The following is a 57,671-nucleotide window of genomic DNA, read 5'->3' on the forward strand; positions in this document are numbered from 1 at the left end:
AGGTATCGGGTTCCCACATTCATCCGCACATGTGCGGATGAATGTGGGAGGTGTTCGGATAAAGTTGATAATCAAGGGGTCACAGACCAACCGGGCGAAAGCGAAAGCAATATGAATATAATTTACATGGTATAGTTCATACTCATGGCCGCTTGTCTCCGTTGCCAGGGACGGGCTTTTTAGGGGTGGTGCAATCCCTGTCTTATTTTGTCGAAACGCTCTTTGCTTCATGGCGGTTCCCTCCGTGGGCCGCCGATCCCGCCAGCGTCAGGGCGTCGTCAGTTTGAGGGCATAGAGAACGGTGGCCTTGATTTTGTTAAAGCCGCCGCTGGATAGAAATATAAAATGAGCGCACGAAAGCAACCTGCCCGGCAACGGTTTTTTCTTTCCCCGTCGGGCGGGGCAGGAAATTTTACAGATAACTTCGCTATATTCTATTTTTTCTCAATGCTGATAACTCGTTGTGTCCAATCTCGATAAAAGGCTTCCTCATGCGATACGAGCAGTACCGTTCCTGCAAAAGTTGAAAGGGCTGTTTTCAAAGCCTCTTTTGCCTGTACGTCTAAATGGTTTGTAGGTTCATCCATGATCAGGAAATTACAGGGGGTCAGAGTAAGCAGACACATCTTTACCTTTGCCTGTTCGCCGCCGCTTAATGTTCCTATGGACTGCATAGCGTGTTTACTGGAAATTCCGCATCGTGCCAAATGCTTGCGGACATCTTTTGTCACCATATTGGGATAAGCATTGGCAACAATTTGAATGGGCGTCAATTCAGGTTCTTTCCACTCTAAATCCTGTTCAAAATATCCGATAGTAACCTGATCGGAAAATTTGAAATGGCCCTGCATAGATGGAATTTCCCCAATCAGGGTTTTTAATAGTGTCGATTTTCCAATCCCATTAAATCCAGTAATAACAACTTTTTGTCCTCCCTTAATGCTAAATTCAATGTTTGATAAAACGGGATAATGGTAGCCAACTGCCAGTTGTTTCACCAACAAGTGTTCCGTATTGGTTAAAGACAGTACAGGGAAATGGAAGTAAGGAATAATTTCCTTTTGGTCTAAGGCTTCCATTTTGTCCATTCGGTCAAGCTGCTTTTGCCGTCCCCGCGCCATTTTTGCTTTTCTGCCCGCTATGTTCTTCCGTATAAATTCCTCTGTCTTTTTAATTTCCTTTTGCTGGGCCGCATATTGCCGTACATAATCTTCCCGCAGCAGGGTTTTCTTCCGCAGAAATTCGGAATATGTGCCGTAGTATTTTGTAATCGTGTCATTGTCAATATCACAAATGCGGTTCGCTATCTTATCCAGAAAATTGAAATCATGGGAAACCACTAAAAAAGCATTTTCCAAAGCAGATAAATAGTCCGCCAGCCATGTTACATGGTCTTTATCAAGGAAATTGGTCGGCTCGTCCAGCAACAGAACATCCGGCTTTTCCAGCAGTAATTTTGCTAAAATCACTTTTGCCCGCTGGCCGCCACTCATTTCAGCAATCGGACGGTCAAGGCCAATCGCAAGAAGTCCTAACCTATTGGCGACACGCTCAATAGCGGTATCTATCGAATAAAAGTCATGGGCTTCAAGCTGTTCCTGATAATGGGCGGCCAGTTCAAGGCTTTTCGTATCACCGTCAGCAGCTCTTTCATATAGCTGCAACGCCTGTGCCTCCATTTCAAATAACTTTGTGAAAGCGGATTTGAGAAATTCTTTCATCGTTAAGGTATGGTCGATTTCCGCATATTGGTCTAAATAACCAATAGTAGTATTCGGCTGCCAGACAATGCGCCCGCTGTCCGGTATGATCTGCTCTGTACAGATTTTGATTAAAGTGCTTTTGCCGGTTCCATTCTGTCCGACAATGCCAATATGTTCTCCTTTATTGAGTGTGAAGCCTGCATTTTTGTATAGCACATTCTCACCAAAAGAGTGTGTCAGTCCATCAATTTCTAATAAGCTCATTTTTATTAACCCTTTCCTGCATATTCTCTGATACAAACGAAAAAGGCAGAAAGCAAAGATACACAAATGTATCTGCCTTCTGCCTCTGGAATAGCAGCGCCAAAAACAAAAGGCTATGGACAAAACATTGTCCATAGCCTCATACACATTATAACTGCATGGAAAGCCACTTTCTCAAAATGGGTATAAAACCCCCTTATGGCTTCCCGATGAAATCGAAATGCGTCATTTATACGCTATACTCTGCACAATGTTCCATCGGTATGGATTGTACAGAGCTGATTTTCTTTTTACGCTGATCGGTTAAATGAAAATTCGTGTTCATGCCTTTCTCTCCTTTTGAGAAATATAACCTCCGTTTTTATAGTACTACGGGGAACACGGTTTGTCAATCATTGTGCTTTTTATACAGGGGCAGAATAACACAAATACAATCTCTTTTCTACGCATTTAGGGGAATAGAAGCCGATGAAAATCAAGGCTTTTCCACCACAGTCGGCGGACAGGCGGGACAGATTATCCAATCCCCACCAGAGAGGACTTCTAAATGCGTATAAAACAATCCATAAGAAAGCGCCGGACGCGGCGGGCTGCTGGCCCTGCGTCCGGCGTTTTCTCATGGGCTGTCCTTTAGGATGGCCCGGACCAGCTTGTTTTGCAAGCGGTGTTTCATGTACTCGTCCACCCGCACATGAGGCGTTCCGTCCAGCTCATAAAGCGTCCGGGTACACAGCTTATTCATATAGCCGTCATAGTACCGCAAGATACGCTCCATTGCCAGCGGATCACCGGCGCGTGCGTCAGCAAATACAGACAGGGGCAGAAGCACCCTGCCGTGAATTGAGTGGCCTTGCATTCACGATGGTGGAGACGAGGGGGATCGAACCCCTGACCTCTTGACTGCCAGTCAAGCGCTCTCCCAGCTGAGCTACGCCCCCGTGACGAGGAGATACTATAGGGGAAGACTCTCTATGATGCAAGGACTTTTTGGGTTGAATCTCTTACTTGCGGGTTTTCCTGGGACGGGGCAAAAATAATCACTCTACGAGCGATTATTTTTATCAGCCGTCCCGATAAAACCCTCACGTAACAAATATGCTATCGCGGTGCCGGTGTGGACTTGGATTTTGGCGGTAGATCTTACTACATTGCTGATGCCCGTATCCGCCAAGAGTCCTAACGGGGAATGGTCTAGCTCCCACTCTAGACCGTGTTCGCTTACCACGGTGTTGGGGGCAACGGCGATGATGGAGAAAGTTTTGCCCTCGGCGCCGTCAATGATCCAGGACTCGCCTGCGTGAAGGATGCGAGCGACCACCTTATCCTCGGCAATCCAGACGGGGGCGTCCGCATAGCCTGCCAGTAGCCCCAACACAGACAGGGCCATATCCGGACGGCCGCCGGTGGCGCAGGTTGCAACCACTTCGGCACCCGGCCAGCGACGGCGGACGGAATCGAGCGCCAACACCAGATCGGTATAGTCCTTGAAGGGGTTGTGACGCTCCACCTCAAAGGCTTCGGCGGCATCGACCAGAGCGCGTCCCGCGTCGCTCACCGTGTCGGCATCGCCCACGTAGACGTCGCAGCTCAGGCCAGCGCCCAGTAGCGCGTCGAGCCCGCGGTCCACGGCGACAACGTGGTCGCACTCCCCCGCCAGCTGACGCAGCAGATCCGGGCTTGCCACCACCGGCGAGCCGCAAACCACTAATACTTTGCAAACCACGGCCCTCGCCTAGCCCTCAAACGAAAGCACGCGGGCCAGGTCCAGGTCCTCATAGCTGTCGATAAAGATATCGCAGTTGGCGCGGACCTCATCGCGCTGCATGCGACCATGCGGGTCATAGATGCCCACACGCTTAAAGCGTGCAGTGCCAGAGCTCTTAAGTCCAAAGACGGCGTCCTCAAACACCCATGCGCGCTCAAACTTGTGCCCGTGGCGCTCTTCCAGGCGACGCAACGCCAACTCGTACACGTCGGGGAACTGCTTGGAGCGCCCCGCCTCGTCCGTCGTGGTAACAAACTCCATGTAAGCGTCGAGCCCGGCACCGGCGAGCGCGGGCTGCACCAGCTCGACCGGCGTGGACGTGGCAACGCACATGGCAATGCCCGCCGCCTTCGCCTGCTCCAAAAATGCCAGGAGCCCCTCGCGCGGCGGCACCTTGGAGTACCCATCAATCAAAATCTCGCCCAGCTCGCGATACAGCTCCTCGCCATTCGCGCCAACGCCCCAGGTGTCGTGGTAGGCCTGGCACTCGTCCTCGAGCGACAAATGCTCAAACTGGGCAAAATCGTCGACCGTTACATCAACGCAATGACGACGCAATAACTCGGTCTGCGCATGGCCCCAGACGGGGGAGCTATTAACCAGTGTTCCGTCGCAATCGAAAATAAAAGCAACACTTGGAGCAGCGATGTGGTTCATAAACGAGCCTTTCGATGTCAAATGGTAAACAACCTGCTAAAAACGTTTTACCAAACGTTAGCCTAACAGTTTTGAAACCCTAATTGGTAAAACTGTCAAGAGTTTTACCACGGCAATTCTGCCAGTGGTATAAACATGTCGCTTACCGATTAAACGCCCCCGCAAATCCGCTTTCGTCCATCAAACTAACGCACAGGTGTTATCGTAGTTTCTGCCGAAAGTTCCACCGAGCACGCGAGGTGGAACGAATCATAGAACTATCGCCGTCCCTTCGATTCGTGCAGCCTTGGACCTTTCGCATCTAGTCACCAAGGCAACACGCTGCCGTGTCATGATGGGATCAAACGTGAGCGATACAAAGCTAAAGCCAGCAACCAAAAAGCCCGCTACCCGTAAAGCCGCCCCGCATGCACCGGAGCTCACCAAGGACGATGTCTACCTGTTTGGCATCGGCACGTGGGAGCGCAGCTGGGAAAAGATGGGCGCTCACCCCGACACGCAGAACCGTACGCGTGGCTGGCGCTTTTGCGTTTGGGCGCCCGACGTAAAGAGCGTCCATGTCATTGGCGAATTTAACGACTGGGACGAGGAAGCCAACCCGCTGGTGCCCATGCATACGAGTGCTATTTGGGAAGGCTTTATTCCTGGCGCCGAGCAGGGTCAGCTCTATAAGTACCTTATCGAGACCAACGAGGGCGAAAAGCTCTACAAGGCCGATCCGTATGCCTTTAAGGCCGAGTGCCCCCCGGGTACCGCCAGCGTGCTGTGGACCCTCGATGGCTACAAGTGGAACGACGCCGCGTGGCTCAAGCGCCGCGCCAGCCATAACCACATGTCGCAGCCGCTCAACATCTACGAGGTGCATATTGGCTCATGGAAGCGCCACGGCGACGCGCCGCAGGGCGATCCGGACGAGTACGGCAACTACCCCGGCCCCATGGATCCCTTCCCCGCACAGCGCGGCGAGTTTTACACCTACGACGACCTGTCGGTGGAGCTCGTGGACTACGTGCGCGACATGGGCTATACGCATATCGAGGTCATGCCGCTTATGGAGCATCCCTTCGACGGGTCCTGGGGCTATCAGACGACTGGGTACTATGCCGCCACGTCGCGCTACGGCAACCCGCAGCAGCTCATGCACTTTATCGACGCGTGCCACGAGGCGGGCATCGGCGTGATCATGGACTGGGTGCCCGGCGGTTTTTGCGCCGACTCCCACGGCCTTGCCACCTTTAACGGCCACATGCTGTTTGAGCACGAGATTCACCCCAACTGGGGCACGCACAAGTTTGACTTTGCCCGCGGCGAGGTCCGCTCCTTCCTGGTCTCCAACGTGCTGTACTGGCTCGAGAACTTCCACGTGGACGGCATTCGCATGGACGGCGTGTCCAGCATGCTGTACCTCAACTTTGGCATCGACGATCCCGGCCAAAAGAAGTTCAACAAATACGGCACCGAGGAGGACCTGGACGCCAGCGCGTTTATCCGTCAGGTCAACTGCGCTGTAGAGGCGCACTATCCCGACGTGATGATGATGGCCGAAGAGTCCACCGCGTGGCCGCTCGTGACCTATCCGCCGCAGGACGGCGGCCTGGGTTTCCACTACAAGTGGGATATGGGCTGGATGAACGACACCCTGCACTACATGCAAACCGATTTTCCGTGGCGCCCCGGCAGCCACGGGCTACTCACGTTCTCCATCATGTACGCCTTTACCGAGAACTTTATTTGCCCGCTCAGCCACGACGAAGTCGTGCACGGCAAGTGCTCGCTCATCGGCCGCATGCCGGGCGACTGGTGGCGCCAGTTTGCCGGCCTGCGCACGCTCGCCTTCTACCAGATGACGCATCCCGGTGCCAAGCTCAACTTTATGGGCAATGAGATCGGCCAGTTTATTGAGTGGCGCTACTACGAGTCCATCCAGTGGTTCCTGACCGAGGAGTACGAGACTCACAAGCATCATCAGGCGTTTATCAAGGCGCTCAACCACCTGTACACCGCCGAGCCCGCCCTGTACGAGCGCGGCTACACCGATGACGGCTTTACCTGGATCGACGCGGACAACTCCAAGCAGTCCATCGTAAGCTTTGTGCGCCAGGGCGAGGACATCGACGACGACCTGGTGATCCTGATCAACTTTGACCCGGCGAGCTACGAGAGCTTCCGCGTGGGCGTGCCGCGCGAGGGCGACTGGGAGGTCATCTTTGACTCCGACCGTCCCGAGTTTGGCGGCAGTGGCTATGCCGGCGAGGAGCCCTACACCTGCTCGAGCGAGCCCTATCCCTGGAACGGGCAGATGGACTCCATCGAGATTAAGGTGCCCGGCCTGGCTGGCGTGGTGCTTAAGCGTCGCGGTCCCAGCAGCTACAAGCCGTCCGTGGTTGAGGAGCCCAAGAAGGCGACGCGCAAGCGCTCGTCCTCGGTGAAGCCCAAGACCGCGGCTGCTAAGAAGGCTCCGGCCAAGGCAAAGGCCAAGACCGCCGCAAAGCCCGCTGCCAAGGCTACCGCGACCAAGAAGCCGGCAGCCAAAAAGGCCGCTACCAAGGCCAAGTCTGCTTCTGTTAAGCCGTCTGCCAAGGATGCGTAACAAAGCCGTTACAGCTGTAATTACCCGCCTCGCCGAGGCGTAGGATACAAGACATAACCGTTCCGGGAGAAACATCCCCGGGGGAAAGGAACGTATGAATAAGATCTTCGACAACAAGCAGGAGTTTACCGAGCTCTATCGCGATGCCGTCATGAGCATCAGCGGCAAGAGCGTCGAGGCCGCCAGCGACCTCGACCGCTTTAACGCCCTGGCCAAGCTCGTGGCCGAGAAGGCCCGCACCGTTGCCACCAAGAGCGACGCCCGCGTGGTGTCCGAGGGCAAAAAGCGCGTGTACTATTTCTCGATCGAGTTTTTGATCGGCCGCCTGCTCGACAACTACCTGCTCAACTTTGGTGTGCGCGACATGGTCGCCGAGGCGCTCGACGACATGGGCTTTGACCTTTCCGTCATCGAGAACCAGGAGCCCGATCCGGCTCTGGGCAACGGTGGCCTGGGCCGTCTGGCCGCATGCTTCCTGGATTCCATGGCAGCCGAGGGCATTGCCGGCTACGGCAACGGCATGCGCTACCGCTACGGCCTGTTTAAGCAGGAAATCGTCAACGGCAGCCAGGTCGAGGCTACCGACGAGTGGCTCACCCACGGCTATCCCTGGGAGGTCCGCCGTCAGGACAAGGCCGTGACCATCAAGTTTGGTGGCCACGTCGAGGGCTTTGAGGAGGATGGCCGCACGTTTTACCGCACGGTTGACACGCAGGACATCCTGGCCGTGCCTTATGACATCCCCGTGGTGGGCTATGCCGGCGAGACCGTCAACAAACTGCGCGTCTGGGCTGCCGAGCCGGTCGAGGAGCACTTTGACCTGGAGGCCTTCAACCGTGGCGACTATGCCCTGGCCGACGCCGAGCGCGCCGAGGCCGAGGCCATCAGCGCCATCCTCTACCCCAACGACGCCGGCGAGCACGGCCGTCTGCTGCGCCTGAAGCAGGAGTACCTGTTTGTTTCGGCCGGCATCTACAGCCTGCTCGACACCTTTGAGAAGGAGCACGGCGAGAACTGGGAGCTGCTGCCACAGTTTGTGGCCATCCATACCAACGACACGCACCCCGCCATGTGCGGCCCCGAGCTCATGCGTATCCTGATCGACGAAAAGAAGCTCGAGTGGGACGACGCCTGGAACATCGTGACGCAGGTCGTGAGCTACACCAACCACACCATTCTGCCCGAGGCTCTGGAGAAGTGGCCCATCGGCACGTTCTCCAAGCTCCTCCCCCGCGTGTACCAGATCATCGACGAGATCAGCCGTCGTTGGCACGAGTCGTTCGACACCACGCAGGAGGGCTGGCAGGAGCGTCTGCGCCAGACCGCCATTCTGTGGGACGGCGAGATTCGTATGGCCAACCTGTCCGTGATCTGCAGCCACAGCGTCAACGGCGTGGCCAAGATCCACTCCGATATCATCAAGAACATCGTGCTCAAGGACTTCTATGCCCTGACGCCCGAGAAGTTCAACAACAAGACCAACGGTATCTCGCACCGTCGCTTCTTTGCCGAGTCCAACCCAACCTACGCCAAGCTCGTGACCGAGGCCATTGGCGATGGCTGGCTCAAGGACGCTTTTGAGCTGGAGAAGCTTAAAGGTTTCCAGAACGACACCGAGTTCCTGAAGGCCGTGGGTGCCTCCAAGCGCGCCAACAAGGAGCGCCTGGCCGCCTACGTTAAGGCCGAGACCGGTCTGGTCATTGACCCCAACACCGTTTTCGATGTTCAGGTTAAGCGCTTCCATGCCTACAAGCGCCAGCTCATGAACATCATGAAGGTGATGGACATCTACAACCGTCGCATCGCCGATCCCAACTTCCACGTGACGCCGACGACCTTCATCTTTAGCGGCAAGGCTGCCTCGAGCTACACCTTTGCCAAGGAGACCATCCGCCTCATTAACTCCGTGGCCGAGGTCATCAACAACGATGCCCGCGTCAACGAGGTCATGAAGGTTTGCTTTATCCCCAACTTCCGCGTGAGCAACGCCCAGCTCATCTACCCTGCCGCCGAGATCTCGGAGCAGATCTCCACGGCCGGCAAGGAGGCCTCGGGCACGTCCAACATGAAGCTCATGATGAACGGCGCCATTACGCTGGGTACCCTCGACGGCGCCAACATCGAGATCGCCGACCTGGCCGGCCGCGAGAACGAGGCCATCTTTGGCCTGACCGCCCCCGAGGTCGAGCAGCTCTGGGCATCCAACAGCTACTTTGCGTGGGATACGCTCAACAACGATCGCGAGCGCCTGGGCCGCGTGATGGACGAGCTCAAGGACAACACGTTTGCGGGTCTTTCGGGCAACTTCGAGAGCATCTACAACGAGCTCATGAACAACAACGACCCCGACCTGGTCATGGCCGACTTCCGCAGCTACGTGGATGCGTGGGAAAAGCTCACCGGCAGTTACGGCGACCAGGAGACCTGGAACCGCAAGGCCCTGCTCAACACCGCCTCCTCCGGCTGGTTCTCGAGCGACCGTACCATTCGCGAGTACCGCGACGAGATCTGGCACGCGTAAAGGCGCGCGAGCTCCCCTATGCCAGCACGGCATTACTCGACGGGCGTGACGTTGCGCCGCGCCCGTCGCTAATGGGTTTAGGAACATCGATGACAGAAGGAGAAATCGATGAGTAAGAAAGAATGCATCGCGATGCTCCTCGCAGGAGGACAGGGCAGCCGATTGGGGGCACTCACCCAAAAGATCGCTAAGCCGGCGGTTAGCTTTGGTGGCAAGTTCCGCATTATCGACTTTTCGCTGTCCAACTGCTCCAACTCGGGCATCGACACGGTGGGCGTTCTGACGCAGTATCGCCCCTACCTGCTGCATGCCTACGTGGGCTCCGGCGAGGCGTGGGATCTGGACAGCCGCGACGGCGGCGTGTCGATCCTGCCGCCGTACGAGACGCAGACCGGTGGCGCCTGGTATGCGGGCACGGCCGACGCCATTACGCAGAACCTCGACTACATCAAGGCCAACGACCCCAAGTACGTCCTGATTCTTTCGGGCGATCACCTGTATCGCATGGACTACCGCAAGATGCTCAAGACGCACATTGAGAACAACGCAGACCTCACGGTGAGCGTTATGCCCGTGCCGTGGGAGGAGGCCAGCCGCTTTGGTATCCTGACCACCGACCCCGAGGACGGCCGCATCACCAAGTTCACCGAGAAGCCCGAGAAGCCCGATTCGAACCTCGCGTCCATGGGCATCTACATCTTCTCGGCCGACGTGCTGATCGAGGCGCTCGAGGAAGACGCTCTGGACCAGCGCTCGAGCCACGACTTTGGCAAGGACATCATCCCCAAGCTGCTCGGCGAGGGCAAGCGCCTGTACAGCTACGAGTTCCACGGCTTTTGGAAGGACGTTGGCACCATCGCCAGCTTCCACGAGACCTCGATGGACCTGCTGGGCAACAACCCCGAGTTCGATCTGTTTGACAAGAACTTCCCCATCATGTCCAACATCACCACGCGTCCGCCGCACTACATTGGCCCGGACGGCCGCCTGGACGACTGTCTGGTCTCCAACGGCTGCAAGATCTACGGCACCGCTCGCCACTCGATCCTTTCGACCGATGTCATCATCGAGGAGCGCGCCGTGGTCGAGGACTCCGTGCTGCTGCCGGGTGCGCACGTTAAGAGCGGAGCGCACATCTGCCGCGCTATTTTGGGCGAGAACTCCACGGTCGAAGAGGGCGTGAAGCTCGGCTCTGTCGATACCACCAAGGATACGGCCGTCGTTGGAAATGACGTCGTTATCGGGAAGGGGGAATGATCCGATGATCAATCGCAAGGCCATCGGTTATATCACCGCTAACTACTCTTCGACCTACGGCAGCGTGCTGCTCAAGGACCGCCCCATCGCGTCCGTTCCGTTTTTGGGCCGCTACCGCCTGATCGACTTCCCGCTGTCCAACATGATGAATGCCGGCATTAAGACCGTCGGCGTCGTCATGCCGGGCAACTACCGCTCGCTGATCGACCACGTTGGTTCGGGCAAGGACTGGGGCCTGGACCGCAAGAAGGGCGGCCTGTTCATGGTGCCCGGCAACGCGTATGGCACCACCAAGGGCGGCATGCGCTTCCTGCTGCGCGACATCATCTCCAACAAGACGCTGTTCCAGCGCTCGGACAAGCCCTATGTTGTGATGATGGGCACCAACATCATCTTTAACATGGACCTCAACACCATCATCGACGCGCACGAGAACTCCGGCGCCCAGATGACCGTGGTGTACTGCAAGGCCACGCGCAACGTCGATGACGAGACCAAGCTCGAGATTAACGAGAACGGCCGCCTGACGGGCGTGAGCGCCGGCGTCGTGTACGGCGACAACGCCTCTATGGACTGCTGCATTGTCAACCGCGAGACGCTGCTCGAGATTATCGACCACTACCAGGCCGCCGACTATCTGGACCTGCTCGAGGCACTCCAGGGCGACTTTGGCAACATCGACGTGTGCAGCTACGAGTACAAGGGCGAGGTCGTGGGCGTGTTTAGCGAGAAGTCGCTGTATCGCCGCAGCATGGACCTGCTCGACCAGACCGTGGCCGATCAGCTCTTCGATCCCGAGCGCCCGATCCTGACCAAGGCCCACGACGTGCCGCCTTCGCGCTATGCGACCGGCAGCCACGCGTGCAACTCGATCATCTCGGCCGGCTGCATCATCAAGGGCACCGTGCGCAACTCGATCCTGTCGCGCGGCGTTGTGGTTGAGGAAGGCGCTTCGGTGACAAACTCGATCATCAACCAGAGCTGCATCATCAAGAGTGGCGCCCGCGTTGAGAATGCCATCCTGGACAAGAACAACGTGGTTCCCACCAACACCGAGCTTCGCGGCACGCCCGAGAACATCCTGGTGCTGGGCAAGGCCCCGTTAACTCCCGATACCACCATCGTGCATTAACGTAGGCACCGCAACATCACTCGTAACATGCAGAATAGCCGCCCGGTTAGCGCCAGGCGGCTATTCTCGAATTGCAACATGGGAGACAATATGGCAGATTCCAGCAAAAAGATGCAGATCGTGTTTGCCTCGGCCGAGTGCGCACCGTTTGTAAAGACCGGTGGCCTGGGCGACGTGGCGGGCTCTCTGCCTGCGGCGCTCGTGCGCGCCGGCGCCGAGGTCATCGTGATGGTGCCCAAGTACGCCACCATCAAGGACGAGTACATGGCGCAGATGGAGCACTTCTCCGACTTTTACGTGAGCCTGGGCTGGCGCAACGAGTACTGCGGGCTCGAGAAGCTCGAGCACGACGGCGTCACGTATATGTTCATCGACAACGAGCGCTACTTTGCGCGCGACTATCCGTACGGCTTCTTTGACGACGGCGAGCGCTTTGCGTTCTTCTCCAAGGCCATCACCGAGAGCCTGCAGCACCTGCCGGCCGGCTTTGAGTGCGACATCCTGCACTGCAACGACTGGCAGACGGCACTGGCGCCCGTGTTCTTGCGCGAGTTCTACCAGGGCCTGCCGCTGTACGACCGCGTCAAGACCGTGTTCTCGATCCACAACGTGGCGTTCCAGGGCCAGTTTAGCGACACCGTGATGGAGGACATCCTGGGCGTGGCGCACATTCCGGCGGCCGCCTCGCAGCTGCGTTGCGACGCCTGCAGCATCAACTACATGCTGGGCGCGCTGCGCTATGCCGATGCCATCACCACGGTGAGCCCCACCTATGCCAACGAGATCCAGACGCCCGAGTTTGGCGAGGGCCTGGACGGTGTGCTGCGCGAGCGCTCCTATGCGCTGCAGGGCATTTTGAACGGCATTGACGTGGCGGGCTTTGACCCGGCGACCGACAAGCGCATTGCCGCAAACTACACGGTTGATGACCGCTCCGGCAAGGCCGTGTGCAAGGCCAAGCTGCAAGAAGAGCTGGGGCTCGAGGTTCGCGACGACCGTCCGCTCATGGTGATGGTCACGCGCCTTACGCGCCAGAAGGGCATGGACTTGGTCATGTACGCGCTCGACCGCATTTTGGCCGGCGGCGTGCAGGTGGCGGTGCTGGGCACCGGCGACCGCGACTACGAGGATGGCCTGCGCTACTTCCAGAACAAGTACCCCGGCACCATGGCCGCTCGCATCGAGTTTGACCCGGCGCTGTCGCAGCGTATGTACGCCGCCGCCGACATGTTCCTGATGCCTTCGAAGTTTGAGCCCTGCGGCCTGTCACAGATCATCGCCATGCGCTACGGCACGCTGCCCATCGTGCGCGAGACCGGTGGCCTGAAGGACACGGTGATCCCGTATAACGAGTTTACCGGCGAGGGCACGGGCTTCTCGTTTACCAACTTTAACGGCGACGAGATGGGCGATGCCGTGTTCCGCGCGGCACGCCTGTTCTGGGACAACCGCGATGCCTGGAACCAGCTGGTCACGCAGGCCATGAGCCAGGACTTTAGCTGGACACGCTCGGCCGACAAGTATCTGGACCTGTATTTCTTTATGCATCCGGAGATTGAGCGCCCAGCGACGGTTGCCGACGAGCCCGTGGTTATGGCCGAGAAGGCTGAGGCCGAGCCCGAGGTTGTGGCCAAGCCCGAGCCCAAGGCCGAGGCGGTTGTTGAGGCGCCCGCTGCTGCTGAGGAGCCCAAGGCTGAGGAGAAGCCGGCTGCGAAGCCTGCCGCCAAGAAAACCACGACGCGCAAGACGACGGCCAGGAAGGCTACGACAACCAAGGCCACTGCCACCAAGACTGCCGCAGCAAAGACGACTGCTGCCAAGGCAACGACGACGCGCAAGCGCACGACCGCCGCTGCCAAGAAGGACGCCGAGGTCGAGGCAACCTCCGGGGTAAAGGCCGAGACCGCCGAGTCCCAGCCGGCTGCTAAGGCTTCGGCAAAGACTGCTGCCAAGAAGACGACCGCGACCGCCAAGAAGGCAACGGCAGCCAAGAAGGCTACAGCTACGAAGGCGACGGCTACCAAGGCCACTGCAACGAAGGCTGCCCCCAAGGCGGCCGCCAAGGTCGAGGAGACGCCTGCCAAGTCCAAGGCAGAGGCAACCGTCGAGGCCAAGCCCGCCGCCAAGACCACCACGCGAAAGCGCACGACGGTAACCAAGAAGCCCACGGCAAAGGCCGCAACTCCCCAGGCAGAGACTAAGCCCGCTGCTGCCAAAGAGGAGCCCAAGGCCGAGGTAAAGGCCAAGCCGGCGCCGAAGGCCGCTGAGGTCAAGGCCGCCCCAAAGGCAGAGGCTAAGCCCGAGCCTGCCAAGGAGACCCCGGCCTCCCCCGCCGCTCCGGCAGAGAAAAAGGCCCCGTCCAAGAAGACGTCCGTCCGCAAGGCAACGGCCACACGCAAGCGCCGCTAATCCGGACGATTAAAACTTAATCCTCAACGCAAAAGAGGGCGCCCCAACCAGGCGCCCTCTGCTCAGTAGATTTTTGGGACATGCCTTAAAATCTACCTTTCACGAATCGCATGCCGACGGAGCTAAAAGGTAGATTTTAAGGCATGTCCCAAAAATCTACTGCGGTTGGTAAAACGATTTTCTAGGACAACCGTTCGCCGATGGTAAACGGATGTTGTTTATACACTCAGTGTACAACAGATATACTTACATCTTGTGCGCAAAGCCCATGGCCGCAGGCCATGGTTCTAATGAACTGGACCGTACTATGAGATTGATTCACAACAGCCGCCTGCCGCAGTTTCGCACTCCGTTTGGCGCTGTGACCACCGGAACTTCCGTTGCACTCTCCGTGATTTTGGAGGATGCCGATCCCAACCAGGCAACACTCACCCTGCGTACCTGGGTCGATGACGTCGGCGAGACCCTGATCCCGATGGAGCACGAAGGCGATGGCATTTTTACCGGCGAGCTTAAATGCGCTGAGCCGTGTCTTGTGTGGTACAGCTTTATCTGCAATATCGAGGGTCAACCCGAGGTTCGCCTGGGCGCACCCCAGGGCCGCACCGGCGGCGAGGGCGCAACCTACGACTACGCCGAGGTGCCGTCCTTCCAGATTACCGTCTATAAGTACCGCGAGAACCGCCCCACTTGGTACGAGCGCGGCATGGTCTACCAAATTTTCCCCGACCGCTACGCCCGTGACGAGCATTGGCGCGAGCGCACAATGGCCGAACTCGAAAAACCGCGCAAGGGCATTCAGCGCCGGATGGTCGAGGACTGGAACGAGCCGCCCGTGTACGAGCGCGCCGAAGACGGCTCCATCAAGACCTGGGACTTCTACGGCGGTTCGCTCAAGGGCATCCAGGAAGACCTGCCCCGCATCGCCGAGCTGGGCTTTACAGCCATCTACCTCAACCCCATCTTTGAAGCCGCGAGCAACCACCGCTACGACACGGCCGACTACTCCAAGATCGACCCGATCTTGGGCACCGAGCAGGACTTTACCGAGCTGTGCCAGGCCGCCGAGAAGCTGGGCATCTCCATTATCCTGGACGGTGTCTTCAACCACACGGGCGACGACTCGATCTATTTCAACCGCTACGGCAACTACCCCGGCGTGGGTGCTTGGCAGAGCGAGGATTCGCCGTGGCGCGATGCGTTTACCTTCCACGAGGACGGCTCGTACGACTGCTGGTGGGGCGTGGGCAACATGCCGGCCATCAACGAGAAGTCCGAGCTGGTGCGCGAGAAGCTCCTGGGCAAGGACGGCGTGATTCGCAAATGGCTGCGCGCCGGTGCCCATGGTTGGCGCCTGGACGTCGCCGACGAGCTATCCGACGACTTTTTGGCCGAGATCAAGAAGGCCGTACTTGCCGAAAAGCCTGACGCACTGTTGCTCGGCGAAGTCTGGGAAGACGCCTCCAACAAGATTAGCTACGGCCATCTGCGTCGCTACCTGCAGGGCTCCGAGCTGGACTCCGCTATGGATTACCCCTTCCGCGACATGGTCATCGGCTTTTTGATGGGCTACAAGAATGCCTACGAGGCCGCCGAGGATATCGAGACCCTGCGCGAGAACTACCCGAGCGAGGCATTGTCCTGCGCGCTCAATCTGCTTTCGAGCCACGACCGTCCGCGCATCATCTCGGTGCTCGGTGGCGGCCCCGATGAGTCGCAGCTACCCGAGTGCGAGCGCAGCAAATGGCGCCTGGACGACAACTCGATGGGCCTGGCCAAGAGCCGCTTTTGGCTCGCCACGCTCATGCAGATGACCTTCCCCGGCGTGCCTTCGATATACTACGGCGACGAGTACGGCCTGGAGGGCCTTACCGATCCGGGCAACCGCCGCACCCTGCCGACCAAGGACCAACTGCACGATTTCGACACGCTGGCTATTGTCAAGAACGCCTCCGCCGTACGCCGCGCACTGCCTTTTATGATCGACGGCGAGATCAAGGCCTTCGCACTCAACGACGAGGTGCTGGCATACAACCGCACGGGTAAGGACGGCGAGTCCGCGACGGTTATCATCAACCGCAGCCTGCGCAATTCGCACCGTGTGACGATTCCGGCGCTCGACGAATGCGCGAGTGACGTGATCAGCGGTCACGAGTGCGAGATCCACAACGGTACGGTCACGCTCGATCTGTATCCGCTGGGCTCGTCGATCATCTATCACCATGCCGAGCAGCGCCTGCAGGAGCCGCTCGATCACGGCGCGGGCGTCGTGTGCCATATCACCTCGGTACCGACTGACGATGGCAAGCCGGGTACGATCGGCGCACCCACGCGTCGCTTTATCGACCATCTGGCTGCTATGGGCATGCGCTACTGGCAGGTCCTGCCCGTCAACCCGACGGACTTCTTCCGCTCCCCTTACGCTGGGCCTTCGGCCTTTGCGGGCAATATTGACCTGCTGCCCGAGAACCATGAGGAGCTGGCGGCCGACTTTGAGACTTGGAAGGCCCGTGGCGGCGAGGATGCAGACCCGCTCTACACGGCGTTTAAACATCGCAATGCCGATTGGCTCGAGAAGTACTGCGTCTACATGGCCGTCAAAAAGTACTTTGAAGGCGAGTCGCGTCACGATTGGCCGGCCGATGTCGCGCGCTACAACGAGCATCTGTTTGACGACAAGCGTTTCCACGACGAGGCAGAGCTGCAGGCGTACATGCAGTACCGCTTTGACCTAGCCTGGTGTGAGCTCATGAACTATGCGCACAAGAAGGGCATCGAGGTTATCGGCGACATTCCTATGTATGTTTCGGATGATTCGGCCGATGCGTGGAGCGAGCCCGAGAACTTCTGGCTGTCCGATACCGGCAAAGCGATTGAGATTTCTGGCGCACCGCCTGACAATTTTGCGCCCGAGGGCCAGGTGTGGGGCAACCCCACCTTCCGTTGGGATCATATGAAGGAGAACGGCTACCGCTGGTGGATGGACCGTCTGCGTCGCGCGTTCTCGCTCTACGACCGCGTGCGCCTGGACCACTTCCTGGGATTCCATAGCTACTTTAGCATTCCCGCAGGTAAGGCCTGCGCCGACGGCCGCTGGCTGGCGGGTCCGGGCAAGGATCTGTTCCAAACTGCCTATGACGAGCTGGGGCCGCTCAACTTTATCGCTGAGGACCTGGGCTACCTGACGCCCGGCGTTCGCGCGATGGCTTCGACCTGCGGTTTCCCCGGCATGGACGTGCTGGAGTTTAGCGACTACGACGTCCGCAACGGCGTGTATCCCACGCCGGGCAAGATTCTGTACACCTCGACGCACGACACGTCGACGCTCGCCGGTTGGTGCACGCGCTCCTTTGCGGGCGGCGACGAGCCGAGCGGCAAGGAGCTTGCCGGCAAGCTGATGGGCGACGCGCTCGCAAGCAATGCTCCGCTTGTGATGATGCCGCTACAGGATGTACTGGGGCTAGGCGACGATGCGCGCATGAATGTGCCGGGTGTCGCCACGGGCAACTGGACATGGCAGGCGCAGGAAGCCGACATCGCTGCGGCCGAAGAGAAAACTGCGAAGCTCCTGCGCAGCACGCATAGATTCTGGGGCGAAGCGTGATAAAACCCCCGATATAGGGTACAGTTACAGCTGTTTGAATTTTTGCGGGCAGAGCGATCTGCCCGCTTTGTGCTGAAAAGGAAGTACTATGGCGCGCTACGATTACAAGTGTACGAGCTGCGGCAACGTGTTTGAGGTTGAGCACCCCATGTCCGAGACGCCCGAGGTCGTGTGCCCGAGCTGCGGCGCTCCGGCGACAAAAACGTTCTCGGCCAGCGGCATTAAGTTCGACGGCAGCGGTTTCTACAACACCGACCAGCGCAGCGGCGGCTCCAGCACCAACGCCACAAATGGCTGCTGCGCCAACTGCCCGCACAGTCACTAGCGACAAGCGCCCCCGCTACCACGATTTCCCTATGAGTTGCGGTGGAATAGTTCCTGAATTAGCCCATCCAACGGCCAAACAGGAACTATTCCACCGCAACTTAGTAGTTACTTGTAGACCAGGCGGGCGCAGAAGTGGCCGTCGTAGGAGTCCGCATTAACAGGCATACTTTGGAAGAGGCCTCGAGCGTTTTGGCGCAGGGTGACGAGGTTCTTGGCGTAATCGTACTCGGGGAGCTGCAGAATCTGGGCTTCGGAGAGCGGCGCCACGGTAAAGCCGGCGCCCTCGGGAGAGGCCAGGAAGGCATCCACGACCTGCGTGTTCTCTTCATCAAAAACCGAGCAGGTGGCATAGATAAGCTCACCGCCGGCAGCCACGCGCGCAGCTGCTTCCTTGAGCATCGTCAGCTGCAGCTTGGGCAATTTAGTCGTAACGTCGTCCTCGGTCAGACGCCACGGTATCTCGGGATGACGGCGCATGGTGCCGGTGCCAGAGCATGGCGCATCGATAAACACCGTGTCGAACAGGGCAGACTCGCCAAGCATGGCGTCAAACGACGTGAGCACCTCATTGAGCTCGCAGGCATCGCCCGAGACCGTACGGACGCCCGGGATACCCGCCTGATGAAGGCGCGCGAGATTCTGATCGCACTTACGATCGTGCAGATCGAGCGCGGTGTGTTGACGATCATACCCGGCGCGCTTGGCCTGGCACATCATCACATAGGTCTTGGTGCCGCGACCGGAGCCGATCTCCAGGCAACGACCGGGACGTGTCGCGGCAGTAGCGATAAGCTGAGCGTTGAGGTCCGAGGCAACCGCGGCAGCACACTCAAACGCGCCCGATGCAACCGTGACCTGCGCATCGACCGGAGCATGGCAGCCCGGGAAGACAGGCGCAACGAGTTGTGAGATATACGGGTCGGCCTTGGTCGCAAACGCATTCTCGTGCAACGCAAGCGGAGCAGGCGCCAGATTGCCGGCAAAGTTGAGCACGCCCTCGGGCGTATCGAACGAGGCCATAATACGAGCGCACAGCCAGCGAGGAAGACCCATCAAACGCGAAAGGCGAACCAAACGGCGCTCGGACTCATCCACGTCGGATGCCGTGGCAAAGTCCTCAACGCTGTCCGCAACCTTGTGCAGTACCGCGTTAGCCAGGCCCGCGGCAGACTTAGCACCGCTACGCACCAGCTCAACACCCTGACTCACGGCAACGCGGCCTGGCGTATGCAGATAGAGCATCTCGAAGGCCGAAATACGAAGCGCCATGCGAACACGCGGCGCGACCTTTTTGGGCTTATCCAAAAACTGATCGAGTAACTCATCCAAAATGCCCTGCGTGGCGGCAACACCGAGCGCCAAACGTGCGGCAAAAGCAGAATCGCGCTGGTCAATGGCCTTGGCAGAAGCACGGGAAGACAACACGTCGCGTGCGTACATACCGCGGCGATCGGCCTCCATCAACACATCGAGCGCAAGCTTGCGCGCGGGAGACAACTTGCTCATGACAGTACATCCCACCTAAGTTCGGCGCGCTGCAGGCCGGCAGCCCAGGCAGAAGCAGCCATGGCACGCTTGCCATCGGGCTTAACCTCGAGCAGTTCAACCGCACCATCGGAAAGGCCCAGATAAACACGCTTACTCTTGACGGCAACAGCGCCCTCGGCAAGCGACATATCAGCCGGCGCAGCATCGAGTACGCGAACCGACTTGCCGGCAATCACACAACGGGCAGGCGCGGTATCGGACGAAGCGAGCACATGACGCACACAATCAAGCGCCGCCATCTGCGGATCCAGACGCATTTCCTGCTTGGAAATCTTGGCAGCATGGGTCACAAGCGACTCATCCTGCTCAGTCCAAACAGCCGAGCCATCGGCAAGCGAGGGAAGTGTATCGGCAAGCAACTTACCGCCCAGTTCACCAAGCTCCATCGTGAGCGCCTCGGCATGCTTACCGGCAACCGGAGTGGAAGCCTGCGCACAATAAGCGCCCGTATCCACGCCATGTCCGATGCGCATGATAGAAACGCCAGCAAGCTCATCACCAGCAAGAATCGCACGCTGAATGGGGGCAGCGCCACGCCAACGAGGCAGCAGCGAAGCATGAACATTCACAATACCAAGCGGCGCCATATGCAGCACCTCATCGGGCAAAATGCAGCCATAGGCAGCCACGCAGAAAATATCAGCCCGCGCAGCCCGGAGCTCCTCAACTACCTCCGGCGTCATACGATTGGCCTCAACGACCGGCAACCCCAGCTCAAGCGCCTTAGCCTTAACAGGAGACGGCTCCAACTTTTTACCACGTCCGCGAACGGCATCGGGACGAGTAATAACGAGCGTAATCTCATTCCCAGCCTCGACAAGCGAAGTCAGCGAAGGCACAGCAAAATCAGGCGTACCCATAAACACAATACGCATAAAGAACGTCTCCCCTCAACCAAAGCCGAGACGGCTACAAATAACAGCGCCAGGACAAGTCGCAATCTCGACGCTAAAACAATTCAACACGTTCAAATATACCCAAAAACAAAGAAAGAGCCGCATAAAAGCAGCCCTCTCAATAAAGCCCCTATCAGCGAAGACGCCCCTCCCTGGCCCACGGCAACCAGGGCGAAACGAAGAGCGACAACGTAGTCCCTGGGATGGGGCCCACATATATCGTCCCGCGCGCAGTTTCGCAGCGCAGCGAGAATGTTTGAGCACGGGATGATATGTGTGGGCCCCATCCCAGGGACGGACAATTAACCTACTCCGTCTCGCCCGGTCGAGCGCCGCGGGCCAGGGCGTCCTGGTACTCCTTGACTGCCTTGATCCTCTGCATCGGCTTAAGGCGCTCGAACATGGTGTTACCGTGCAGGTGATCGATCTCATGCTGCAGGCACACGCAGAACAGATCGCCCGTGGCCTCATAGCGAATAAGGTTGGCATCCAAGTCATACGCCTCGACGACGACATGGTCGGGACGCTCAATCTCGCAGCTAATGCCAGGGATGGAAAGGCAGCCCTCGCTAAAGGGCACCAGATGGTCGCTCTGCTCAACAATAACGGGATTGATGAGCACGTACGGGTCGTAGTCGTTCTTGTCGCTGTAGTCGCAGTCGATGGTGACGAGCTGAATAAGCTCGCCGATCTGCGGAGAAGCCAGGCCGCAGCCACCGTTCTCGAACATTATCTTCTTCATCTTCTCGGCAAGCGCCTCGATCGCCGGGGTAATCTCCTCGATGACGGCGCACTCCTGGCGCAGACGAGGGTCGGGCGACAGAACGATTCCGTTGGCTTCCATGGCCATCCTTTCGGGTTGTTACATCAAATCATAGGCGTCGACGTCAACGCTCACGCTCACGCCGCGCACAGAGCCCGCCTCTTTGAGGCAGGCGTCGATATCATCAGAGACATGGTACCCCACGGGCGACTTCACAAGCAGATGGAAGCGGTAACGGTCCTTGGCTCTCTCGATTACACACGAAGCTGGGCCCAGCACCTGCGGCACCGCGCTGCCCGCCCGCAAAAAGTCGGGCGCGGCGGCATGCCAACGGCGCTTAAGAAGCTTTGCAATGCGCTCGATGTAGTCCTGCGCGTCGTCTCGGTTCGCCGACCACACCAAAATGTTGACCAGGCGAACAAACGGCGGGTACAGCGCGTCGCGGCGCTGATCCAGGTCGTAGTCGGTAAAGATCGAACGGTCGTGCTCAGCGACGGCGCGAATTACCGGGTCATCGGGCAGGTAGGTCTGGATGATCACCTCGCCGGGACGATCGCCGCGACCGGCACGGCCCGCCACCTGTTCCAGCAGGTCGTAGGCGCGCTCCCCTGCGCGGAAGTCCGGCAGCTTGAGGGCGAAGTCGGCATTGACCACGCCCACGAGCGTGACCTCGGGAAAGTCGAGACCCTTTGCGATCATTTGGGTGCCCAGCAAAACGGCGCAATCGGCCGCATCGAATTGCTCGAGCAGCTTTTTGTGCGCATCCTTGCCGCGCGTGGAATCGGCATCCATGCGAATAATGGCGACATCCTCAGGAAGCATCTGGTGCAGCGCGTCCTCGATCTGTTGAGTGCCCAGACCCATTTTTGCCAGGTAGCGACTGCCACATTTGGGGCAACGGCTCGTGGGCGCGGGATACGGCTGCACGCGCCAAGACGAACCGCAGGTGTGGCACTGCAGCGTGTGTGTGCGCTCGTGATACGTAAGCGCGGTGGAGCAGTGGTTGCAGGTGGGCACGCAGCCGCATTCGCGGCACATCAGAAACGGCGCAAAGCCACGGCGGTTATGCAGCAGCACGGCCTTCTCGCGGCGCTCGACCACGCGCTCCAGGCCCTCCATCAGCGGTTTTGAGAACATGGAACGACTGCCGTGCGAGAACTCACGGCGCAGGTCGGCGATCCGAACCGTCGGCAGGACTGCGTGTCCCGGGCGCTCGGGCATCTCGACGCGCGTCCAGGTGGCACCGTTATACGTGCCACGGCGGCAGCGATCGAGGGCCTCGGCCGAGGGCGTGGCGGAGCCCAACACGAGCGGGCAGCGGTAGCGCCGCGCCATCTCGGCCGCCACCTCGCGCGCGTGGTAACGCGGGCTGGACCCTTGCTTATAGCTGGTCTCGTGCTCCTCGTCGATGATGATGAGGCCCAGGTCGTCAAGCGGGCAAAAGAGCGCCGAGCGGGCGCCCACGACCACGCGCGCGGCACCGCTGGCGACCATATCCCACTGGTCCAGGCGCTCGCCGGCCGAAAGGCGCGAATGGAACACGGCGACCGTCTCACCAAAGCGCGAGCGAAAGCGGCCGACGGTTTGGGCCGTCAGCGAGATCTCGGGCACGAGCACGCACGCCGAGCGACCGGCTGCGAGCACGCGCTCGATGGCGGAGAGGTACACCTCGGTTTTGCCGGAGCCGGTGACGCCGTCGACAAGGACCACGTCTCCGTGGGCGTCAAGACGGGCGCGCTCAATCTGCGCGAGCGCCTGCTGCTGGCCGTTGGTAAGTGCGACCGGCGCCTTGCCGCTTGCCGAGGACAGCGTGGTCTGCTCGCTGCATCCACGCCAGGCGCGGCGCTCCTCCACAACCACGACGCCGCGTTTTTCGAGCGCCTTGATGGTCGCCGACATGCTGTTATAGAGAAGGTTGAGGTCGCGCGTCGTGACCGGGCCGCACTGGAGCGCCTCAATGAGCTGACGCTGGCGAACTGCAGTCTTGGGCGGCGTATAGTCGAAACCCTCGGGCGTAAGCATGACCCAACGGTTTTGGATAGGCTTGACGGCTGGGCGCTCAACCGACCATGCGCCGTCGTCACCCTTGACCACGCGCGGGCTGCCGCCCGGAGGCAAGAACAGGCGCAGGCACTCGGAAAGCGTTGCGACGTACTCGCGGCTCATCCAGTGTGCGATACGGGCGGCTTCGGCGGTAAAGAGCGGTTTGCTGAGGATGGCCTCGATGGGCTTGATGCGCGCAGGGTCGAGGGCGTTGTTGCCCTGCAGATCGCCCAGCTCAGGAGCAATGTCGACGACATAGCCCGCGGCCGCACGGTTGCCAAAATGAACTAGGACGGTGGAGCCGATCTGGACATCGTTGGCGAGTGGCTGCGGAATGCCGTAGGCAAACGGCTCGAACAGCGCACGCGCCGGGATGTCGAGAACCACGCTCGCATAGGCGGCGATGGGCTCAGGTGTAGGTTTAAGCTGCGTCGGGGCGGCGGCAGGAGCCGCGGACTTCGGAGTCTCCTCCGGATCCGGCGAACCAAACAGCGAAAGTTGCTCGGCCATGGCCCCAGCACCTCCCATCCCATTCGTCTACAGAAACAAGAACCCCGCTCAGGGTGAACGGGGCTCGGATACAAACGTTTGCGCAGCGATTAAAGCGCCATCGTGCGGGCGCGATCGATGCGCGCCAGGCAGTCGTCGCGGCCGACGAGCGCCATGGTCTCGCCCAGCGGAGGGCTCACCATGTTGCCGCAGACGGCGACGCGCACGGCCTGGAACACCACGCGCTTCTTGAGGTCCATCTGCTCGGGCAGCGGCTCAAGCGCGGCGTCGATGTTGGCAGCCGTCCACTCGTTCACACCCTCAAGCGCGGCCTTGGCGGCATCAAGAATGGCACCCATGCCCTCCTTGGCCAGGCCCTTGTTGACGGATTTCTCGTCATACTCGAGCGTCTCGGCCGTAGCGAAAATGGGAGCGGCGACGGTCACGGCGTCGGCCGGCATCTTGGTGCGCGGCTTGACGATGGCGGCAAGCGCGTCGATCCAATCCTCGCCGTACTCGACGTTACCCTCGATGAGACCCGCCTCGTGCAGCTCGGGGACCATGATCTCGTCGGCAAACTGAGCATCGGACATGCCGTTGATGTACTCGGCATTGACCCAGTCGAGCTTCTTGGGGTCGAAGGTCGCCGGGTTCTTGGAGATGCGGTCGAGCGAGAACTTGCTGGCCAGGACATCGCGCGGGATGATCGTGGTCTCGCCGTCGAGCGACCAGCCGAGCAGCGCCAAGTAGTTGACGAAGGCGTCGGACAGGTAGCCGGCGTCGCGGTACTCCTCCACCGAGGTGGCGCCGTGGCGCTTGGAGAGCTTCTTGCCGTCGGCACCCAAGATCATGGAGATGTGGGCGAACGTAGGCACGGGCGCGCCGAGGGCCTCGTAGACCATGACTTGACGCGGGGTGTTGGACAGGTGGTCGTCGCCGCGGATGACGTGAGTGATCTTCATCATGGCGTCATCGACGACGGTCGCGAAGTTGTACGTGGGCGTGCCGTCGGAACGGAAGATGACAAAGTCGTCAAGCTCCTTGGCGTCGAAGGTTACCCCGCCGTGGACGGCGTCGTGGATGACGACGTCGCCGCGGTCCTCGGGCACCTTGATGCGAAGGACGTAGGACTCGCCGGCCTCGATGCGACGGCGGGCCTCCTCGGGATCAAGATCGCGGCAACGGCGCTGATAGCCCTGGAAGGGGTCCTTGCGCTCCTGCGCGGCCTTGCGGTCGGCTTCGAGCTGCTCCTTGGTGCAGAAGCAGGGATAGGCCTTGCCCTCGTCCCAAAGCTTCTGGGCGGCCTGTTTGTACAGGTCCAGGCGCTCGGTCTGGGCGTAGGGGCCAAAATCGCCGCCCACCTCGGGACCCTCGTCCCAGTCCAGGCCCAGCCAACGCATGGCGCGCAGGATGATCTGCGTGTTCTCGTCGGTGGAGCGGGTGGGGTCGGTGTCGTCGATGCGCAGGATGAACGTGCCGCCGTTAGCACGGGCGAAAGCCCAGTTATAGATAGCGGTGCGGGCGCCGCCGATGTGCAGCTTGCCCGTCGGTGAGGGTGCAAAGCGGACGCGAACGTCTGATGCCATGGATATCTCCTCGATTGCAGGATGGATGTCTAACCGCACCAGTATAAAGCATCAAAGCAACCTCCGCACAAAGGGCACCGACCTACTCATTGGGGACAGACTTAAATGACCAGTCGGAGCTGACTGACAAGGAGTGTCCCCAGGTGCCACAAGAGAGTCTAAGGCTGTTCATTTAAGTCTCTCCCCAATGAATACCCAATGAATACCCGGTTGGTCATTTAAGTCTGTCCCCAATGAGTAGGTGCGGAAAGGGTGTGAATGTTTGATTTACGCGCTATGATGTGCCCTTGCATAGAGAGCCCGGCGGAATGGTAACGGTCGCCGGGACACGTTTTTGAAAGGACAATCATGTCAGAAGAACTTCGTTCCATCCCGCCCCAACACGGGTCCTTTGTTTTTACGTCGGAGTCGGTGACCGAAGGTCATCCCGATAAGATCGCTGACCAGATCAGCGACGCCGTCCTCGACGCAATCCTCGCCAAAGAAATAGAGCTCCAGGAGCAGGGCTACATCGCCCCCAACGGCGTGCCCGCCAACGTGGAGAACGTCCGCTGCGCCTGCGAGACCCTCGTGACCACCGGCACCGTCATCGTTGCCGGCGAGATCCGCACCCAGGCCTACGTCGACGTGCAGGAAATCGCCCGCGGCGTTATCCGCCGCATTGGCTACAACCGCGCCAAATTCGGTTTTGACTGCGATACCTGCGGCGTTATGAGCCTCATCCACGAGCAGTCGCCCGATATCGCCCAGGGCGTCGACGAGTCCTTCGAGACCCAGACCGGCGCTACCACCGACCCGATCGACCTGATCGGTGCCGGCGACCAGGGCATGATGTTTGGTTATGCCTCCAACGAGACCAAGACCCTCATGCCCATGCCGCACTACCTGGCAAGCCGCCTGGCCGAGCGCCTGGCTGCCGTGCGCCACGACGGCACCCTCGCCTATCTGCGTCCCGACGGCAAAACCCAGGTCACCGTGCGCTACGAGGAAGGCAAGCCCGTCGAGGTCACGACCATCGTTATCTCCACGCAGCACGCCGCCGAGATCGAGGACATGGGCAAGATCAAGGCCGGCCTCATCGAGCACGTCATCACCCCGGTCATGGCCGCCGAGAACATGCCGTGGGATAATGCCGATATCTACGTGAACCCCACCGGTCGCTTTGTCGTGGGCGGCCCCATGGGCGACACGGGACTCACCGGCCGCAAGATCATCGTCGACACCTACGGCGGCTACGGTCGTCACGGCGGTGGCGCCTTTAGCGGCAAGGACTGCACCAAGGTCGACCGCTCCGCCGCGTATGCCGCGCGCTGGGTCGCCAAGAACGTGGTCGCCGCCGGTCTGGCCGACCGCTGCGAGGTCGAGCTTGCCTACGCCATCGGCGTTTCCAAGCCCCTCTCAATCATGGTCGACACCTTCGGTACCGCGCATGTTGCCGAGGACAAGATCGTTGAAGCCGTAGAGAAGACCTTCGACCTGCGCCCGGGCGCAATCATCCGCGACCTAGACCTGCGTCGCCCCATCTACGAGAAAACAGCAGCCTACGGTCACTTCGGCCGCGAAGACGCCGACTTCACCTGGGAGAAAACCGATCGAGTCGAAGAACTCAAAGCAGCCTGCGGCCTGTAATTAAGAACCGCTAAGGTCACAACAACATATGCACTTTCAAAAGAAGTACCGGTTGGAACCGGTACTTCTTTTTTTATTTAACCGGTAGCGAAGATGAGCCGACCTGGGACATGGAATAGGTCACAGGCCGATAAATTTTGCAGTATAGCAACTCCAACCATGTATCCTTAGTCCCGAGGGGCGGGGCATAAGGTCGATCGCGAGTTCCGCACGAGCCGGAGAGCACTTAATGTGCTCTCCGTGCGAGCAGGACTGTCCGAGCAGGCGACCTTATGCCCCGCCCCTCGGGACGACGGGACAGATTAAAGGAGCACCCATGGCAGGCAAGCCGCAAACACTAGCTACGACCTCAGCATTCGAGATCTTGGGCCCCGTCATGGTCGGCCCCAGCTCATCGCACACCGCCGGCGCCCTGCGCTGCGCCCAAGTTGCCGCCAGCCTGCTAGAAGGCCGCATTACCAAGGTCACCTTTGGCCAGTGGAACTCCTTCGCCCACACCTACCGCGGCCACGGCACCGACCGTGCGCTCGTCGCGGGCATCCTGGGCCTCGACACCGATGACGAGAATATCAAGCAGGCCTTCAACCTCGCACGCGAGCAGGGCCTCGAATATCACTTTGACATCAAGGGCGACGACGCCTCCATCCACCCCAATACCGTCGATATCGACATGGTCGACGACACGGGCGCCACGGCACAGGTCCGCGGCGAGAGCCTGGGCGGCGGCAAGATGCGCATTAGCCGCATTAACGGCGTCGGCGTCGACATCTCGGGTATGTACTCCACGCTCTTCGTGGCACACCAGGACGTCCCCGGTGTACTCGCCGCGCTCACCAACCTGCTCGCCTACGCCCACGTGAACATCGCCTTCTGCCGCACCTACCGAACCGAAGTGGGCGGCCAGGCCTACTCCGTCTTTGAGACCGACGGCGCGCCCGACGACACCGTCGTCCCCATGCTGCGCAAGCTCGACAATGTCGATTACGCAACGTTTATCGAGCTCCCCGGTTCTGCCTCGTCGCTCTCCCCCGGCGTCTCGGCCAAGGAAATCTTCGACGACGGCGAGCAGCTGCTCGATGCGTGCGAGGAACTGGGGCTCAGCATCGGCGCCGTCATGGCCGTTCGCGAGGCGCGTCTGACCGGCGAGGCTCACGCCGTCGCCGCCATGCGCCGCGTGCTCGACGTCATGCGCGAGGAGACCACAGCCCCCATCGCTAATCCGCAGCGATCGCTCGGCGGGCTTATCGGCGGCGAGGCCAAGCTCGTCGAAGCAACCCGCTGCAACGATTTGAGTGCAAGCCTGATGGGCGCCGTCCAGACCGACGCCGTTGCCCGCGCCATGGCCGTTCTCGAGCGCTCCGCTACCATGGGCGTGATCGTCGCCGCCCCCACGGCCGGCTCCGCGGGTGTTGTGCCCGGCTGCGTGCTGGCGCTCGCCGATCGCCTGCAGCTCGACGACGAGCAGGTCATGGACGCGCTCTACTGCGCAGCCGCCATCGGCCTCAACCTCACCACAAGCGCCTGCGTTGCCGGCGCCGAGGGCGGCTGCCAAGCCGAGGTGGGAAGCGCCGCTGCCATGGCAGCCGCCGCGCTGGTGCAGATGCTCGGCGGCACGCCCGAGCAGGCGCTCGACGCCAGTTCCATCGCGCTGAGTAACCTGCTGGGCCTCGTTTGTGACCCCGTCGGTGGCCTCGTGGAGGTGCCCTGCCAAAACCGCAACGCCATTGGCGTGGCAGCGGCCTTTAGCTCGGCACAACTCGCCCTCGCAGGCATTAAGAGCTTGGTGCCGTTTGACCAGATGGCACATGTCATGCTTTCGGTGGGCCACGCGTTGCCGGCCACGCTGCGCGAGACGGCAAAGGGCGGCATCGCGCAGGCTCCGGCCGCACTTTCGGCCTGTGCAAAATGCGGTGTGTGCGGATAGCGGCAAAGAACGACTCAAAGGTGGGACAAATGTCCCACCTCTTTTGAATGCCACCGTTTCCGTACCACAAACAGTAGGGCAATCGCTATAATGCAAGCCCAGTAAAAACACGATGAACCGCAAGGCGAAAATCGAAGGATATGCATACGATGTCGCAAAACGATCGAACTCAACTGATTCCCGATCCGCAGCAGCCGAGCAGGCACACCGGCGGCGTTCAGTCGCCGCGTCCTATCGCGCCGAGCCACGGTCAGCAGCGTGGTGCGGCAAACGCTTCCCAACGCCCGAACCAACAGCGACAGCAGCGTCAACAACGTCAGCAGCACCAGGCAAACGGTAATGCGCCCAAGCACCCCCCCACGCACGCTCGAGGCGATCGCGGCCCCGCGCGCAAGTCCGCCGGCAACAATAAGTCGGGCAAAAAGACGACGCTCTTTGTCGTCCTGGGTCTAATCGTCATTGTCTATATCGTAGGCGTCGTAGCATTTTCGCAGGTAGCCTACCCCAACACCACCATCGCCGGCGTCGACGTCTCGTTCTCCAACGCTTCGTCTGCCGCCACCAAGGTCAACTCGGCATGGAAGCACTATAAGCTCACCGTGACAGGCGATGACTTTAGCTGGACCTATCAGCCCGAGTCCGATGAGCCCATTGTCGACGGCGAAGCTGCCGCAAAAGAGATTATCAGCCACAACAAAGCCTTTGTATGGCCGGTCCGCCTTGTGGAATCCTTAAGCGGCAAGACCAAAACAACCGCTACCTCCAACGAAGTCGATCTTGATCAAGACGTCGACCTGTCCATGCTCTCCGACACCTTTGACCAAAAGCAGTTTGAGAAGGATCTGGGCGCCGCCATCGACGAGTTTAACGAGGGCCGTTCGGGCACGTTCGAGGCAAATAGCTCCTATGACGAGCAGGCCGGCAAGTTTACCGTCGAGAAGGCGCGCTCCAACGAAAAACTCAACCGCGAGCATGTCATTAAATATGCCGAGCTCGAGCTTGCCTCGCTGGCCGAGACCGTTGATCTTTCCAAGCTCGGCAACGATGCCTATGAGCCGCTCAATGGAACGCTGACCGATGATCAGATTCAGGCCGCATGCGATGCCGCCAACAACTTCCTAGGCGTCAACGTGACCCTCAAGCTCAACGGCGAGGATGCCGGCAAGGTTGATGGCAGCTCCGTCTTACAGTGGATCAGCTTTGCCGATCCGGCCAGCCCCACGCTCGATACGTCACAGATCAGCAGCTGGGCAGCCGAGCTCGCCAACGGCTTTAATACCGTGGGCTCCACTCGCTGGTGGACGCGCGCCGATGGCAAGCAGTGCGCCGTCGAAGGCGGTGACTTTGGTTGGTCCATCGACAGCAGCTCGCTCGCCAAGCAGGTCGAGGACGCCATTAACAACAAGCAGACCGGAGAAATCGAGATCAAGTACTCCCAGAAGGCCGACACCTTTACCGCAAAGGGAGAGCCCGACTGGAAGGCGTATATCGACGTCGACTTGTCCGAACAGCACGCGCGCTACTATGACGAGAGCGGAAATATCGTTTGGGAGGCCAACTTTATCTCGGGCAAGCCGGGCGAGGACGCCACCCCCGAAGGCGTGTGGCAGATCAACAGCAACGACGGCGGCAGTACCCTGATCGGAGCCAAGGACCCCGAGACCGGTAAACCCAAATACGAAAGCCCGGTGAGCTACTGGATGCCGTTCGAGGGCAATATGATCGGCTTCCACGATGCCACCTGGCAAAACGACAAGAGCTTCGATAATGCCGAGTCGTACAAGTGGTGCGGCAGCCACGGTTGCATCAACCTGCGCCTGGCAGACGCCAAGGCACTTCACGACTGCATCAAAGTCGGCCTGTGCGTGGTTGTCCACTCGTAGTGCAACGCGCGCATTCCTACAACTTGGAACCGCTGCGACCAATCTAACAGTTCCGAAAGAAACCGTCCTATGCGCCCGCCCCAACCGGTGGGCGCATATAATTATCGAGGTTCTTTCTATAAAGGAGACGCTATGCCGAATGTCCCCACCATCACCCCGGGCGCGGATGATACCGAGCGCACGCCCGAAGGTGCCACCGAAACGATTCCTCTGATTACAGACGTACATGCCAATAAGCAGAACGGACGCACGAACGATACGGCCGAGATTTCCGATGAAGAGGCATATGCCAAGCTCAAAGCAAAACGTGCCGAACGCCGACGCAAAAAGCTGATTCGACGCGGTATTGCTGCCGGTGTCGTAGGTGCCATCGCGCTCATTGCCATTGTCGCAACCCTGGTTATCAATGCGCAGCCTCAGAGCGCTAGCGGGCCTGTGACCGACATGGTGACCGAGGGCACGTTTACCACAACGGTCGAGGCGAAAGGCCAGCTCAAACCCATTTCGTCCTCAGTGGTCTCCCCTTCTGTCGACGGCACGGTCGATTCGATCAACGTGCAGGCAGGCCAATCCGTCAACGAGGGCGACATGCTTATGACCATTAAAAACGACGAGCTCGATCGCAACGTTGCCGAGGCGCAGCGTGCAGTTGCAGCCGCTCAGGAAGACCTCGCCAACGCGCAGAAAGCCGCAGCTGCCGCGCAGGCCACCCCAACGACGGACGTCGAGGGAGCTTCCGCAGCGGCTGGCGTCTCTGACGCATCAGCGGACACGAACGCCGTATCGGCCGCGCAGCGCAGCCTCGCTTCGGCCCAGGCAAACCTAGACCAGGCGAACGCCAAGGCCGCCAGTCGCACGGTCACGGCCCCGAGCTCGGGCAGCATCGTGGAGCTTAACGCCAAGGTGGGCGCAACGGTAACAGGCGGCATGATCATGGGCGAAAGCGATACGAGCGGCGGCAAGCAGTGCATGCAGATCGCCGACCTATCCAAGATGAAGGTGACCGTGCAGGTGGGCGAAAAGGACATCGCCAAGATCGCCGTTGGGCAGAGCGCCAACGTCACGTATCCCGCGTTTCCCGATATCGTGAGCCAGGGAACCGTCACGGCTATCGCGTCGGTGGCAAACTCCGACGCCGCCAACGGCGGCGGCAGCGTGACCTTTAACGTCGACATCCTCATCGAGGCGCCCGACGCGCGCCTGAAGCCGGGCATGACGGCCGAGGTCTCGGTGGTGACCGAGCAGCTCGACGACGTGGTGATGGTGCCGACGATGGCGCTCATGACCGAAGACGGCGAACACTATTACGTCAACGTGACAACCGATGACGAGGGCAAGCAAACCCGCCGCGTCAAGGTGACCGTCGTGACGCAAAACGACAACGAAACCGTAGTCGGCAAGACACAGGTCAAGCGCGACGACCAGGGCAACGAGATCAACCCCAACGTGCCGGTTACCAAGCTGCGCGATGGTGACACCCTCGTCATGGACACCGGAGCGGACGCAACGGCTGACGGCGGCAACAGCGCGGATTCGGGCAGTATGTCTGCCGATGAGGACATGTAATGCGTCCCGTTATCGACATCCGCAACGTGCACCGCATCTTTGAGAGCGAGGCAGGTTGCGCCCACATCCTGCACAACGTGAGCCTGGCGGTAAATCCCGGCGAATTCGTCGCTATCACTGGCCCCTCGGGTTCGGGCAAATCAACGCTCATGAACATCCTAGGCTGCCTGGATAAGCCAACGGCAGGCGACTACTACCTGCAAGGGGTCAACGTGGCCGAGCTCGATGATGACGAGCTCACCGAAGTTCGCGCCCTGAGCATCGGCTTTGTCTTTCAGAGCTTCAACCTGCTGCCGCGCCTGTCGGTTATCGAAAACGTCATGCTGCCGCTGGCCTACACCAATGTGCCCCGTAGCCAGCGCGAAATGCGCGCCGTGCACGCGCTGCAGGCCGTCACGCTGCCCGTCGACCACTGGGACCACCGCATATCCGAGCTCTCGGGCGGCCAGATGCAGCGTGTCGCCATCGCACGCGCCCTCGTCAATGACCCGCCCATCATTCTGGCCGACGAGCCGACGGGAAACCTGGACTCCGCCACTGGAGCGCTTGTGATGGAGACCTTCCATAAGCTCCAGGAGCGCGGCAAAACCATCGTGCTTATCACGCACGACCCCGGCATTGCCGCCGAAGCCGACCGCGCCGTGACCATCCGCGACGGCCGCATCCACGACGGCGCGTATATTCCACATGCACCGAAGACCCTGCGCAGCGCCGTAGATAGCCTGCCCACGATTTCCGCCTCCGTCAACCCGCCGAAAGGAGTGGTGGCATGAGCGCCCGCGATCTCATCCAGGAAGCCCTTCACTCGCTCGAAGCCAACAAGGGGCGCAGCCTGCTCACCATCCTGGGCATTGTCATCGGCATCGCCTCGGTTATCGCCATGACCTCGCTCATCGGCGGTATCCAAAACAGCCTGGTCAACAGTCTGGGCCTCAATGCGGCACGCATGGTGCAAATCTATTCGTCGCAAGAACTCACCGAGTCGGACATCGAGAAGCTTCAAAAACTGGTGCCGCAGATAGAGCAGATCGGCATTGTCGACAGCGCGTATACCGAGTATAAGACCGGCGATAAAAGCTATACCGTCATGGCACAAGGTGTCGATAGCGACATGCTCGACGCGGTGGGGGCCAGCAAGCTCGTTGCGGGGCGCACCTATTCCCAGGCCGAGTCCCAGTCAGGCTCGCGCGTGGCGCTCATCAGCCGCAACGGCGCCGATCAGCTTTACGGCAACGAACAGGATGCGCTGGGGAAAACCATCAAGGTGTCCAACGGCGAGGTACAGATTGTCGGCGTGATTGATGGCGGCAGCGACTCCATGGGCTCGCTCACGCTGTATATGCCACGCGAAACCATCTCCGGCCTGTTTGGTGACGAGAATCCTTCATTCCCCAGCGTGACGGCACTTGCCGCCGAGGGCACGGACATGGATGAGCTTTGTAAGACCATCGAGTCAAAGGTGCGCGCGATGAAGGGCATCGAGGAGGAGGATGGGTACGACAGTGTATCGGCGACATCCATGAAAAGCGCCATCGATGCGCTCAACTCCTTTATGGGCGCGTTCTCGCTCATCATGGGTGCTGTCGCCAGCATCTCGCTGCTTGTCGGCGGTATCGGCATTATGAATATGATGCTTACCAACGTAACGGAGCGCATCCGCGAGATCGGCATTCGCCGTGCCCTGGGCGCAAGTCGTCGCGATATCACCGCGCAGTTTTTGGCCGAGTCCTCGGCGCTGTGCGTCACCGGCGGACTGTTGGGTGTCCTGATTGGCTATCTGCTGGCATGGGGACTCACGTTCTTTGCCGCAAGCTCGGGCATCATGAGCGAGTTTGGAGCTACCGGGACGATCACGCCAAGCTTCTCCATTACAACAGTGTTGATCGCGTTTGCCGTATCGGTCGGCATCGGCGTAATCTTTGGCTTCTACCCCGCTCGCCGCGCGGCGAAGCTCGACCCGGTGGAGTGCCTACGCTACCAGTAAGCCACCACCAACAAGTTGCGGTGAATTAGGGACTGGATATGCTATCTAGCTTCAAAAACAGACACTATTTCACCGCAACTTATTGAAGGGCTGCTTGCGCCAGTTCCGGGCATCGTCCTCGAGCTATTGGCGGATGACGGGCTTGTACGGGTCGAGCTTGCTCGGGGCGCTCCTCCTCGCGGGCGGGAGGGCGCGCAGGCGCGGCGAGCGCCTAGCGCGCGAACTCCCGTAAGAGCGCGTCTTCCACTTCCCGAAGCGAAAGGGCCCCGCCTCCCTCGGCGGGACGGGCGACCACAATACAGCGCGCTCCCACGTCGCGCGCGGAGGCGATCTTCTCGGCCGTGCCGCCTACGGTTCCCGAGTCCTTGGTCACAAGCCACTGGGCGCCCACCTGCCGAAGCATCGCCTCGTTGAGCTCGCGGGTGAAGGGCCCCTGCATGCCGATGACGTGCGACGGCGAAAACCCCGCGTCGATGCACTTCGTTATAGCACCGGGCAGCGGGAGAACACGCACGAAGAAGCGCTCCGCGAAATCGGCGACGCGCGTGTAGGGAGCAAGCTCCTTGCTCCCCGTCGTGAGAAGCGCGCGACCCGGGTTCTCGGAGAGAAAGCGCGCCGCACAGGCGATCGACGCGACCGACACGACGCCTTTGGGCAGCGCCTCGACCGGGCGCGTAAGGCGCAGGCATCGTGCACCCACGGCGAGCGAAGCGGCCCGGATGTTGCCGCTTGCGAGCGTAGCGAAGGGATGCGTGGCGTCGACGACGATGCGCGCGCCGGAAAGCTCGCGCTCCATGTCGGCCTCGTCGAGCCTGCCCGCATGCACCTCGATGCCCGGAAGCTCGCCCAAAAGCTCGCCTCCGTACTCGGTTGCCGCGTAGGCACGGGCGGGGATGCCCGCCCCGCTCGCCCATTCGCACAGAAGGCGGCCCTCGGTGGTGCCGGCGAAGATGCGCAGCGCCGGCGCGGATGCGGGCGCCGTCACTTCGGGCCGCCTGGGCGCGTGATCTCGTAGAGCAGCGCGTTCATAATGGCGGCCGCCACGGTCGAGCCGCCCTTGCGACCCCTCGCGACGATGGCTGGCACGCGTCGTGCGAGTAGCTCCTCTTTCGCCTCGACAACGTTCACAAACCCAACCGGCACCCCAACGACGAGCGCGGGCGAGATCTTCCCCGCGTCCATGAGCTCGGCGAGGCGCAGAAGTGCTGTGGGAGCGTTGCCGACGGCCACGATGAGCGGACCCTCGATGCCGCAAGCTTTGTCCATGCTCGCAACGGCGCGAGTCGTGCCCGCGGCGCGCGCCGTTGCGGCGACATCCGGGTCGGCCATGTAGCACACGGCCTGGCAGCCGATCTTCGCGAGCGCGGGCTTGCTTATGCCTGCGAGCGCCATGTTCGTGTCGGTGAGCACCGTGGCCCCTGCGCGCAGTGCGTCGAGCGCACAGTGCGCGGCGTCATGGGTGAACACGAGGGAATCGGCGTACGAGAAGTCAGCAGTGGTGTGGATGACGCGCTTCACGACGGGCTCTTCGAGCGGCGGGAACGTGCGGCCGCCGAGCTCTTCGGTGATGATCTCAAAGCTGCGCCGCTCGATGTCGCCGGGCGCCATCTCCTTGGAATCCATCTAGTACTCCACTCCTTCCCTTGCACATATCCCCTGCTCGTAGGGGTGTTTCTCGCACCGCATCTCGGTTATGTAGTCGGCCTTCTCCACGATCTTGCGGGAAGGCGCGCGCCCGGTGAGCGCTACTTCGACGCCGCGCGCGGACATATCGAGCGCGCGGTCCACGAGCGCCTCGTCGACAAGCCCCTTCGAAAGCGCGTCGAGCGCCTCGTCGAGCACGAGCAGCCCCTCCTGCGCGCCCTCGAGCTCGGCGAGCGCGGAAGCGAGGTTCCCATCGTGCAGCTCGCACGTCGCGGCAAGTTCTTCCGACGTCATCGACCAGGTAAACTTGTCCGACACCTTCCCCGCGAACACGGGCACGCCGAAATGCTCGACGAGCAGGCGCGCCTCCCCGCTTTCGCCGTCTTTCAGGAACTGCACGACGACGACGCGGCGGCCCGCGGCGAGCATGCGAAGGGCGAGGCCCATCGCCGCCGTGGTCTTGCCTTTGCCGTCGCCATGATACACGTGGATCATACGCCCTCCTCGATAATGCGGTAGAGATACTCCATGTCGAACGCCCCACGCACGGCGTCGGCCAGGCGGTCGAACTCGCGCGCACGGTGATCGGCCGCGGACGCCGCGCCCGCAGCACCCACGACGCCCTCGGGCAGGCCGCGCATGCGCGCGAGCGAGCGCGCGAGGGTGAGCGCCACCCCCGGTTCGTCGAACAGGCCGTGGAGATAGGTTCCGAACACGTTTCCACAGGCCGCGCCTTCTGGTTTGCCGCCAATCGTGCCCGCATGGGCGCAGGAGACGGTCGTTTCGCCGTCGTGAATCTCGTACCCGCGCGCCGTCATGCCGTTCCACACCGAGAACGCGCCTTGGGCGCCCGTGATGCGCAGCTCCGACTGGGCGAGGCGCTTTTCCTCCTTGAACACAGTACTTGCAGGGATGAGCCCGAGCCCGCGCGCGGTGCCAGTGCCTTCCCTGCCGTGCGGGTCGGAAAGCTCGTCTCCCAAAAGCTGGTAGCCTCCGCATATGCCGAGCACCGGCGTGCCCGCGCCCGAAAGCGCGCGTACACAGGCTCCGATGCCGCTAGCCGCAAGCCAGCGCGCGTCGTCGAGCGTGGACTTCGATCCGGGAAGCACCACCAGGTCGGGTCGGCCCAGATCGGTCGTCGAGGAAACGTAGCGCACGCCCATGCCGGGCACGCGCGAAAGCGGGTCGAAGTCGGTGAAGTTCGACAGATGCGGAAGGCGCACGACGGCGACGTCGATGACGCCGCGCGCCTCGCGGGCAGATAGGCGCGGCGCGAGCGAGTCTTCGTCGTCCAGGTCGAGCGTAAGAAACGGCACGACCCCCACGACGGGAACCCCGCACATCTTCTCGAGCGGGGCCAAACCCGGGCGGAGGATTTCCACATCGCCGCGGAACTTGTTCACAACAAGCCCCCGCAAAAGCGCGCGATCCTCGGGCGCAAAGAGCGCGACCGTGCCGTAGAGCTGGGCAAATACCCCGCCTGGGTCGATGTCGCCCGCGAGCAGCACGGGGGAGGACACGGCGCGCGCGAGCCCCATGTTGACGATGTCGTTTTCGGCAAGGTTGATTTCGGCGGGGCTGCCGGCGCCCTCGATGACGATGACGTCGTTTTCCTCCGCGAGCGAATCGAACGACTCCAAAATCTGCGGCATGAGCGCCTTCTTTCGCGCGAAGTAGTCCCTCGCAGCGAAGGCTCCCTGCGCCTTGCCGGCAACGATGAGCTGGCTTCGGCGGTCGCTTTCGGGCTTGAGCAGGATGGGGTTCATACGCACGTCGGGCACGATGCCACACGCCTCGGCCTGCACGATCTGGGCGCGCCCCATCTCGAGCCCGTCGGCCGTGACACCGCTGTTGAGCGCCATGTTCTGGCTCTTGAAGGGAGCCACGCGCAGGCCGTCCTGCGAAAGCACACGGCACAGCCCCGCCGCAAGCAGGCTCTTCCCCGCGTTCGACATGGTGCCCTGGATCATGATGGGCTTCGCCCTACCCACGGGTATCGACCTCCTTCGTCGAGCCTCGGCCATACGCGCCCGCCATAGCGCCGCTGCAAGAAGCGCAGCCCCGTTTGTCGGGTTCGCCTTCGCCCGATGCGCCTTCCGCCCGAAGCGCGCGGCCGAACGCCATCGCAAGCCGGGCATTCTCCTTGCGCGTGCGCACCGCGACGCGGCACCAGAAACGGGACAGTACCGAAAACGAGTCGCACGTGCGGACCAAAACCCCCTGTTTATACAGGCGCTCGGGGATGTCTTTCGCCGGTGTCCGGACTAAAAGGAAGTTCGCATCCGACGGCACGACGGAAAGCCCGAGCGAGGAGAGCTCGTGGGAAAGCCACGCTCGCTCGCCCGCCAATACATCGCGCGTGCGCGAGACGTATTCGACGTCTTCCAGGGCGGCGATACCCGCGGCCTCGGCGACCGAGGAGACGGGCCACGCCTGCCCCGCCCGTCGAATCCCCTCGAGGAGTTGGGCGTTTCCGCTGATCAGATATCCTAACCGCAACCCCGCCATTCCGTAGAGCTTGGTGAATGCGGAGAGCACGGCCACATGGCGCGAACACGCGGCGCGTGCGGCCACGCTCCTTTCGCGGGCGTCGGGCGCAAATCCGAGGAAGCACTCGTCCACGACGAGCAGCGCGCCCACCTGCTCGCAGCGGCAAGCCGCGGCATCGATCACGCGGGGGTCGACGAGGCGCCCCGTCGGGTTGTTCGGATTGCAGAGGTACGCCACGTCTCCCGGCCCCTCGATCGCGCGGGCGAAGGAGGCAGGCACGTCGAAGTCGTCCGCTTCGGAGAGCGGGAACTCCTGCACGCATGCGCCGTAGTAAGATGCCGCCTCCGCATATTCAGAGAACGTCGGCGCGCACACGACGATGCGTTTCGGGCGCACCGCCGCAGCGAGCCGCCAGATGATGTCGGACGCGCCCGCGCCGCAGACGATAGTATCTTCGGGAATGCCCTGGGCGCGCGCTAGGGCGCGAACGAGGGCGAGGCTTTCCCTATCGGGGTAGGCGTCGATTCGAGAAAGCGACTTGCAAGCTGCGGCGACGGCGCGCGGCGAGGGGCCTGCCGGATTCACGTTCACCGAGAAGTCGATGAGATCGGAGGCGCCCCCTTCGCAACCGATGCCGAGCGATTGCGCGCTGCCCCCATGCGTACGGGCGCGCAGGATTCCCCCGGCAGCCCGGAGCGCGGCGTGGTCTTCCCTCATGCCATCGCCCCCAAGGCGAGCACGACCGCCGCGCGCGCGGCGCCGAAGACGACGAGCGCGCATACGGACGCGGCGAGCATGAGCCTTGTCGCCCGGGCGATGTCGCCCCACTCGATTTCGCGGGACGCGTCGCCTATCGTCGGTTTCTCAACGAGCTTGCCGAAATACACCGCGGGTCCTGCCAGGCGCAGCCCGAGCGCGCCCGCACACGCTGACTCGGTCTGCGCCGAGTTGGGGCTCGCATGGCGACGCCTGTCGCGGCGCCAGATGCGCGCCGCCCCGCGCGCGTCGAGCCCGACGATCGGGCACACGGCGATCATGAACAGGGCCGATAAGCGCGAGGGAATCCAGTTCACCGCATCGTCGAGGCGCGCCGAGGCGCGACCAAAGTCGATGTAGCGCTCGTTTTTGTAGCCCACCATGCTGTCGAGTGTGTTCACCGCCTTGTACGCCATGCCCAAGGGCGCACCCCCGATCATAAGGTAGAAAAGTGGCGCGATGACGCCGTCGCTCGCGTTCTCCGCCACCGTTTCCACGGCGGCGCGCGCGACGCCCTGCTCGTCGAGAACAGACGTGTCGCGTCCCACGATGAGCCCGACGGCTTCGCGCGCCGCGACAAGGCCGCCCTTCGAGAACGCGTGGGCCACGGCCAGGCTCTGGCGGCGCAGCTCGCATGTCGCGAGAACCTGATAGCTCGCCCATGCCTCGGCCACGAAGCGCAAGCCGGAGTGAACCATGCCGCAAAGATGTAGGATACCCCAGGTCAAAAGCCCACACGCAAGCGGAAGCGCCACGGCGAGCACAAGCCCTGCGGCACGCGTGCCCGCGGACGTTTGCGGGAATGCGCCTCGAAGGCGGCCTTCGGCCCACGTGATCGCGCGCCCCATGGCGACGACGGGATGGGGAAGCCAGCGCGGGTCGCCGAAGGCAAGGTCGGCCGCGAACCCGGCGGCGACGGCAAGAATCGTCATCACCGGGCATCGCCCCCCGAAGCGGGGCGAACGTCGCGAAGGCAGCGCCCATCCCAGGTGGCGGCCCATGCGCCGCCCGGCTCGGTATGCACGTCGAAATATCCCATTTTCGGGACAGCTAGCTCGGAGAGTAGCGCTTTCACGGTACCCGCGTGAACGACGAAGACGGCGCGCCCACTCCCCTGGGCGCGCTCCGATTCGCACGCCTCCCGATACGCCGCGACGACGCGGCGGGTGAAATCGCTCTTGCCCTCGCCATGCGGGCAGCGCGTCTCGCACCAGGAGTCTACCCAGGCGCGGTAACGCACATCCTCTTTAAGCTCGGCGGCGCTTCGCCCCTCGAAGTCACCGAAATCCATCTCGCGCAGACCGGGGCACGCCATAAGCTCCGCGTTCGGGAAGAGGATGCGAGCCGTCTGGTCGGTGCGGGCCATGCCGCTCGTGATAACACGGAACACGTCACGATCGCACGCGAGGTCGCGCAAAGCGCGCTCGCCCGCACTCGACAGGGGCTCGTCGGTGCCCGCCCCGCTGTAGCGATGGTCTTCCGTGCCCGCCGTGGCACCATGGCGCACGAAGACGACTTCCAAAGGCGCGCCCGCGCCCTGCGTCCCTCGAGGCGCATCGGCAAGGTTTCCTTTGATGACCTGGGGAATCCCGCACGTCATGCGCACGACGACGTCGGCGCGCGCAGCGAGCGCGCATCCCAGGCGCCCCGCGCGCTCGCGCCATTGGGCGTCTTCCGCACGCATGGGGACGACCCCCGAGCCGACCAAGGGCAGAATCACTGCGTCGAAGCCGATCAGCCGCTCGAGCGCCCGGTCAGCGTCGAGCGCGCGTACGAGTTCCTCAGCACGGTACGCGACACGGCCGGCAAAAGCCGCGGGCACGCCGCCCTCCGCAAGCTGCGCCGCGTCGACGAAATCGTCCGCCGCGAACCCGAGCCTTTCGCGCACGAAGGTCCTCTTCCCCGAATGCGCGCCACCTACCACGAGAATCATAGGAGCATGCCCCCCGCCACCAGCATGGCAAGCATCGCGAGCTCGGCCCATTGCAGAAACCATCCGGCCAAATCACCCGTCACCCCGCCGAAGCGGGACAGGGCAACATGGCGGTACCACGCGAGCGCCAAAAGCCCCGCCACCGCCATAAGGGCGCCGACGGCCTGAGCGCACGCGACCATCCCTGCAGCCGAAGCCGCAGCGAAAGCGCAAAGCGGCACGACGATCGCCGCGCGCTTCTTCGCAGGCGAGAGCCCCACGGCCATGCCGTCCGCCCGCGCGGCAGGCCAGCATTCTACGGCGAGCCCCGAAAGCGCGCGGGAGAACACGAGCGAGCACAGAAGCGCGAGGAACGCCCCCGCCGTAAGCGGCAGCGCGGTGAACAGGGAAAACTGCAGAATAAGGTACACGACAACACCGATGACCCCGAAGGCGCCCGCCCGCGGGTCGTGCATGATCTCGAGCTTTCGCTCGCGCGGGGCCCAACTTGCAAGCGCATCGGAGGTGTCGCAGAGCCCGTCTAGATGGATGCCTCCCGTCACCGCCACAGGCAACGCCACGAGCACGGCCGCGACGATGGTCGCGGGCACGCCGAGCAGGTTCGCCACGTGCCCCCACGCCGTCATGAGGAAGCCTTCCGCAAGGCCCACCAGGGGAAACGCGGCAAGCGCATGGGTTGACCCGAAATCGGTCCAGGCCGATTTCGGGACGGGGATGCGCGAGAACGTTCCGAACGCCGCGCCGATTGCCTCTGCTATCTTCACCTTGTAGGTCCTTCGCCTTTCATCCACACGGGAATCCCGCATACCACTTCGACTGCGCGGTCGGCCAGCGCCGCCACGCCCGCGTTCACGCGCGCGAGCGCGCGCCTCCATGCCTCGGTCCCCTCATCGTAGCGCATCCCATCGGCGAACACGTCGACGGTGACCACCACCGTATACGCAGCGGCCTGAGCGAGCCGTTCGATGCCTCCGAGCACCTCGCGCGCCGCAGCGTCGGGGTCACGTGGGGACAAGCCGCCTTCCGCGAAGAACTCGTTCGCAACCAGGTTGCCCACGTCCTCCAAAAGAAGCGTGCAGCCGCACGGAAGCCCGGACGCTGCGGCGCCCACGTCACGCGTGCGCTCGAGGGTGGAAAACCCCTTGCCCTCGCGCAGCGCCCGATGGCGCGCGATGCGGCGGGCGCCCTCTTCCCCGAAGGGCTCCATCGTTGCCAGGTACACGCGGGGGCCGTCGTGCCCGAGGCACAGGGACTCGGCATAGGCGCTCTTGCCGCTCGCGGCGGCGCCGATGACGAGTGTCACCGTCATTTCCCAGCCTCGAAATGCTCGTAAGCAGCCATGCCAGTCGCCGTGAACGTCTTCCCATCCCGGTACACGCGCAGCGCCGAATCCAGAAGGGGCAGATACGCCATGGCGCCCGCGCCCTCGCCCAAGTGCATGCCTGCGACGAGGGGTGCCTTTATGCCGAGCTCGCGAAGGAGCTCCTGGCTTGCGGGTTCGCTCGATGCGTGGGTGCCCACGAGGTAGCCCAAGGCGTTGGGGCAAAGGCGCACCGCGCACAGGGCCGCCGTGCAGGATATGACCCCGTCGAGGAGCGCCGGCGCCTTCGAGGCCGCGGCCCCCAGGTAGAAGCCGCACATCGCCGCGATGTCGAATCCGCCCACCTTCGAGAGCACGTCGATCGGGTCGGCGGGATCGGGCGAGTTCGCGTCGATAGCGCGCTCGACCACGTCGCGCTTACGCGCGAGCGAGGCGTCCGAGAGCCCCGCGCCGCGGCCGACGAGGCTCCGCGCGTCCGCCCGGATGAGCACTGCGGCCACCGCCGCCGAGGTGGTCGTGTTGCCGATGCCCATCTCGCCCGCGGCGAGAAGGCGCACGCCGGCGCGAGCAAGCCCGCACGCGACGGCGATTCCGACCTCGATCGCGCGCGCAGCCCCATCGCGAGACATAGCGGGGCCGTGCGCGATGTTGCCGCTCCCCCGCCGCACGTTCGCGCGTACCATGCGCGCGTCTTCTATGCCCCGGGCCATACCCACGTCGACGGGCACGACCTCGGCACCCGCGAACGCCGCCATGCGGCAGGCGCTCGTGGCTCCCTCGCACATGTTGCGCGCGACGGCTCGCGTCACGTCTTGTCCGCTTTGCGACACGCCTTCGGCAACGACCCCGTTGTCGGAGAAGAATACCGCGAGCGCACGGGGAAACTCGGCCACCTCGGCGCTCCCCTGAGCTGCGGCGATACACGCGACGGCGTCTTCAAAGTCGCCCAATCCCCCCAAGGGGTGCGCGATGGAGTCCCACGCGGCGTACGCGGCGGCGCGGGCGCACTCGTCTGCGGGCGCGATGCGGGAGAGCGCGGCTTCGAGCACGGCGCCCGGCGCCGACGAGAACGCGCGCTCGACTTCCTCGCGGATGCTGGCAAGCGCGGTTTCGGTTGCTTCAGCCATGCCGTCTCCTCTCTGCGAACGACGCTGCGGCAGACGCGAACGCGCGCGCAACGTCGGGGTTCGCAGGATAGTACACATGCGGGAAGCCCGCAACCAGGGACGGGGTGGTCGTCATGCACGGCCAGCCCTTGTCGCGCCGGGGCTTCTGCGCCCAGAAGTCGCCGCCCGGGCAGGTGGACTGCCAGTAGTGGAACTCGTGCGCGCTGATGCGTGTGCCGCACGGCCCGTAGAGCCCGTCGCGTTGGGAAGTGAGCTCCACGTACCCGAAATGGGACAGCCTTCCCCCGTTCTCGCTTGCGCCCTCAAGGGCGCCCACAACAGGCCAGCGCCGCCCCTCGCTATCGGAGATTTCGCGCTGCAGGTACAGAAACCCACCGCATTCGGCAACCGTCGGCATGCCGGATTCCACCGCACGCCGCACCGCCTCGCGCATCGGCGCGTTCTCGGAGAGCTGCCGCACATGGAGCTCCGGGTAGCCGCCTCCCAGATAGAGGGCGCTTGTCCCCCGCGGCAACTCGCTATCACACAGGGGGCTGAAAAAGGCCAGCTCGCAACCCAGGTCCTCGAGCGCGCGCAGGTTCTCCTCGTAGTAGAACGAGAACGCCTCGTCACGCGCAACGGCGACGATGGGCCGCGCTCCCGCGATCGGCTCCAACCGGTAAGGTTCCTCGCAGATATCGGGTGCCGTCGCCGCTATTTCGAGCAAGCGGTCGACGTCGACGCTCTTTTCCACCAGCTCGGCCATCTTGTCGATGCGCGCGGAGAGCTGCTCGACCTCGTCGGCGGTCACAAGCCCCAGATGCCGGCTTTCGAGCGAGAACGCCTCGTCGGCGGGAATATTACCCAAAACCGCGACGCCCGTGTGCTTCTCGATCGCAGGCGCCGCGTAGGCGCAGGCAGCGGCGCTCGTCTTGTTCAGCACGACGCCGCGCACGTTCGCACAAGGCAGGAACTCGGCGATGCCGCGAATTACGGCGGCGAGCGATAAAGACGCCCCGCGCCCGTTCACCACTAAAACGACCGGCGTTTCCGTGTCGCGCGCAACCTGGTAGCTGCTCGCGTCGGCCACGCCGGGCGCCATGCCGTCGTAGAAGCCCATGACCCCCTCGAGCACCGCGACATCCGCGCCCGCGGCGCCGCGTGCGAGCAGGGCGCGCAGCGTCGGGGCGTCGGTGAAGAAGCCGTCTAAGTTGCCCGAGCGCGCGCCCACGACGCGACGATGAAAGAGCGGATCAATGTAGTCGGGGCCGCATTTGAAGGCCGCGCATGCAAGGCCGCGGCGCGCGAGCGCGCGCAGGAGCGCGCACGTAACGACCGTCTTGCCGCTCCCGCTTGAGGGCGCAGCGACCATGAAGCGCGGGATGGTCGTGCTCACCGGGCGCCGCCTTCCCCACCTGCACCACGCGCGCTGACGAGGAACACGGGGTTTTGCGCCTTCATAAGATGGTGCGAGCCTACAGCCTCGGCGCGGGCGGCCGACACCTGGCAAGCCTCGAACCCCTTAAAGCGCGAACTCGAGAGGAGCGCGCACGCCTCGGTGAGCGTCTCAACGGTGACGCATGGCACGCACAGGCGAACCTGCGAGTTCTTCTCGAGCGCCACCTCCACGATGGAGGGAAGCTCGCCCGCGCTCCCGCCGACGAACACGGCGTCGGGGACGGGCAGTATCGCGAGCGCTTCGGGGGCGACACCGAGGACCGCATGCACGTTGCCGCACCCGAATGCATCCGCGTTCTCTCGGATGAGCCGCACGCCGGCCGCGTTGCGCTCGACCGCCCATACCGACCCCGCTCGCGCGACGAGCGCCGCCTCGATCGACACGCTCCCCGTGCCGGCGCCGACGTCCCACACGGTGTCGGTCGCGGTAAGGCGCAGCTTCGCGAGCGCGACGGCGCGCACCTCCTGCTTGGTCATGGGAACGTCGCCGCGGATGAAGAGCTCGTCGGGAATGCCCGAGGAAGCGTACGGCCAGCGGGAACTCGCGGCGCGGGATGCGCCCGCAGAGTCCGCCGCGGAAGAAGCCGCCGCGGACGCAGACACGCCGGCCGGCACCTCGGAGGCTGCGCTAGAGCCCGCAGGCGACCCGGCGCCGCCTGCGAAATCGATAAGCATCACGTTCAAGTCGTCGAACGTCTGACCTGTGATTTCACTTGCGGTCGCGCAGGTGATGCGCTCGTCGGGGTACGACAGGCGCTCGGCCACCGTCACGCACGCGTCCCCGAAGCCCGCCTGCACAAGCTCGCCCGAAAGCCGCGAGGGATCTTCCCCGCCCGACGTGACGAGGAAGAGCTCACCTGCGCGCTCGGCCTCGGCCACGATGTCGCACGCCACGCCGTGAGCGCTCGCGAAGCGCCAATCCTGCCATGGACGCGCGAGGCGCGCGGCGAGATACGACGCTGAGCTTATGCCGGGAATGACGCGCACGTCCACCTGCGCGTCGCCGGAGAGCGCCTCCACCAGGCGGCGCGCGCCGCTGAACAGCCCCACATCGCCCGTCATCACGACCACGACGCGCTGCCACGACGCCGCATCGGTGAGCGCGGCGACGATGTCCGCCGTCTTCACGAGCTCGCATCTCACCACGTCGGGCGGCACGTCGATGCCGGCAAGCGCGCGATGAGCGCCGATGACCACGTCGGCGATGTCGATCGCGTCGAGCGCCGCGCGCGAGAGCAAGTCGGGGTTTCCGGGCCCCGCCCCGATGATCGTTACCTTTCGCATGGAATCTCCCGATACCCGCGCGGCGTGACCATACGGCCGCCTACGAGCTTCGTGTCCGCGTTGCCGACGAACACGGTGGTGAACATGTCGGCGTCGATCTCCCCCAGCTCGGAGAGCCTGCACATGCCCGACTGCTGCCCCTCGCGCCCGATGTTGCGTACCCAGCCGCAGAGCGTGTCGGGGGCCTTCCATTCGAGCATAATCTTCGCCGCGCGTGAGAGCCTGTCGGCGCGCTTTCTGCTGCGCGGGTTGTACAAACAGATGCAGAAGTCGGCGCTCGCCACGGCGGCGAGCCTGCGCTCGATGACCTCCCATGGCGTGAGCAGGTCGGAGAGCGACACGACCGCGAAGTCGTGGGCAAGCGGGGCGCCGAGCACCGCCGACCCGCTCTGAGCCGCGGTGGCCCCGGCGATAACTTCCACGTCTACATCGGGGTAGTCCTCCGCAAGCTCCAGCACGGGGCTCGCCATGCCGTACACGCCCGCGTCGCCGCTGCACACGAGCGCCACGGCTTCTCCACTCTGCGCGCGCGAAAGCGCAAGGCGGCACCGTTCGACCTCGTGCATCATCGGCGTCGCGAGATGCGCCGCGTCGGGCACGGCGGCGAGCGCGAGCTCCACGTATTTCGTGTAACCCACAACGACGTCGGACGCCTCGAGCGCACGTCGAGCCGCAATCGTCATGCCGTCGGGGCCGCCCGGGCCGATTCCCACCACGAAGAGCTTTCCCATCACCGCTCCTTAAACGAAAGTTTAATAGTTGCCTTGGAAAACGCGACGGTCACGCCGCCGTGAGCGAGCTTCGGGAAGATAAGTTTGCCCCCCTCCGCGAGCGCTGCCCGCTCGCACACGTTGTCGACCCCCACCGTCGCGCGCACGAAATCAGATGGCGAAACGCTGCCTTCGACCTGCGACAACTCCTCTGCGGAATACGTCGCAAGCGGGATATTGCGCGCGCAGCAGAAGGCGAGCAGACCCTCCTCGTGCGCCTTCACGTCGATCGTCGCCGCCTCGCGCACGGCCGAAGGCGAGATACCCACCTGCCCGCACGCGAGAAGAAACGCCTCCTCGATCGCTTCGGCGCACGCACCGCGACGGCATCCTATGCCCGCAACGATGCAGGGCACGACAAGGCGAAGCGGCTCGGGCGCAGGCGCCTGCGCCCGCACGCCCGCCGGCTTCCCCGTCTCACCGGCGGGCACGACCTCGCCCGTTGTCTCCGCCGCACGAACGGACGCACTTGCATTCGCGCCAGCGAACGGCGACACGACGATATCGGCCCGAGCGCGGTCGGACGCAATGTCAACCCCCTCAGGCGGCTGTCCCGAAATCGGCATGTCGGAATAGAGCGCCACGCGCCCGCCCGAAAGCAGCCGCGCCGACACTCGCTTGATGGCCTCGGGATTCGAAACGGCGAGCCCCGCACAGCGCGCCCACGTATCCACCGCCCACACGCCGCGGACGTCGGTCGCCGTGGTGATGACGGGGATGGCCCCTGCCGCGCGTGCCACAGTTTGCGCAAGCTCGTTCGCACCGCCCAAATGCCCCGACAAAAGCGGGACGGCAAAGCGCCCCGCCTCGTCGATCGCCACAACCGCGGGATCGTTTGCCTTCGAGGCGACATGCGGCGCGATCGCCCGCACGGCGATGCCCGCCGCGCCCACGAACAGAAGCGCGTCCGACGCTTCCCACGCGAGCGCCGTCCATGCGCGCAGGTCGGCCTTCCCCTCGCCGAACCCGCGCGAAACGGAAACGTCCCAGCCAGGGTCGTCTTCACCTGTCTGCGCGCAATCGGAAAGCGCGTGTGCGGTGCGCACCGCCAACGCATACCCCCTCTCAGTGAACGCTATGCAGGAAACCCTCATCTAGCGCACCACCATCGTCGAGAAGTAGCTGCCCCGATCGGGCACATCGTCGAGCGAGCGGTACACGCGCTCGCCCGGAAGCCCACAGTCCTCTACAAGCTCGGCACCGTCGAAGGCACCCTCCTCGCAAAGGAAGCGCTTCGTGTCCGCAAGCGAGCGGCGCGCCTTCATGACCACCTTCGTCCCCGGCCAGCCGATTGCACGGCGCACCCCGTACAGAACGCCTTTACTCATACGTCGCCCCCAATTTCCCGATAACTGCATCGGCGCCCGACGTGCGGAAAAGCTCGCGGCGCTCGGCGTCGAACACGACCGCGGCGATGTCGCATGCGCCCGCCGCGCGGCGGCGCAACCTGTCCTCAATTGCCGCAGCGAGCGAGGCGCGCGCAGCGTCCCCAACGCCGGCGGCCTCGATTACCTCGAGCGCCGCCGTGGTCGTGACGGACGACATGATCTCGCGCACGGTCTTCGCGCCCGCGCCGGCCATGGCCGCGTGGGCGGCCAGAATCTCCGCGCGGCAGTCGGCGGTACGCGAATGGGTGTCCATGATGCCGCCCGCGACCTTCACCAACTTGCCGATGTGTCCCACAAGAAGGACATTGGTAAATCCCTCGCGAACGCAGCAGTCAATCGCATCGCCCACAAAGTTGGAGATGAAGACCACCGGCGCACCGTTTAGGTGGAAATGCCCCGAGATGAACTGCCCGCCGTAGTTGCCGGGCGTGAGCACGACTCCGCGCCGCCCCATAGCCGCATGCTGCCGGATCTCGAGCTCGATGCTGTCGCGCAAGGCAGCGAGGCTGCGCGGCTCGACGATGCCCGTCGTGCCCAGGATGGAGATGCCGCCCTCTATCCCCAGATGCGGGTTGAAGGTCTTTTTGGCAAGGGCAACACCCTCGGGTACCGAAATCGTCACAGCAATATTTCCAGAAAAGCCGTGCGCGGCGCACACCTCGCGCACCGCCGAAGTGATCATCGCGCGCGGCGTCGCGTTGATGGCGGCCGCCCCCACCGGCTGCTCGAGCCCGGGCAATGTCACGCGCCCCACGCCCACGCCGCCATCGACGGAAACTTCCGATTCGCGCGCGGGCACGTCCTTGCTGCCCGCAGCACCCGTGCCCGACCCCGCATGTTCCACGTGCGCGTACACGAGTACGCCGTCAGTCACATCGGCATCGTCGCCTGCGTCCTTTCGCACGGCGCACTGGGCGCACCCCTCGCCGATGCATGCGTCGACCACGTTCGCCTCGACGGGCAGCCCGCCGGGGGTGACGATCGACACGCGGCCGACGGGCTTTCGTGACAAAAGCATCTCGCAGGCCGCCTTCGCCGCGAGCGCGGCGCAGCTCCCCGTGGTGTAGCCGCAGCGCAGGCGGGTCGTCCCGGTATATATGTAGTGCTCGAAGGCCACGCTAGCTGCTCGCCTTCCGATACCCCGTGGCAAACGAAGGGTCGTAAAGCTTGCTGCGCTCGTACGACTCTGCTTGCGCGCCGTTGTGCGAAAACCCGCCGCGAGCTCCGAGCACGCGGCCCACCACCACGAGCGCCGTGCGGTCGATGCCCTCTCGCGCGCCCGCATCGGCGAGCGTGCCCACTGTGCATCGCACCACGCGCTCCTCAGGCCAGGTCGCCTTGTACACGAGCGCGGCCGGCTCGTCGGAGCTGCGGCCCGCGGCCAAAAGCTCGGCGGAAAGCTCGGCGAGCATACCCGAGCTCAGGAAGATGACCATAGTCGAGCCACTTTCCGCCATGGTGCGCATGCCCTCGCCCGCGGGCATGGGGGTACGTCCGGAAAGCCGCGTGATCACGACCGACTGGCTGATTCCCGGCAGCGTATATTCCTGGCGAAGCGCCGCCGCGGCACCGCAAAAGCTCGACACGCCGGGCACCACCTCGTAGTCCACGCCGCGCGCGTCGAGCGCGTCCATCTGCTCCTGGATGGCGCCGTACAGGCACGGGTCGCCCGTGTGCAGGCGCACCACTTCCTCGCCCCGCGCATCTGCCGCGCACATCACGTCGAGCACTTCCTCCAAGGTCATGTGCGCGCTGTCGTAGACGATGCAGGATTCCTTGCACTCGGCGAGCAGCTCGGGGTTCACAAGGCTCCCCGCCCAAACGACCACGTCGGCCGCGCGCAAAAGGCGCGCCCCGCGCAGCGTGATAAGGTCGGCGGCGCCCGAGCCAGCGCCAACGATATGAATCATCCGAGCCTTCCCTTCCCGTTTCTCATCGCAACCGTTTACGCTGCCATTCGCGCAGCGGCCAAAACACGGCGCCCGCAGCGGCAATCGGCGCAAATACGCAGGCAGGAGGCGCAATGCCGCCCGCCCTGGCTTTGACACGTTCAAAAGTGCCCACTATCATAGTAAAAGATTCGGCAACGAGCATATGACAATCGGATAAAAGGAAATGACCGGCGCGGCGCCCGCACAGCCCGCGCTGGCTTGCGGAGGGAACCAGGTGGGAATCCTGGGCAAGGGACATTACTGTATAGGACGCACGGGCGAACCGCCTCGCGCCCCAAGCCAGACTGCTTCGCCTTTTCCTCACGGCATCGCCGTGGCGTTAGCTCCTTGTGAACCCCGAGGGGTGCGCTTTTCTTTCGCTTGTGCCGACAAGCAACTGTCGCCGGGGGACCGGCAAACCGAGGAAAGGAAAAACCATGTCCGACCAGATGTCACGCCGCGGCTTCATGGGCGCCGCAGCAACCGGAGCCTTCGCGCTCGCCGGAGTCGCGCTCGCGGGCTGCTCCAGCACCTCCGCGAGTTCCGAGAAATCGAGCGAAAAGGAGAAGGCCGTGAAGCCGGTCATCCTCGTCACGAGCTTCGGCACGAGCTACAACGACTCGCGCCACATCACCATCGGCGCCATCGAAGACGCTATCCGCGAGAAGTACTGGCAGGACTACGACATCCGCCGCGCCTTCACCGCGCAGATCATCATCGACAAGCTGAAGAAGCGCGACGGCATCACGATCGACAACATGACCGAGGCGCTCGACCGCTGCGTGGAAGACGGCGTGAAGGAAATCGTCGTGCAGCCGACGCATCTCATGGCTGGCCTGGAATACGCCGACGTGAAAGACGAGCTCGACAAGTACGCCGACAAGTTCGACAAGATCTCGCTCGGCGACCCGCTGCTCACCTCCGACGACGACTACAAGAAGGTGGCCGCCGCCATTAAGGAGAACATGGCGTCCTTCGACGACGGCAAGACGGCGCTGTGCCTCATGGGCCACGGCACCGAAGCCGATTCCAACGCCGACTATGCCAAGATGCAGGAAGTGTTCAAGAACGAGGGCTTGACGCAGTTCTTCGTCGGCACCGTCGAGGCTGAACCGACCTGCGAGGATGTTATCGCCGCCGCGAGCGCCGCAGGGTACAAGAAGGCCGTGCTCGCGCCGTTCATGGTGGTCGCGGGCGACCACGCGAACAACGACATGGCAGACGAGACCGACCCCGACAGCTGGGCTGCGAAGTTCGTGGCCGCCGGCTTCGAAGTGACGTGCCTGCTCCAGGGTCTGGGACAGAACGCCGCGGTCGACGACATCTACGTCTCACACGTGGACGACGCCATCGCCAAGCTGTAAACTCGCCGCGCACGGGGGCGCCGGTCGCGTCCCTGTGCAACGGGCATGCGCCTTCCCCGACCGACGGCGCATGCCCGTTGCATTCGCGTCCCGCCCGCCCACCGCACGAGCGGGCGGTCGAAGCGATTGAAAGGAACCTCCCTCCATGTTGAAGAAAACCCTCGCCTTCGCCCTGTCAGCGGCGCTTTTCGCGTTCTCGCTCGCCGGCTGCGGCGGAAATTCAATCGACAGCGCAAAGGCAAGCGATGCCGATTCCCAGGAAAAGACCGAACAGGCGGCCGATGCGCCCGAGGGCGCAAGCGCTGCCCCCATCACCGCCGACAAGGTGGCCGACGGCACCTATCCGATCACCGTAGATTCCAGCTCGAACATGTTCAGGATTGTGGACGCCCAGCTCATCGTGGAAAACGGCTCCATGCACTGCGTGATGACACTTTCCGGCACGGGCTACGGCAAGCTCTTCATGGGCACGGGTGACGAGGCTGCCGCCGCGAGCGAGGCCGACTTCATCCCCTATGTGGAAAACGCGGAAGGCAAGTACACCTACGACGTGCCCGTTGAAGCGCTCGACGAGGACACCGCCTGCGCCGCGTGGAGTATTAGAAAAGAGCAGTGGTACGACCGCACGCTCGTGTTCGAATCCGCCGGCGTCGATCTGCGCGCCGACGCACTGAAGTAACGCCATGCGGTCGATTCTTCCCAAGGGGGAAAACAGGAAGCGCCACAGCATCGCGGCGCGCGCGATCGCCTGCGTTCTCGTCGCCCTGCTCGCGCTTCCCTTCGCGGGGTGCAGTGCGAGCCCGAACGCGACCGGTGCCACGACGGGCTCTCAGGAATACACTGTGAGCGTCTCGCTTTCCGGCGGGTCAGGGCGCGCAAGCATCGCCTCACCCACCACAATTGTGAAGGATGGCGACACCTACACCGCGACGGTCACCTGGTCGAGTTCGAACTACGACAAGATGACCATCGACGGCGTGGACTACGCGCCCATAAACGACGGCGGCAACTCCACGTTCGAGATACCCGTCACGCTCGACGAGGACATCGCCGTGTCGGCCGAGACCGTCGCCATGTCGACGCCGCACACCATCGACTACACGCTCCACTTCGACTCATCCACCATGAAGGAGAAATCGGGCGACGATGCAAGCGGCGACTCCCCCGCGGGAACGGCTTCAAGCGCCGCGGCCGACTTCCACAACCCAGATTTGGGCTGCGGCTGGGAGCCGACGGGGACGCTTCAGCTTGAATACGCCAAGCACTTCACTGTCGACGAGTTCGAAGGCGGCCTGCGGCTTATCTGCGTTTCGAACGGGGAGCGCTTCCTCGTGGTACCGCAAGATGCGAAGGTACCTGATGGGTTGAGCTCTGACATCGCGGTCATAAGGCGCCCCGCCGACAAGGTGTACCTCGTGTCGTCGGCGACGATGTGCCTGGTCGACGCGCTCGATGCGAACGACAATATCTTCATGTCGGGCACGAAGGCCGACGATTGCTCGGTCGCGGGCTTCAAAAGCGCGCTCGAAAGTGGGGCGATCGCCTACGGCGGCAAGTACAGCGCGCCCGACTACGAGCGAATATCGGCCTCGGGCTGCACGCTCGCCATCGAGAACACCATGATCAACCACACACCCGATGTGAAGGAAAAGCTGCAGAAGCTCGGACTCGTCGTGCTCACCGAACAGTCGTCGAGCGAGCCCGAAGCACTCGGGCGCGTCGAGTGGATTAAGCTTTTCGGCGTCCTGTTCGACAAGGAAGACGAGGCCGCGCACCTGTTCAACGAGCAGAAGGCCCGCGTCGAGCAAACGTCGAGGCTTGCGTCGTCAGGTAAAACCGTGGCGTATTTCTACATTAACTCGAACGGGGCCGCCGTCACGCGGCGGGCGGGCGACTACGTGGCGCAGATGATCGAGCTTGCAGGCGGCAACTACGCGCTCGATGACGCGCAGACGGCGTCGACGTCAGGTTCGTCAGTAACGCTCGAAATGGAGCGCTTCTACGCGACGGCGAAGGATGCCGACATCATCGTCTACAACGGCACCATCGACGAATCGGTTGCCACCTTGAACGACTTTGTAGGCAAAAACGCGCTATTGTCGCAGTTCAAAGCCGTGAAGAACGGCAACGTCTGGGTCACAAGCGCCGACATGTACCAGCAGATGACTTCTACCGCCGACATTATCGACGAGCTGCACGGGGCGTTCACCGGCGATGACGCGAGCGACTTCCATTATCTGAGGAAGCTCGGCTAGCACCATGAGAAGCCGACTTTCCATGACATACGACGAATCGGGGCGCGCCGCGCGGTGTCGCGTCGTGACGGCGCTGCTCGCCGTTGCCCTCATCGTGCTCGTCGGGGCCAACCTGTGCATCGGGAGCGTGCTCGTGCCCGCAGACCACATCCCCGGCATCCTTTCGGGCGGCGCGGCCAATTCCATGGAAAGCCAAGTCATCTGGGAGATTCGCCTGCCGCGCGTGCTTTCAGCCGTGCTTCTCGGCGGGGCACTTTCGCTCTCCGGGTTCCTGCTGCAGACGTTTTTCAACAATCCCATCGCCGACCCGTTCATCATGGGCGTCTCCTCGGGCGCAAAGTTCGTCGTCGCGCTTACGATGATCGTACTTCTGGGCGCGAACCAGGCCATGTCCTCGCCGGCCATGGTGGCCGCAGCGTTTCTGGGCTCGCTTATCACCATCGGCTTCGTGCTCCTCATCGCACGGCGCATAAGTTCCATGGCCATGCTCATCGTGGCGGGCGTCATGGTGGGATACATCTGCTCGGCGGCGACGAACTTCCTCATCGCCTTCGCCGACGACCAGTCCATCGTGAACCTGCACAACTGGTCTTTGGGTAGCTTTTCGGGTTCGAGCTGGGACGACATCGCGGTCATCGCGGTCGTGGTGATCACCGTGAGCGCATGCGTATTCGCGATATCGAAGCCCCTTTCCGCCTTCCAGCTGGGAGAAGCCTACGCGAAAAGCGTCGGCGTGAACGTCGCACCCTTCCGCGTGGTGCTCGTCCTTCTAGCGAGCATGCTCTCCGCCTGCGTGACCGCGTTCGCTGGTCCGGTGTCGTTCGTAGGCATCGCGGTTCCGCATCTCGTGAAGTCGGCGCTGAAGTCGTCGAAGCCCATCCGCGTGATTCCTGCGTGCTTCTTGGGAGGCGCCATCTTCTGCGCGGGCTGCGATTTGATCGCACGCACGCTGTTCTCCCCCGTCGAGCTTTCCATCAGCGCCGTCACCGCCATCTTCGGCGCGCCGGTGGTTATCGCACTCATGTTGAAGAAGCGGGTGAGGTAGATGGGGAAATTCGTGCCGCAGCCCAAAACGCTCGGAGGGGAGTCGAACCTCGAAACCCCGGTCGAAACGCAGGCTGACGGAGCGCCGCTTTTCCGCATAAGCGACCTGTCGGCGGGTTACGACAAGAAGGTCGTAGTCGAAGGCGTCGATCTGGAGGTTCGCGCGGGCGACGTCGTGGCGCTCATCGGGCCGAACGGCTCGGGCAAGTCGACCATCTTGAAAACAATCACACGCCATCTGGCACCGCATGCCGGCACGGTCGAGCTCGACGGGCGAGAGATTTCCCGATGGAAGACGGCGGAGTTCGCAAGGAACCTTGCCGTTATGCTGACAGATCGCCCCCGGACCGAGCTCCTCACCTGCCGCGATATCGTAGAGGCGGGAAGGCATCCCTACACCGGGCGAATGGGCACACTCACGCCCGATGACCATAATCGGGTCGACGAGGCCATGAAAACCGCACATGTGGAAGGGCTCGCCGAGCGCGACTTCATGCAGATAAGCGACGGGCAACGCCAGCGCGTCATGCTCGCACGCGCCATCGCGCAGGATCCGCGTGTGCTCGTGCTCGATGAGCCCACGTCGTATCTCGATATCCGCTACCAGATCGACCTGCTGCGAATACTTCGCCACCTTGCGAAATCGCGGAATGTTGCTGTCATCATGTCCATCCACGAACTCGAGCTCGCGCAGAAAAGCGCCGACAAGGTGATTTGCGTGAAGGACGGCCGGGTCTTCCGCGCCGGCGCACCCGAGGACATATTCACGCGCGAGACGATTGGCGAGCTCTACGGCCTTCAACATGGCACCTTCAACGAGCGCTTCGGCAGCGTGGAAATTGGGCGCCCACACGGCGATGCGCACACGTTCGTCATCGCCGGCGCAGGTACGGGGTCAGCTGTGTTTCGCCAGCTCATCCGGCAGGGCAAGGCGTTCTACGCGGGCATTCTGCACGAAGGGGACATCGACTGCGAGCTCGCGCGCGACCTGGCGACGGAATGCGTGGCCGAGCGCGCCTTCGAGCCGATCGGGGATAAAACCATAGCCCGCGCCAAAGAGCTCCTCGTCCACTGCGCGCGCCTTATCGTGTGCCCCGCCGCCTTCGGCACCATAAACGCCCGCAACGCAGAGCTCGTCGAGTTCGCACGATCGCATGGTATCGAGGTCATGCAAGCGTGCGAAGGCGCATCGGAGGATTCCAATGTGGAGTGGGAAGGATAAACTGGACTTTCTTTTAAGGATCCTCAAGCGTATTGCCGCTCGTATTCCACTGGAGACATGTAGCCCAGGGTGGAATGCATGCGCACCCTATTGTAATAGAGCTCTATGTACTTGAAGATGTCCTGCTTGGCCTCGTCCCTCGTCCCATAGCTCCTCTCTTTCACCAATTCCCTTTTCAGCGTCTTGAAGAACGACTCGGCCACCGCGTTGTCCAGCGGCGTGCCGGGCCTTGATACCGACTGGACTATGCCATGCGAGTCCAGACACCGCTGGAAGGAACGGGAGGTGTACTGCGCGCCCTGATCGTCATGGAAGACGAGGCTGCCGTCATCTGGCGGACCCTCCCTGCCGACCGCCTGCTCCATCGCGTCGATCGCGACCTTCTCGGTGATGCGCTCGGACATCGACCAGCCCACGACCTTGCGGGAGAAGGCGTCTATCACGGCTGCGAGATAGAGCCACCCTTCTCTTGTGGGTATGTAGGTGATGTCGCCCACCCAAAGCCTGTTGCGCTCGCCCACGGTGAAAGCGCGCTCTACCAGGTTCAACCGAGGGTCTCCCGGCTCGACCTTCTTCTGGATGCGGTGTTTTCGGGTCGCGCCCTTTCCGGCAAGTCCGAGCTTCTGCATGATGCGGAGCACGCGCTTCTCGCTCACGACGATGCCGCTTTTTCGCAGTTCGCGGTTGATGCGCCGGTAGCCGTAACGGCCCTTGTGCCGCTCGAAGGCCTCGGCGACGAAACCTTCGATCGCCTCCCGCTCTATCTGGGCGTCGGACTTCTTCCGGCCGAGATACTCGTAGAAACCGGATTTCGAGACTTTCATCAGCCCGCATGCCTTCTTGATGGGGCCGATCTCGCCCCTATGCTCTTTGAGGAACTCGAACCTCACGCATGGTCTTGACTCAAGAAGGCCCGGAAATTTTTTAGTATCTCGTTCTCGCGCTCGAGCTCCTCGACCTTCTTCTTGAGCTTCACGATCTCGTAGTCCTTGTTGATCTTCGGGGAGCCGTTTCCGGGGAACGCGCCGTCTCCCATCTCCTCGTATTCGCGGGCCCATCTTCTCAGCGTCGAATCCTTTATGCCGAGTTCCTCCGATAGGCCTTTGACCGTCATTTCCCCGGACAGGACCACCTTTGCCGCCGAGACCTTGAACTGCCTGTCGTA

Annotated in this window: 45 protein-coding genes, 1 tRNA gene and 1 pseudogene (1 of these 47 running past the window's edge); 18 read left to right on the top strand and 29 right to left on the bottom strand. The window is 62.4% G+C overall.

The genetic code is table 11. From position 1 onward, the window contains the following. Positions 1-434: 434 nt before the first annotated feature. The 5 genes from GT495_RS02605 to GT495_RS02625 all read right to left on the bottom strand — a co-directional run bounded on the left by GT495_RS02605 (position 435) and on the right by GT495_RS02625 (position 4,389). Complete coding sequence (locus tag GT495_RS02605; protein WP_161161382.1) at positions 435-1,967, bottom strand: ABC-F family ATP-binding cassette domain-containing protein; 1,533 nt, start codon at positions 1,965-1,967, stop codon at positions 435-437. 616 nt (positions 1,968-2,583) lie between these two features. Next, entirely contained in the window at positions 2,584-2,823 is a 240-nt protein-coding gene (locus tag GT495_RS02610; RefSeq protein WP_161161383.1) for a helix-turn-helix domain-containing protein, read from the bottom strand. A 6-nt stretch (positions 2,824-2,829) separates the two neighbouring features. After that, positions 2,830-2,905 (bottom strand) — tRNA-Ala (locus tag GT495_RS02615). Positions 2,906-3,009: 104 nt separating this feature from the next. Next, the gene (locus GT495_RS02620; protein ID WP_161161384.1) at positions 3,010-3,690 is read right to left on the bottom strand and encodes a thiamine diphosphokinase; all 681 of its coding nucleotides are present in this window, start codon (positions 3,688-3,690) and stop codon (positions 3,010-3,012) included. 9 nt (positions 3,691-3,699) lie between these two features. Then, entirely contained in the window at positions 3,700-4,389 is a 690-nt protein-coding gene (locus GT495_RS02625) for an HAD family phosphatase (protein WP_161161385.1), read from the bottom strand. Between the two features lie 331 nt (positions 4,390-4,720). On the opposite strand from GT495_RS02625, the gene glgB reads away from it, so the two are divergent. The 7 genes from glgB to GT495_RS02660 all read left to right on the top strand — a co-directional run bounded on the left by glgB (position 4,721) and on the right by GT495_RS02660 (position 18,227). After that, complete coding sequence (gene glgB, locus GT495_RS02630) at positions 4,721-6,979, top strand: 1,4-alpha-glucan branching protein GlgB (protein ID WP_161161386.1); 2,259 nt, start codon at positions 4,721-4,723, stop codon at positions 6,977-6,979. A gap of 94 nt (positions 6,980-7,073) precedes the next feature. After that, positions 7,074-9,500 (top strand): glycogen/starch/alpha-glucan phosphorylase, encoded by a 2,427-nt coding sequence (locus GT495_RS02635; protein ID WP_161161387.1) that lies wholly within the window; start codon positions 7,074-7,076, stop codon positions 9,498-9,500. A 108-nt stretch (positions 9,501-9,608) separates the two neighbouring features. Further along, positions 9,609-10,757: a glucose-1-phosphate adenylyltransferase gene (locus GT495_RS02640; protein WP_161161388.1), complete on the top strand. Its 1,149-nt coding sequence runs from the start codon at positions 9,609-9,611 to the stop codon at positions 10,755-10,757. A gap of 4 nt (positions 10,758-10,761) precedes the next feature. Next, positions 10,762-11,889, top strand: coding sequence for a glucose-1-phosphate adenylyltransferase subunit GlgD (gene glgD / locus GT495_RS02645; RefSeq protein ID WP_161161389.1), 1,128 nt, complete (start codon positions 10,762-10,764; stop codon positions 11,887-11,889). A 90-nt stretch (positions 11,890-11,979) separates the two neighbouring features. Beyond that, positions 11,980-14,298 (top strand): glycogen synthase GlgA, encoded by a 2,319-nt coding sequence (gene glgA, locus GT495_RS02650; RefSeq protein ID WP_161161390.1) that lies wholly within the window; start codon positions 11,980-11,982, stop codon positions 14,296-14,298. Between the two features lie 307 nt (positions 14,299-14,605). After that, positions 14,606-17,902, top strand: coding sequence for a 4-alpha-glucanotransferase (locus tag GT495_RS02655; protein WP_161161391.1), 3,297 nt, complete (start codon positions 14,606-14,608; stop codon positions 17,900-17,902). Positions 17,903-17,990: 88 nt separating this feature from the next. After that, complete coding sequence (locus GT495_RS02660) at positions 17,991-18,227, top strand: FmdB family zinc ribbon protein (RefSeq protein WP_161161392.1); 237 nt, start codon at positions 17,991-17,993, stop codon at positions 18,225-18,227. 107 nt (positions 18,228-18,334) lie between these two features. On the opposite strand, the gene GT495_RS02665 is transcribed toward GT495_RS02660, so the two are convergent. From GT495_RS02665 to gltX, 5 genes are all read right to left on the bottom strand, one after another. Continuing rightward, a complete protein-coding gene (locus GT495_RS02665) occupies positions 18,335-19,735 on the bottom strand; it encodes an RsmB/NOP family class I SAM-dependent RNA methyltransferase (RefSeq protein ID WP_161161393.1) in 1,401 nt (466 codons plus the stop codon). Further along, positions 19,732-20,652 (bottom strand): methionyl-tRNA formyltransferase, encoded by a 921-nt coding sequence (gene fmt / locus GT495_RS02670; RefSeq protein WP_161161394.1) that lies wholly within the window; start codon positions 20,650-20,652, stop codon positions 19,732-19,734. Before fmt ends, GT495_RS02665 begins: the two co-directional genes overlap by 4 nt. A gap of 328 nt (positions 20,653-20,980) precedes the next feature. Then, positions 20,981-21,517 (bottom strand): peptide deformylase, encoded by a 537-nt coding sequence (def, locus tag GT495_RS02675; RefSeq protein ID WP_161161395.1) that lies wholly within the window; start codon positions 21,515-21,517, stop codon positions 20,981-20,983. An 18-nt stretch (positions 21,518-21,535) separates the two neighbouring features. After that, complete coding sequence (priA, locus tag GT495_RS02680; RefSeq protein ID WP_240128072.1) at positions 21,536-23,989, bottom strand: primosomal protein N'; 2,454 nt, start codon at positions 23,987-23,989, stop codon at positions 21,536-21,538. Positions 23,990-24,078: 89 nt separating this feature from the next. Further along, a complete protein-coding gene (gltX, locus tag GT495_RS02685; RefSeq protein WP_161161397.1) occupies positions 24,079-25,554 on the bottom strand; it encodes a glutamate--tRNA ligase in 1,476 nt (491 codons plus the stop codon). Positions 25,555-25,902: 348 nt separating this feature from the next. On the opposite strand from gltX, the gene metK reads away from it, so the two are divergent. From metK to GT495_RS02715, 6 genes are all read left to right on the top strand, one after another. Next, positions 25,903-27,183 carry a methionine adenosyltransferase gene (gene metK, locus GT495_RS02690; protein WP_161161398.1) on the top strand — a complete coding sequence of 427 codons (1,281 nt, stop codon included), beginning with the start codon at positions 25,903-25,905 and terminating at the stop codon, positions 27,181-27,183. A 316-nt stretch (positions 27,184-27,499) separates the two neighbouring features. Continuing rightward, entirely contained in the window at positions 27,500-29,107 is a 1,608-nt protein-coding gene (gene sdaAA / locus GT495_RS02695) for an L-serine ammonia-lyase, iron-sulfur-dependent, subunit alpha (protein ID WP_161161399.1), read from the top strand. A 149-nt stretch (positions 29,108-29,256) separates the two neighbouring features. Continuing rightward, a complete protein-coding gene (locus GT495_RS02700; RefSeq protein ID WP_161162669.1) occupies positions 29,257-30,990 on the top strand; it encodes a L,D-transpeptidase in 1,734 nt (577 codons plus the stop codon). A 132-nt stretch (positions 30,991-31,122) separates the two neighbouring features. Then, positions 31,123-32,556, top strand: a complete 1,434-nt coding sequence (locus GT495_RS02705) for an efflux RND transporter periplasmic adaptor subunit (protein WP_161161401.1) — start codon at positions 31,123-31,125, stop codon at positions 32,554-32,556. After that, on the top strand, positions 32,556-33,329 hold the full coding sequence (locus tag GT495_RS02710; protein ID WP_161161402.1) for an ABC transporter ATP-binding protein: 774 nt from the start codon (positions 32,556-32,558) through the stop codon (positions 33,327-33,329). The genes GT495_RS02705 and GT495_RS02710 overlap by 1 nt, the downstream gene beginning before the upstream one ends. After that, positions 33,326-34,540, top strand: a complete 1,215-nt coding sequence (locus GT495_RS02715; RefSeq protein WP_161161403.1) for an ABC transporter permease — start codon at positions 33,326-33,328, stop codon at positions 34,538-34,540. Before GT495_RS02710 ends, GT495_RS02715 begins: the two co-directional genes overlap by 4 nt. A 211-nt stretch (positions 34,541-34,751) precedes the next feature. Here GT495_RS02715 and cobK read toward each other — a convergent pair whose 3' ends face one another. From cobK to cobM, 17 genes are read right to left on the bottom strand one after another with little or no spacing between them, the layout of a single operon-like run. Then, entirely contained in the window at positions 34,752-35,525 is a 774-nt protein-coding gene (gene cobK / locus GT495_RS02720; RefSeq protein ID WP_055286487.1) for a precorrin-6A reductase, read from the bottom strand. Then, complete coding sequence (locus tag GT495_RS10620) at positions 35,522-36,163, bottom strand: precorrin-8X methylmutase (RefSeq protein ID WP_055286486.1); 642 nt, start codon at positions 36,161-36,163, stop codon at positions 35,522-35,524. Before GT495_RS10620 ends, cobK begins: the two co-directional genes overlap by 4 nt. Then, positions 36,164-36,679: a cob(I)yrinic acid a,c-diamide adenosyltransferase gene (locus GT495_RS10625; RefSeq protein ID WP_192924113.1), complete on the bottom strand. Its 516-nt coding sequence runs from the start codon at positions 36,677-36,679 to the stop codon at positions 36,164-36,166. Then, positions 36,676-38,175, bottom strand: a complete 1,500-nt coding sequence (locus GT495_RS02730) for a cobyric acid synthase (RefSeq protein WP_370457572.1) — start codon at positions 38,173-38,175, stop codon at positions 36,676-36,678. The genes GT495_RS10625 and GT495_RS02730 overlap by 4 nt, the downstream gene beginning before the upstream one ends. Further along, complete coding sequence (locus GT495_RS02735) at positions 38,168-39,391, bottom strand: histidinol-phosphate transaminase (RefSeq protein WP_161161405.1); 1,224 nt, start codon at positions 39,389-39,391, stop codon at positions 38,168-38,170. Before GT495_RS02735 ends, GT495_RS02730 begins: the two co-directional genes overlap by 8 nt. Continuing rightward, positions 39,388-40,362 (bottom strand): adenosylcobinamide-phosphate synthase CbiB, encoded by a 975-nt coding sequence (gene cbiB, locus GT495_RS02740; RefSeq protein WP_161161406.1) that lies wholly within the window; start codon positions 40,360-40,362, stop codon positions 39,388-39,390. Before cbiB ends, GT495_RS02735 begins: the two co-directional genes overlap by 4 nt. Beyond that, complete coding sequence (locus GT495_RS02745) at positions 40,362-41,363, bottom strand: histidine phosphatase family protein (protein WP_161161407.1); 1,002 nt, start codon at positions 41,361-41,363, stop codon at positions 40,362-40,364. The genes cbiB and GT495_RS02745 overlap by 1 nt, the downstream gene beginning before the upstream one ends. Then, entirely contained in the window at positions 41,360-42,238 is an 879-nt protein-coding gene (locus GT495_RS02750; protein WP_370457573.1) for an adenosylcobinamide-GDP ribazoletransferase, read from the bottom strand. Before GT495_RS02750 ends, GT495_RS02745 begins: the two co-directional genes overlap by 4 nt. Beyond that, positions 42,124-42,672, bottom strand: a complete 549-nt coding sequence (locus tag GT495_RS02755) for a bifunctional adenosylcobinamide kinase/adenosylcobinamide-phosphate guanylyltransferase (RefSeq protein WP_161161409.1) — start codon at positions 42,670-42,672, stop codon at positions 42,124-42,126. Before GT495_RS02755 ends, GT495_RS02750 begins: the two co-directional genes overlap by 115 nt. Continuing rightward, positions 42,669-43,811, bottom strand: coding sequence for a nicotinate-nucleotide--dimethylbenzimidazole phosphoribosyltransferase (locus GT495_RS02760; protein WP_161161410.1), 1,143 nt, complete (start codon positions 43,809-43,811; stop codon positions 42,669-42,671). Before GT495_RS02760 ends, GT495_RS02755 begins: the two co-directional genes overlap by 4 nt. Beyond that, positions 43,804-45,186: a cobyrinate a,c-diamide synthase gene (locus tag GT495_RS02765; protein WP_370457574.1), complete on the bottom strand. Its 1,383-nt coding sequence runs from the start codon at positions 45,184-45,186 to the stop codon at positions 43,804-43,806. Before GT495_RS02765 ends, GT495_RS02760 begins: the two co-directional genes overlap by 8 nt. After that, a complete protein-coding gene (gene cbiE, locus GT495_RS02770; protein WP_161161411.1) occupies positions 45,183-46,532 on the bottom strand; it encodes a precorrin-6y C5,15-methyltransferase (decarboxylating) subunit CbiE in 1,350 nt (449 codons plus the stop codon). Before cbiE ends, GT495_RS02765 begins: the two co-directional genes overlap by 4 nt. Then, a complete protein-coding gene (gene cobJ / locus GT495_RS02775; RefSeq protein WP_055310656.1) occupies positions 46,520-47,263 on the bottom strand; it encodes a precorrin-3B C(17)-methyltransferase in 744 nt (247 codons plus the stop codon). Before cobJ ends, cbiE begins: the two co-directional genes overlap by 13 nt. Next, on the bottom strand, positions 47,263-48,348 hold the full coding sequence (locus tag GT495_RS02780; protein ID WP_370457575.1) for a cobalt-precorrin 5A hydrolase: 1,086 nt from the start codon (positions 48,346-48,348) through the stop codon (positions 47,263-47,265). The genes cobJ and GT495_RS02780 overlap by 1 nt, the downstream gene beginning before the upstream one ends. Positions 48,349-48,396: 48 nt before the next feature. Further along, positions 48,397-48,630, bottom strand: a complete 234-nt coding sequence (locus tag GT495_RS02785; protein ID WP_187359579.1) for a hypothetical protein — start codon at positions 48,628-48,630, stop codon at positions 48,397-48,399. Beyond that, positions 48,623-49,807, bottom strand: a complete 1,185-nt coding sequence (gene cbiD, locus GT495_RS02790; RefSeq protein WP_225093541.1) for a cobalt-precorrin-5B (C(1))-methyltransferase CbiD — start codon at positions 49,805-49,807, stop codon at positions 48,623-48,625. Before cbiD ends, GT495_RS02785 begins: the two co-directional genes overlap by 8 nt. Position 49,808: 1 nt before the next feature. Further along, positions 49,809-50,600: a precorrin-4 C(11)-methyltransferase gene (gene cobM / locus GT495_RS02795; RefSeq protein WP_161161413.1), complete on the bottom strand. Its 792-nt coding sequence runs from the start codon at positions 50,598-50,600 to the stop codon at positions 49,809-49,811. A gap of 458 nt (positions 50,601-51,058) precedes the next feature. Here cobM and GT495_RS02800 point away from each other — a divergent pair, with 458 nt between their 5' ends. From GT495_RS02800 to GT495_RS02820, 5 genes are all read left to right on the top strand, one after another. Continuing rightward, positions 51,059-51,985, top strand: coding sequence for a sirohydrochlorin cobaltochelatase (locus tag GT495_RS02800; protein ID WP_035138221.1), 927 nt, complete (start codon positions 51,059-51,061; stop codon positions 51,983-51,985). A 145-nt stretch (positions 51,986-52,130) separates the two neighbouring features. Continuing rightward, positions 52,131-52,664, top strand: a complete 534-nt coding sequence (locus GT495_RS02805; RefSeq protein WP_035138217.1) for a hypothetical protein — start codon at positions 52,131-52,133, stop codon at positions 52,662-52,664. 4 nt (positions 52,665-52,668) lie between these two features. After that, entirely contained in the window at positions 52,669-54,240 is a 1,572-nt protein-coding gene (locus tag GT495_RS02810) for an ABC transporter substrate-binding protein (RefSeq protein ID WP_161161414.1), read from the top strand. 22 nt (positions 54,241-54,262) lie between these two features. Further along, positions 54,263-55,285: an iron ABC transporter permease gene (locus GT495_RS02815; RefSeq protein WP_161161415.1), complete on the top strand. Its 1,023-nt coding sequence runs from the start codon at positions 54,263-54,265 to the stop codon at positions 55,283-55,285. Between the two features lie 12 nt (positions 55,286-55,297). Continuing rightward, entirely contained in the window at positions 55,298-56,506 is a 1,209-nt protein-coding gene (locus GT495_RS02820; RefSeq protein WP_370457576.1) for an ABC transporter ATP-binding protein, read from the top strand. Positions 56,507-56,529: 23 nt separating this feature from the next. Here the strand turns inward: GT495_RS02820 and GT495_RS02825 are convergent, their stop codons facing one another. Together GT495_RS02825 and GT495_RS10810 are read right to left on the bottom strand one after the other, a co-directional pair. After that, positions 56,530-57,564 carry an IS3 family transposase gene (locus GT495_RS02825; RefSeq protein WP_161161417.1) on the bottom strand — a complete coding sequence of 345 codons (1,035 nt, stop codon included), beginning with the start codon at positions 57,562-57,564 and terminating at the stop codon, positions 56,530-56,532. After that, positions 57,453-57,671, bottom strand: a pseudogene (locus GT495_RS10810) (transposase); its annotated part runs 21 nt beyond the window's last position; the annotation flags it as partial. The pseudogene GT495_RS10810 and the gene GT495_RS02825, both read right to left, overlap by 112 nt.

This window comes from Collinsella sp. BIOML-A6, assembly GCF_009875845.1.
In the GTDB taxonomy this organism is placed as follows: Bacteria; Actinomycetota; Coriobacteriia; order Coriobacteriales; family Coriobacteriaceae; genus Collinsella; species Collinsella aerofaciens_H.

What these genes read in the sequence shown, in the direction of transcription:
- GT495_RS02605 (WP_161161382.1), bottom strand. Translation starts at nt 1,967, where the DNA reads ATGAGCTTATTAGAAATTGATGGACTGACACACTCTTTTGGTGAGAAT.
- GT495_RS02610 (WP_161161383.1), bottom strand. Translation starts at nt 2,823, where the DNA reads ATGCAAGGCCACTCAATTCACGGCAGGGTGCTTCTGCCCCTGTCTGTA.
- GT495_RS02625 (WP_161161385.1), bottom strand. Translation starts at nt 4,389, where the DNA reads ATGAACCACATCGCTGCTCCAAGTGTTGCTTTTATTTTCGATTGCGAC.
- glgB (WP_161161386.1), top strand. Translation starts at nt 4,721, where the DNA reads ATGATGGGATCAAACGTGAGCGATACAAAGCTAAAGCCAGCAACCAAA.
- GT495_RS02635 (WP_161161387.1), top strand. Translation starts at nt 7,074, where the DNA reads ATGAATAAGATCTTCGACAACAAGCAGGAGTTTACCGAGCTCTATCGC.
- GT495_RS02640 (WP_161161388.1), top strand. Translation starts at nt 9,609, where the DNA reads ATGAGTAAGAAAGAATGCATCGCGATGCTCCTCGCAGGAGGACAGGGC.
- glgD (WP_161161389.1), top strand. Translation starts at nt 10,762, where the DNA reads ATGATCAATCGCAAGGCCATCGGTTATATCACCGCTAACTACTCTTCG.
- glgA (WP_161161390.1), top strand. Translation starts at nt 11,980, where the DNA reads ATGGCAGATTCCAGCAAAAAGATGCAGATCGTGTTTGCCTCGGCCGAG.
- GT495_RS02655 (WP_161161391.1), top strand. Translation starts at nt 14,606, where the DNA reads ATGAGATTGATTCACAACAGCCGCCTGCCGCAGTTTCGCACTCCGTTT.
- GT495_RS02660 (WP_161161392.1), top strand. Translation starts at nt 17,991, where the DNA reads ATGGCGCGCTACGATTACAAGTGTACGAGCTGCGGCAACGTGTTTGAG.
- GT495_RS02665 (WP_161161393.1), bottom strand. Translation starts at nt 19,735, where the DNA reads ATGAGCAAGTTGTCTCCCGCGCGCAAGCTTGCGCTCGATGTGTTGATG.
- fmt (WP_161161394.1), bottom strand. Translation starts at nt 20,652, where the DNA reads ATGCGTATTGTGTTTATGGGTACGCCTGATTTTGCTGTGCCTTCGCTG.
- def (WP_161161395.1), bottom strand. Translation starts at nt 21,517, where the DNA reads ATGGAAGCCAACGGAATCGTTCTGTCGCCCGACCCTCGTCTGCGCCAG.
- priA (WP_240128072.1), bottom strand. Translation starts at nt 23,989, where the DNA reads ATGGCCGAGCAACTTTCGCTGTTTGGTTCGCCGGATCCGGAGGAGACT.
- gltX (WP_161161397.1), bottom strand. Translation starts at nt 25,554, where the DNA reads ATGGCATCAGACGTTCGCGTCCGCTTTGCACCCTCACCGACGGGCAAG.
- metK (WP_161161398.1), top strand. Translation starts at nt 25,903, where the DNA reads ATGTCAGAAGAACTTCGTTCCATCCCGCCCCAACACGGGTCCTTTGTT.
- sdaAA (WP_161161399.1), top strand. Translation starts at nt 27,500, where the DNA reads ATGGCAGGCAAGCCGCAAACACTAGCTACGACCTCAGCATTCGAGATC.
- GT495_RS02700 (WP_161162669.1), top strand. Translation starts at nt 29,257, where the DNA reads ATGTCGCAAAACGATCGAACTCAACTGATTCCCGATCCGCAGCAGCCG.
- GT495_RS02705 (WP_161161401.1), top strand. Translation starts at nt 31,123, where the DNA reads ATGCCGAATGTCCCCACCATCACCCCGGGCGCGGATGATACCGAGCGC.
- GT495_RS02710 (WP_161161402.1), top strand. Translation starts at nt 32,556, where the DNA reads ATGCGTCCCGTTATCGACATCCGCAACGTGCACCGCATCTTTGAGAGC.
- GT495_RS02715 (WP_161161403.1), top strand. Translation starts at nt 33,326, where the DNA reads ATGAGCGCCCGCGATCTCATCCAGGAAGCCCTTCACTCGCTCGAAGCC.
- GT495_RS10620 (WP_055286486.1), bottom strand. Translation starts at nt 36,163, where the DNA reads ATGGATTCCAAGGAGATGGCGCCCGGCGACATCGAGCGGCGCAGCTTT.
- GT495_RS10625 (WP_192924113.1), bottom strand. Translation starts at nt 36,679, where the DNA reads ATGATCCACGTGTATCATGGCGACGGCAAAGGCAAGACCACGGCGGCG.
- GT495_RS02735 (WP_161161405.1), bottom strand. Translation starts at nt 39,391, where the DNA reads ATGAGGGAAGACCACGCCGCGCTCCGGGCTGCCGGGGGAATCCTGCGC.
- cbiB (WP_161161406.1), bottom strand. Translation starts at nt 40,362, where the DNA reads ATGACGATTCTTGCCGTCGCCGCCGGGTTCGCGGCCGACCTTGCCTTC.
- GT495_RS02745 (WP_161161407.1), bottom strand. Translation starts at nt 41,363, where the DNA reads ATGATTCTCGTGGTAGGTGGCGCGCATTCGGGGAAGAGGACCTTCGTG.
- GT495_RS02750 (WP_370457573.1), bottom strand. Translation starts at nt 42,238, where the DNA reads ATGGAGGCGCGCGCTCGCGCGCGTGAACGCGGGCGTGGCGGCGCTGGC.
- GT495_RS02755 (WP_161161409.1), bottom strand. Translation starts at nt 42,672, where the DNA reads ATGACGGTGACACTCGTCATCGGCGCCGCCGCGAGCGGCAAGAGCGCC.
- GT495_RS02760 (WP_161161410.1), bottom strand. Translation starts at nt 43,811, where the DNA reads ATGGCTGAAGCAACCGAAACCGCGCTTGCCAGCATCCGCGAGGAAGTC.
- cbiE (WP_161161411.1), bottom strand. Translation starts at nt 46,532, where the DNA reads ATGCGAAAGGTAACGATCATCGGGGCGGGGCCCGGAAACCCCGACTTG.
- cobJ (WP_055310656.1), bottom strand. Translation starts at nt 47,263, where the DNA reads ATGGGAAAGCTCTTCGTGGTGGGAATCGGCCCGGGCGGCCCCGACGGC.
- GT495_RS02785 (WP_187359579.1), bottom strand. Translation starts at nt 48,630, where the DNA reads ATGAGTAAAGGCGTTCTGTACGGGGTGCGCCGTGCAATCGGCTGGCCG.
- cobM (WP_161161413.1), bottom strand. Translation starts at nt 50,600, where the DNA reads ATGATTCATATCGTTGGCGCTGGCTCGGGCGCCGCCGACCTTATCACG.
- GT495_RS02800 (WP_035138221.1), top strand. Translation starts at nt 51,059, where the DNA reads ATGTCCGACCAGATGTCACGCCGCGGCTTCATGGGCGCCGCAGCAACC.
- GT495_RS02805 (WP_035138217.1), top strand. Translation starts at nt 52,131, where the DNA reads ATGTTGAAGAAAACCCTCGCCTTCGCCCTGTCAGCGGCGCTTTTCGCG.
- GT495_RS02810 (WP_161161414.1), top strand. Translation starts at nt 52,669, where the DNA reads ATGCGGTCGATTCTTCCCAAGGGGGAAAACAGGAAGCGCCACAGCATC.
- GT495_RS02815 (WP_161161415.1), top strand. Translation starts at nt 54,263, where the DNA reads ATGACATACGACGAATCGGGGCGCGCCGCGCGGTGTCGCGTCGTGACG.
- GT495_RS02825 (WP_161161417.1), bottom strand. Translation starts at nt 57,564, where the DNA reads ATGGGCCCGCGAATACGAGGAGATGGGAGACGGCGCGTTCCCCGGAAA.